This is a genomic window from Pseudomonas sp. S3(2024) (assembly GCF_036861315.1).
Classification (GTDB): Bacteria; Pseudomonadota; Gammaproteobacteria; order Pseudomonadales; family Pseudomonadaceae; genus Aquipseudomonas; species Aquipseudomonas putida_A.
In genome coordinates this window covers 57,498-113,568 of record NZ_JAZAQQ010000002.1, presented here as the reverse complement: position 1 = coordinate 113,568, position 56,071 = coordinate 57,498, and the positions used below count along the sequence as shown (strand labels likewise).

Here is a 56,071-nt window from a genome sequence, read left to right as displayed (position 1 = left end):
GTCCTTGACCAGCAGTTGCGGCAAGGTGCTGTCGACGACTTCGCGCTCGACCAGTGCCGCCACCGCGCCTTTGCCGGAGACGTCATTCAGATAGTCGTGACCATCGAAGCGCGGCCCGGTCAGGGCAATAAACAGTTGGCCAGCGGTGATCGCACGGCTGTCGATGCTGACGCCATCAAAACTGGCGTCGCTGCTGATCAGACGGGCATCGAGCACGTTGGTCAGTTCGCTCAATGTCAGGGCCTTAAGCATGGGCCACCTCCCACGCGGTGAGGGCATGATCGGCCTCGACCAGATCGGAGAAAGCGTGCCGCTCGTCGTTGATTTCCTGATAGTCCTCGTGACCTTTACCGGCCAGCACGATCACGTCATCCGCCGAAGCACCGGCGATCATCTGGGCGATCGCCTGACCACGGCCGGCGACGAAAGTAACTTTATCCACAGCGCTGAAACCGGCGCGGATGTCGTCGAAAATCTGCGCCGGGTCTTCCGTGCGCGGGTTGTCATCGGTGACCAGTACACGATCAGCCAGACGCTCGACCACTTCGGCCATCAGCGGACGCTTGCCGCGATCACGATCACCGCCACAGCCGAACAGGCACAGCAACTGGCCTTTGACGTGTGGGCGCAATGCAGTCAGAACTTTTTCCAGGGCATCCGGGGTGTGGGCGTAATCGACCACCACCAGCGGCTGAGTGCCGCCACCCAGACGCTGCATGCGTCCGGCCGGGCCTTCGAGTTTCGGCAGCACCTTGAGAATTTCGTCGAGAGCATAATCCAGACCGAGCAAGGCGCCGACCGCCGCCAGTACGTTGCTCAGGTTGAATCGACCGAGCAGCGTGCTGCGCAGATGATGTTCGCCCTGCGGCGTGACCAGCGTGGCGCGTACGCCGTGGTCATCGAACTGCGCTTCACGGCAGAACAGGTAGGCGCTGCTGTCGAGCAGGCTGTAGGTGATCAGGCGCGAATCGCGTTTTTCGGCGGCCAGTTGCCGACCAAAATCGTCGTCGAGGTTGACCACGCGGCACTTCAGGTCATTCCAGGCGAACAGCTTGGCCTTGGCCTCGGCATACGCCTCCATGGTGCCGTGATAATCCAGGTGATCGCGGGACAGGTTGGTCATCACCGCGACGTCGAACGCCAATGCGGTAACGCGGCCCTGGTCCAGACCGTGTGACGAGACTTCCATGGCCACGGCTTTGGCCCCGGCCTTTTTCAGGTCGCCCAAGGTTGCTTGCACGGCAATCGGATTCGGCGTGGTGTGCAGGCCGCTTTCCAGCGCGCCATAGAAGCCGGAGCCCAGCGTACCGACGATGCCGCAGTGCTGACCGAGCAGATCCAGTGCCTGCGCGACCAGTTGGGTCACGCTGGTCTTGCCGTTGGTGCCAGTGACCCCGACCAGGTTCAGGTGATGGCTCGGTTCGCCATAAAAGCGCCCGGCGATGTCGGACAGCTGCGCCGCCAGGCCTTTGACCGGAATCAACGGCACTTCGGTGATCGGCAGCACGGTGGCACCTTCCACTTCATAGGCAACCGCCGCCGCGCCACGCTGCAAGGCATCGGCGATGTGCGCACGGCCATCGAACTTGCCGCCCGGCACGGCGAGAAACAGGTCACCGGCGCGTACGTTGCGGCTGTCCAGCGCCAATTCACGGATCAACAGATCGTGGCCGGCGTGGGGGAATATCTTGTTCAGACTCAGAGACATCAGCCGCGCCCTCCATTGGCTTTCAGCGGAACGGCCGGCGTAGCGTTGGCCTGTTGGGTGGTCGGCAGGTTGTCCGGGGTCACGTTCATCAGACGCAGGGTGCCGGACATCACACGGCTGAACACCGGCGCCGAAACCAGACCACCAAAGTAACCGGCCTTGGACGGTTCATCGATCACCACCACGATGGCGTAACGCGGATCGCTCATCGGGCCGAAACCGGCGAACAGCGAACGGTACGAGTTTTCGGCGTAGCCCTTGGTGCCCACCGACGTTTTACGTGCAGTACCCGACTTGCCGGCCACGTGATACGCCGGCACCTGCGCACGGAACACGCCGCGCGGTGCTTCAATCACTTGCTGCAGCATGCCTTGCATGGTTTTCGCGACCGCTTCCGGCAGTACCTGGGTGGTCTGCGGCGGCTTGTCGGTTTTGATCAGGGTCAGCGGTGCGAGACGGCCATTGTTGGCCAGTGCCGAGAACGCGTGCACCAGCTGGATCGCGGTCACGGAAATACCGTAGCCGTAAGACAGCGTCGCGGTTTCAGCCTTGCGCCATTCACGGTAGTTCGGCAGGTTGCCGACGCGTTCGCCCGGGAAGCCGAGGCCGGTGTCCTGGCCGAGGCCGACCTTCTGTGCGAGGCGGAAAATGGTTTCGCCACCAATATCGAACGCGACCTTACTCATGCCGACGTTACTGGAATTGATCAGGATGCCGGTCAGGTCGAGTACCGGACCTTCGGTCTTCGACACGTCCTTGATGGTGTACTTGCCGATCTGCAGGGAGCCCGGGTACACCTCGACGGTGTCGCTCGGTTTCCAGCGGCCGGTTTCGATCGCGGCACTCATCGAGATCGCTTTCATGGTCGAACCCGGTTCGAACACGTCGATCATCGCGCGGTTACGCATCATCGCCGGCTGCAGGTTGCGCCGGTTGTTCGGATTGTAGGTCGGCTGGTTGACCATGGCGAGAATCTCGCCGGTCTTCACGTCCATGATCACCAGGCTGCCGGCCTTGGCGCCGTTCTCGATGATCGCGTTGCGCAGCTCGCGGTTGGCCAGGTATTGCAGACGCAGGTCAATCGACAACGCCAAGGGCTTGCCGGCCTTGGCGTTCTTGGTGACCTGGACATCCTTGATCAGCCGACCGCGCCGATCCTTGATGACCTGCCGCTTGCCCGGGACACCGGCCAGCCACTCGTCGTAGGCCAGCTCGACGCCTTCACGCCCGTGATCGTCAATGTCGGTAAAGCCGACCATGTGCGCGGTAACTTCACCGGCCGGATAGAAGCGGCGGAATTCTTCGATGCCGTAAACGCCCGGCACTTTCAGATCGAGCACAGCCTGGCCCTGCTCGGGGGTCAGCCCGCGCACCAGATAAATGAACTCTTTGTTGGCCTGGGCTTCGAGACGTTCGGCCAGGGCTTTCGGATCCTGCCCCAGCGCAGCGGCCAGCGCCGGCCACTTCTCTTTGGCGGTCTGCATTTCCTTGGCGTTGGCCCACAGGGTCGTCACCGGGGTGCTCACGGCCAACGGCTCGCCGTTACGGTCGGTGATCAGACCACGGTGAGCAGGAATCGGAATATGACGCAGGCTGCGCGCATCGCCCTGACCTTTGAGGAAGTCACGGTCAACCACTTGCAGGTCGATGATGCGCCAGCAGATCGCCGCAACCATCACGCCCAGCAGTGCCACCATCAGGCGGAAGCGCCACGGAAAGAGTGCCCCTTCGAGTTTCATCATGGCGCCACCATCTTCACGTCAGCCGCGCCAGGGATGTGCATTTTCAGTTGTTCGGTGGCCAGCACTTCGATGCGGCTGTGCGCAGTCCAGGTGCTTTGCTCGAGAATCAGGCGCCCCCACTCGGCCTGCGCCTTGTCGCGCACGCTGAGTTCGTTATAAAGATTGTTGAGCAACTGCCGGTTCCAGTGCGCGCTGTAAGACACGCCGATGGCCGACACGAGCACGCCGATAAACAGCAGCAGCATGATAAAGCTGCCGCCCGGCAGGGGCTTGGCGAAAAGCTTGCTCACCGCAACTTCTCCGCGACACGCATGACAGCGCTACGGGAACGTGGGTTGGCTTTGAGTTCGGCGTCGGAGGCCGTCTGCGCTTTGCCGTGGATTTTGATTTTCGGTTCGAACGCCACGTGGCGCACCGGCAGGTTGCGCGGCAGGTTGTCAGCTTCGCCTTTCACCAGCTTGCGCATGAACAGTTTGACGATGCGGTCTTCCAGCGAGTGGAAGCTGATGACCACCAGACGGCCACCGATCTCCAGAGCATCCAGTGCGGCTTCGAGGCCGGCTTCCAGATCGCCCAGTTCGTTGTTGACGTGAATGCGCAAACCCTGGAATGCACGGGTCGCCGGGTTCTTGCCCTTCTCCCACGCCGGGTTGGCGACCTTCAAGACTTCAGCCAGATCAGCGGTGCGCTCGAACGGCTTGATGTCGCGGCGCTCGGCCACGGCACGGGCCATGCGCCCGGAGAAACGTTCTTCGCCGTATTCCTTGAACACCCGGGCGATTTCTTCCACCGGCGCGGTGTTGACGAACTCGGCGGCGCTGATGCCACGGGACGGATCCATCCGCATGTCCAGCGGGCCGTCGTTAAGGAAACTGAAGCCGCGCTCGGCGTCGTCGAGCTGCGGCGAAGACACGCCGAGATCGAGCAGGATACCGCTGACCTTGCCGCTCAGACCTCGCTCGGCAACCACCGAACCCAGCTCGGCAAAGCTGCGCTGCACAACGACAAAGCGGCCGTCTTCGGCCGCTAGCGTTTGCCCGGTGGCAATCGCTTGTGGATCTTTGTCGAACCCGATGAGTCGACCGTCCGTCCCGAGCTGGCTGAGGATCAGCCGACTGTGCCCGCCGCGCCCGAACGTACCGTCCAGATAGCAGCCATCAGGACGTACGGCGAGAGCCTCGACGGCTTCGTCAAGCAGTACGGTGATGTGGTTAAAGCCGCTATCAATAGTCACAGGATCAAATCACGCAGTTCGTCAGGCATGGCGCCCGGTTGTTGAATAGCAGCAAGGTCAGCGGCAGACACCGCGTTCCATGCATCCTCGTCCCACAATTGGAACTTGTTCAGTTGGCCCACCAGCATCGCTTTCTTATCAAGCTTGGCGTATTCGCGCAGACGCGGTGGAACCAGAAAACGACCACTGCCGTCGAGTTCGAGGTCGACGGCATTACCAATCAATAAACGCTGCAGGCGACGGTTCTCTTCGCGAAGCGAAGGGAGTGCGCGCAACTTGGTTTCAATGATTTCCCACTCGTCGAGCGGGTAGACACACAGGCACGGATCAACGGCATCAATGGTCACGATCAATTGGCCGGAACTACGCGAAACGAGCTCGTCACGGTACCGGCTCGGCATGGCGAGACGGCCCTTTGCATCGAGACTGATAGCGTTAGCTCCGCGAAACACGTCAGCGTTTCTCCAATTTTTATCGTTTTGAGCTCAAAAAACCCACTTCATGCCACTTTCCGCCACTTGCGCACACTATAGGAATGCGCCCACCACACCGTCAAGGCGCGGATCAAAGGAAAACCCTTACAGAACGGAGATTTAGGAGCTTAAAAGGAGGGGTAACGACAAATTGGCGGACACTTTTGACCAATAACTTGATGCAGCACTGAAAGCTGCGCTCGGAAGTTAAAGTAATTTGTTAAGAGTAAGATTTTTTCGGTATTACAAAAGCGCTTCTGCTGTTGATTGAAGCAAGGTGGGAAATGGCTATTACTGCATTTGCCGCTGCCGGACTTTAGCGCAGGCCTGCCGATAATAACCAGCCCTGATGCCATTGATTCAAGCAGGGAAAGAAAAAGGTGGAGAGTCGATCTGTAAGCCGGGTTCTGTCTTGAACAGTCATTCGTCTACGATGGCCATCACTGGACATCTTTAGCAACCTACCCGGTCCCAGCGCGGGCCACGCCTTGGGACCCTATTTGGTCTTGCTCCAAGTGGGGTTTACCTAGCCACGAACTGTTGCCAGACGTGCGGTGCGCTCTTACCGCACCTTTTCACCCTTACCGGCGCCGAAGCGCTTAGGCGGTTATTTTCTGTGGCACTTTCCGTAGGCTCACGCCTCCCAGGCATTACCTGGCACTTCGCCCTATGGAGCCCGGACTTTCCTCCCCCCCCTAATTTTCATAGAGGGCAGCGACTGTCCGATCGACTCTCCGCCGCGCAGGTTAACGGCAGAGCGCCCGAAGAACAAGCGCTAATAGCCGTGAAACCCGTCTGCGCGACGGGTTACTCGCCCTTCTGCTGTTCCAGTGCGACCTGATACAGCACGTTTTTGCGCTCGCCGGTGATTTGCGCGGCCAGAGCGGCGGCACGCTTGAGCGGCATCTCTTCGAGCAACAGATTGAGCACGCGCATCGCTTCGCTGCTGACCGCATCTTCAGACTCCGGTGCAGACCAGCCTGCGACCAGCACTACACACTCGCCGCGCTGCTGGTTGCTGTCGGACTCGACAAATGCACGCAGCTCAGCCAGCGGCAAGCCTTTGAGCGTCTCGAAGGTTTTGGTGATTTCCCGGGCCAGCAACGCCTGACGCTCGCCACCGAACACCGCTTCCATGTCCTGCAGGCATTCGAGAATGCGATGCGGGGCCTCATAGAAAATCAGCGTGCGCGGCTCTTCCTTGACCGCTTCCAGGCGCGCCTTGCGCCCTGCCGACTTGGCCGGCAGGAAGCCTTCGAAGATGAATCGGTCGGAGGGCAGGCCCGCCGCCGACAGCGCCGCGATCAACGCACAGGCGCCCGGCACCGGCACCACATTGATCCCCGCCGCCCGTGCCTGACGCACCAGGTGATAACCCGGATCGGAAATCAGCGGCGTCCCGGCATCGGAAATCAGCGCGACGTTATCGCCCGCCAGCAAACGGGTAATAAAGCGGCTACCTTCATCACGTTCATTGTGTTCATGGCAGGCGGCCAACGGCGTGGCAATGCCGAAGTGCTGCATCAGCCGCGCCGAGTGCCGCGTGTCTTCAGCGGCGATCAGCGCCACTTCGCGGAGGATTTTCAGGGCCCGGGCGCTGATGTCGTCCAGGTTGCCGATGGGCGTCGCCACCACATAAAGCGAGCCAGCAGCGGAATTCAAAGGACCTGGAGCAGTCAAAGCGCACACCTCGTGTTCGGTTAAAGCCGGCATTGTAACGCGTCACGAGGCTTGCGAACCGTATGCGCCGAGCGCGGTTTTGCACGCAGTTGTGCGCCGCCGCAACATTTACTCCAGCTAAATTGATTGATTCACGCCAGTAACATCGCGCCCCGGCCAGTGCTTGGGTACAATTCCACGCTAATTTGATCGAGTATCAGGAACACTTACATGATCGCTTGCCTGCGGCTGTTCACTGCCCTCTGCCTCGCTGCCTTGCTGGCGGCCTGCGCCAGCTCCCCTTCCTCCAGCCTTGGCGAACTTCCACGGACTCCGGATGCCAGCATCGAGCAACTGCTCGAACAGGCTACCCAGGCCAAGACGCCGGAAAAAGCCGCCCTGTTGCGCTTGAGTGCGGCAGACCTGGCTTATCGCCAGGGCAACGCCGGCCAGTCCGCGCAGATCCTGCAACAAGTGCCGATGGAGCAGTTGAAGCCAGGCCAGCAGATCTTCGCCAGCACCCTGTCCGCTGAACTGGCGATGACCCGCAATCAGCCGAAAGCTGCGCTGACGGCCCTGAGCCATCCAAGCCTGCAGCACCTGAGCGAAATGCCGGAAGATCAGCAAGTGCGCACCGGCACCGTGCATGCCCGGGCACTGGAAGCCGACGGCCAGACCCTGGCTGCGGCTCGCGAGCGCATCTTCATCGCACCGATGCTCAAAGGCGAAGTCGCAAGCAAGAACCACGAAGCGATCTGGACCTTGATCGCCTCGCTGCCAACCGATCAACTGCAACCCAATACCTCCGACGATCTCGGTGGCTGGATGGGCCTGGCCCTGGCAGTGAAAACTGCCGGCACTCTGGAACAGCAGCAAGCGGCGATCGATGCCTGGCGCGCGCAGAATCCAAAACACCCCGCTGCGATCAACCTGCCGCTGCCCCTGACCAAACTCAAGGAACTGGCCAGCCAGCCCCTGAGCAAGATCGCCCTGCTGCTGCCGCAAGACGGCCCGCTGGCCTCGGTCGGCAAGGCCCTGCGTGAAGGTTTCATGGCGGCGCACTATCAAGCGCAACAGGCCGGCCAGAAGCCGCCCGCCATCGAGTTCTACGACAGCTCCAAGCTGACCTCGATGGACGAGTTCTACCGCAAGGCTCAGGCTGACGGCGTGCAACTGGTGGTCGGCCCGCTGGAAAAACCGCTGGTCAAACAACTGAGCACCCGTCCGCAACTGCCGATCACCACCCTCGCATTGAACTACAGCGAAGGTGATCAAGGTCCGGCGCAACTGTTCCAGTTCGGCCTGGCGGCTGAAGACGAAGCCCGCGAAGTTTCGCGTCGTGCCCGCGCCGACGGCCTGCATCGCGCGGCGATCATGGTGCCGAAAGGCGAATGGGGCGACCGCGTACTGCGTGCGTTCAGCCAGGACTGGCAGGCCAATGGCGGCAGCATCGTCGCCACCGAACGTGTCGATCAGCCGGTGCAACTGGCCCAGCAGATCGCCGACATGTTCCAGCTGCGTCAGAGCGAAGCCCGCGCCAAGAGCCTGCAGAACGCCGCTGGCACCAACGTAGCCGCGCAGCCGTCGCGTCGTCAGGACATCGAGTTCATCTTCCTCGCAGCCACCCCGCAACAGGCGCAGCAGATCAAGCCGACCCTGAACTTCCAGTACGCGGGCGATGTTCCGGTGTACGCGACCTCCCACGTCTACAGCGCCAGCGGCGATGTGAACCAGTACAACGACATGAACGGTGTGCGCTTCTGCGAAACCCCGTGGTTGCTGGAAGCCAACGACCCGCTGCGCCAGCAAGTCACCGCGCAATGGCCACAAGCGGCCGGTAGCCTTGGCCGCCTGTACGCCATGGGCGTCGATGCCTACCGCTTGGCACCGCGCCTGGGTCAGTTGAAGGCGCTGCCGGACAGCCGCATCGAAGGTCAGTCGGGCAGCCTGGGCATGACCCAGACCCAACGCGTGGTGCGTCAGTTGCCATGGGCGCAGTTCGTCAACGGTCAGGTTCAACGCCTGCCGGACACCCCGCGCTGATGCCCGACGGCTCGCACCTGCAGAGCGGCAAGGATGCCGAGCGCCAGGCGCTCGAGCATCTGCAACACCAGGGTCTGCGCCTGCTGGCGCAGAACTGGTCATGCAAACGGGGCGAGCTTGATCTGGTCATGCTTGATGGCGATACAGTAGTATTCGTCGAAGTCCGCTACAGAAAAAACACTCAATGGGGTGGCGCGCTCGCTAGCATCGATGAGCGCAAACGGCAGAAACTGATTTTCGCCGCGCAGTATTTTCTTCAGCGTGAGTCACGCTGGGCTGATTCCCCTTGCCGCTTCGACGTGGTGGCCATCGACAGGCACCCGGATCAATTGAACTGGTTGCAGAATGCGTTCGATGGTTGATTCTCTGCACACCACCCCGGACACTTTCACCGACAATTTTTGCTCTTTGCTTTGCGGGCTGCACATTCACGTGCCGAACAGCCGCGCTACTTAAGGTCACACAGATGGACATGCAATCCCGAATTCGCCAGCTTTTCCAGGCCAGTATCGACACCAAGCAACAGGCGATGGACGTACTTGCACCGCACATCGAGCAAGCCAGCCAGATCATGGTCAACGCCCTGCTCAACGAAGGCAAAATGCTTTCGTGCGGCAACGGCGGCTCTGCCGGCGACGCCCAGCACTTCTCCTCGGAGCTGCTCAACCGCTTCGAGCGCGAACGCCCGAGCCTGCCGGCCATCGCCCTGACCACCGACAGCTCGACGATCACCTCGATCGCCAACGACTACAGCTACAACGAAGTGTTCTCCAAGCAGATCCGCGCACTGGGTCAACCAGGCGACGTATTGCTGGCGATTTCGACCAGCGGTAACTCGGCAAACATTATTCAGGCGATCCAGGCCGCACATGATCGCGAAATGATTGTCGTAGCATTGACTGGCCGCGATGGCGGCGGCATGGCTTCGCTGCTGCTGCCTGAAGATGTCGAGATTCGCGTACCGGCCCATGTCACTGCACGTATTCAGGAAGTCCATCTGCTGGCGATCCATTGCCTCTGCGATCTGATCGACAGCCAACTGTTCGGGAGTGAAGAATGACCCCTAATCGCCTTGGCCTTCTGGCCTTGACCCTGTGCCTCGGCATCAGCGGCTGCACCTCGGTGGTGAATGCCAGCCGTGAAGCGCCGATTGAAGACGACCGCGGCACCCGAACCTTCGGCAGCAAAATCGACGACTCGCTGATCGAGACCAAAGTCGGCGTCAACGTGGCCAAGGCCGACCCCGGCCTGGACAAGGACTCGCATATTGTCGTCACCAGCTTTAACGGCGTGGTGCTGCTCGCCGGCCAGACGCCGCGCGAAGACCTCAAGGCCAAGGCCGAACAGGCCGCCGCCAACGTCCAGCGCGTGAAGAAGGTGCACAACGAGCTGCAAGTGATTGCGCCGTCCAGCTTCCTCGCCCGCCAGAACGACGCCTGGCTGACCACCAAGATCAAGACCCAGATGCTGACCGATGCCAGCATTCCCGGCTCGCGCATCAAGGTCGTGACCGAGAACGGCATCGTCTATCTGCTGGGCCTGCTGACCAAGCAGGAAGCCCAACAGGCGACCAACCTGGTGCAGAGCGTTTCCGGTGTGCAGAAAATCGTGAAGCTGTTCGAATACATCGACTGATACGCGACGAGCAGATACAAAAAAGGCGATCCATCCGGATCGCCTTTTTTATTACTTCACCACTTTCAAGCTTGGCCGGCCGCTTGGTCGCGGCGGCTCGCTGCCCGGTGGCGGCAAGTCGTCATCCGGCTCGATATCGTCTTCGTCATCCATCGGCGACTCGAGATCGAACACCATGCCCTGCCCGTTCTCCCGGGCGTAGATGCCCAGAATCGCGCTGATTGGCACATACAGACTGTGCGGAACGCCACCGAAGCGACCCTCGAAGGTCACCACGTCGTTGTCCATGTGCAAGTGCCGCACGGCGCTGGGCGAAATGTTCAGGACAATTTGCCCGTCACTGGCAAAGCCCTGCGGCACCTGCACTGCCGGGTATTCGGAATTGACCAGCATGTGCGGGGTGCAATCGTTATCCACAATCCACTCGTAGAGCGCGCGGACCAGATAAGGTCGACTGGAGTTCATAGCGGCTCCTTAAGCCTTAGCGCATATCGCGTTCGACGCCAGACAGACTCGCCTGGAAAGCCTCACGCGCAAACTGGCGCTCCATATAATCAAGCAGCGGCTTGGCCGGCCGCGGCAGTTCAATACCCAGAATCGGCAAACGCCAGAGTATTGGCAATAGGCAGCAATCCACCAGACTTTGTTCCTCACTGAGGAAAAACGGCTTGTCGGCAAACAGCGGCGACACGCCCGTCAGGCTTTCACGCAATTCCTTACGCGCCACGACACGCGCGGCCTCCTTGGACTTGGGATCAAGAATCAGATCCACCAGACCACACCAGTCGCGCTGAATACGGTGAATCAGCAGACGACTGTTGGCACGCGCCACCGGATAAACCGGCATCAGTGGCGGATGCGGGTAACGCTCATCCAGATATTCCATCACCACGGTCGACTCCCACAACGCCAGGTCGCGATCGACCAGCGTCGGGAGACTGCCGTAAGGGTTCACCTCAATCAGTTTAGGCGGCTGGCGACCAGCTTCCACGTAAATGATTTCGGCGCTGACACCCTTCTCTGCAAGCACGATGCGCACTCGGTGGGAATAGTGGTCGGCGGGGTCGGAGTAACAGGCCAACCGATTGGTCACGCCCATGGCGATCCTCCTCGCTTGTTGAAATTATCGGAACCGGAAAAACGCGCGCGCCCAGAGGGCGCCTCCCGCAACGCCTGGCGAACCAGGTGTCGCGTTATCGGAGGCGCCCTTGGGCGCGCGCGATTAACAGCAATGCTTGAAGCGTATCAGTGCACGTCTTTCCAGTATTCACGCTTGAGCAGGTAGGCGAACACAAAGAAGAACGCCAGGTACAGCAAGACGTAAGTACCGATGCGCTGATGTTGCAGCTTAACCGGGTTAGCCGAGTAAGCCAGGAAGGTTACCAGATTCTTGACCTTCTCATCGAACTGCTCTTCGTTCAGAGCACCGGATTTCGGCACGATGGTCAACTGATCGCACGCTTCATGGGTCAGCGGCGTACCGGTCAGCGGATCGTATTGCTTCTTGCCGTCCTCGACGATCTGCACTTGCTTGCAGCCAACCACCTGGCGACCTTGCAGGCCGACCAGCACGTTAGGCATGCCGACGTTCGGGAAGACCTTGTTGTTCACGCCCCAAGGACGTGCCGGATCTTCGTAGAACGAGCGCAGGTAACCGTAGAGCCAGTCAGTACCACGCACACGAGCCACCAAAGTCAGGTCCGGCGGAGCAGCACCGAACCAGGTCTTGGCGTCCGCCGGCTGCATGCCGATGTTCATGTGGTCGCCGATCTTGGCGCCAGTGAACACCAGCTTCTCGAGCATCATTTCGTGGGGAATGCCGAGGTCATCGGCCACCCGCTCGTAACGCTGAAACTTGGCACTGTGGCAGCCCATGCAATAGTTGGCGAAGGTTCGCGCGCCATCTTGCAGGGCAGCCTTATCGGATACATCGATGTCGACTTTTTCCAGCTCCGGACCACCGTGTTCGGCGGCGAAAGACAGCACGGGCAGAGCAGCAAAAATCAGAGCAAAAAATAACTTTTTCATCAGCCAGTCACCCTTTCCGGTACCGGTTTGGTCTTCTCGAGCCTGGTGTAGAACGGCATCAGAATGAAGTAGGCGAAGTACAGGAAGGTGCAGATCTGCGACACCAGCGTGCGCTCCGGCGTCGGGGCGAGTACACCCAGAATGCCGAGGATCACGAAGGAAATGCAGAACACCACCAGCCAGATTTTGCTCATCCAGCCCTTGTAGCGCATCGATTTGACCGGGCTGCGATCCAGCCACGGCAGCACGAACAACATGGCAATCGAGGCGCCCATGGCGATCACGCCCATGAGTTTGTCCGGGATCGCACGCAAGATCGCGTAGAACGGCGTGAAGTACCAGACCGGTGCAATGTGCTCAGGCGTCTTGAACGGGTTGGCTTGCTCGAAGTTTGGTTTTTCGAGGAAGTAGCCGCCCATTTCCGGGAAGAAGAACACGATAAAGCAGAAGATGAACAGGAACACCACTACGCCGACGATGTCTTTCACGGTGTAGTACGGATGGAAGGCAATGCCATCCAGCGGGACACCGTTTTCGTCTTTGTGCTTCTTGATGTCGACGCCATCCGGGTTGTTCGAGCCGACTTCGTGCAGTGCCAGGATGTGCAGCACCACCAGACCGAGGATCACGATCGGAAGGGCCACGACGTGCAGGGCGAAGAAGCGGTTCAGGGTAATCCCGGAGATCAGATAGTCACCCCGAATCCACTGGGTCAGGTCGTTGCCGATCACCGGAATCGCACCGAACAGCGAGATGATCACCTGGGCACCCCAGTAGGACATCTGACCCCAAGGCAGCAGATAACCCATGAAGGCCTCGGCCATCAGCGCCAGGTAGATCAGCATGCCGAATACCCAGACCAGTTCACGTGGTTTCTGGTACGAACCGTAGAGCAGGCCACGGAACATGTGCAGGTAGACCACGATGAAGAACGCCGAAGCGCCGGTGGAGTGCAGCAGACGCAGGATCGAGCCGTACTCGACATCGCGCATGATGTATTCGACGGAAGCGAAGGCCTCTTCTGCCGACGGCGTGTAGCTCATCGTCAGCCAGACACCGGTGACAATCTGATTGACCAGCACCAGCAGCGCCAGCGAGCCGAAGAAATAGAAGAAGTTGAAGTTTTTTGGTGCGTAATACTTGCTGAGATGGTCTTCCCACATTTTTGTCGCAGGGAAGCGCGCATCAACCCAATCCATGAACTTGCTCATCACGCTTTCTCCGTATCGACGCCAATGACAATCAGGTCATCGGTCTCATAGGAATGCGGGGGAACTGGCAGGTTCAAAGGCGCGGGTTGCGACTTGTAGACGCGGCCAGCCAGATCGTAGTGGGAACCGTGGCAAGGGCAGAAATAGCCACCGACCCAGTCTTTACCCAGATCTGCAGGCGCCACTTCGGGACGGAAGGTTGGTGAGCAACCCAGGTGCGTGCAGATCCCGATCAGCAGGAGAATTTCCGGCTTGATCGAACGCACTTCAGGATCGACATAGGTAGGTTGCGTGGAGTTTTTGGAAGTCGGATCGGAGAGCTGGCCCTCGATCTTCTTGAGATTCCCCAGGATTTCCGCAGTACGGCGGACAATGAACACCGGCTGGCCGCGCCACTCGGCAATCATCTGCTGTCCTGGCTCGATCTTGCTGACATTCACTTTCACCGGTGCACCGGCGGCTTTCGCCTTGGCACTGGGAAACCATGACCCCACGAACGGGACCGCAGCCCCCACCGCTCCTGCAGCACCCACCACGGATGTGGCTGCTACCAAGAAGCGACGCCGGCCTGCATTCACGCCGTCATTGCTCATTCAGTCCTCTCCCATCAGCTTTGTGGCCTGTTAAATCAGGCATCTACTAAATAAATCAATGTTACTTATAAAAATTTTGCCGAGATGGTAATGAAAAGCCCCAATTCTGACAAGGGAATTACCCGGAGCTCATACCCTCAAGCCTTGCAGTATAGGGGGTCTACGAATGTGGCAAGTTGTCACAGCGCAATTCTTTTGATAAATCGCAGGCATAAAAAAACGCCCGGTTCCGTGAGGAATCGGGCGTTCTTTTTTGAACGTGGAAACGAATTAACGCTTCGAGTACTGCGGACGCTTACGCGCTTTACGCAGACCAACTTTCTTACGTTCAACTTCACGGGCGTCGCGAGTAACGAAGCCAGCTTTGCGCAGAGCGCTACGCAGGGTTTCGTCGTAGTCCATCAGAGCGCGAGTGATGCCGTGGCGGATTGCGCCAGCCTGACCACTTACACCACCACCGATGACAGTGACGTAGATGTCGAACTTCTCGACAGTCTCGGTCAGTTCCAGCGGCTGACGAACTACCATGCGGGCAGTTTCGCGGCCGAAGAACGAGTCCAGGGAGCGGTTGTTGATGGAGATGTTACCAGTACCCGGACGCAGGAAAACGCGTGCGGTTGCGGTCTTGCGACGGCCAGTGCCGTAATTTTGAGTCGCCGACATAATGAACTATTCCGTTAAATCTTCAGTTCTTGGGGCTGCTGAGCAGTATGAGGGTGTGCAGCGCCCGCATAGACTTTCAGCTTACGGTACATGTCACGACCCAGCGGGTTCTTAGGCAGCATGCCTTTAACCGCGGTCTCGATCACGCGCTCAGGGGCTTTGGCGATCAGCTTTTCAAAGTTGATCGACTTGATGCCGCCCGGGAAACCGGAGTGGGAGTAGTACATTTTGTCAGTGGTTTTAGCGCCGGTTACACGGATCTGCTCAGCGTTGATTACGACGATGTAGTCGCCGGTGTCAACGTGAGGAGTGTACTCAGGCTTGTGCTTGCCACGCAGACGGCTCGCGATTTCGGTGGCCAGACGACCCAGGGTCTGACCAGCAGCGTCGACGACAAACCAGTCGCGCTTTACTGTTTCCGGTTTAGCAGTAAAAGTTTTCATTCTTTATAGCCTCAGGGGCCGCCTGTAAATAAGACGGCGGATCTTACTGAATAGTGCGTACTTTGACAAGTCAAAGGCAGCCGGATACAGACGCTTTCGGGGGCTCGGGTCGGCGCGTCCGTTCAACGGCAAGATTCTTCGGCGGCGGCGCATCACTTCCACTGCAGAAAGAGGTCGGCAATTATGCAGATTGCGAAAAAATTTTCAACCTGCTTTTATGATTGTTTTGCCCAAGGAGCACCCGATGGACTATCGCCAGCTAGGCCGTACCGACCTGAACGTGAGTGCAATCTGCCTCGGCACCATGACCTGGGGCGAGCAAAACACTGAAGCTGAAGCCTTCGCCCAGATCGAACAGGCCAAGGAAGCCGGGATCAATTTCATCGACACCGCCGAGATGTACCCGGTGCCGCCGAAAGCCGACACCTACGCCACCACCGAGCGCTACATCGGCAATTACTTCAAGCGTCGCGGCGACCGCGCCGACTGGATCCTAGCCAGCAAGATCGCCGGCCCCGGCAACACCATCGACTACATCCGCGACAAGAACCTGCGCCACAATCGCCAGCACATCACCGCCGCGGTGGATGCTAGCCTCGAGCGCCTGCAGACTGATTACATCGACCTTTATCAATTGCACTGGCCAGAGCGCAGCACCAACTTTTTCGGACAGCTGGGCTACAAGCACAAGATCGAGGCCAACCTGACGCCGCTCGAAGACACCCTCGAAGCGCTCGACGAACAGGTCAAGGCCGGCAAGATCCGCCACATCGGGCTGTCCAACGAGACGCCGTGGGGCACCATGCGTTTCCTAGCCCTGGCCGAAGCCCGTGGCTGGCCGCGTGCGGTGTCGATCCAGAACCCGTACAACCTGCTCAACCGCAGCTTCGAAATCGGCCTGGCGGAAATCGCCATCCGTGAACAATGCGGCCTGCTCGCCTACTCGCCGCTGGCGTTCGGTTTCCTGTCCGGCAAGTACGAGGGTGGCGCTCGCCCACCGAAAGGTCGCCTGAGCCTCTACAGCCGCTTCAGCCGCTATTTCAACGCGCAATCGGAAGCTGCCTGCAGCCGCTATGTGGCATTGGCCCGTGAACACGGTCTGGATCCGGCGCAAATGGCGCTGGCGTTCGTCACCCAGCAACCGTTCGTCACCAGCAACATCATTGGCGCGACGACACTTGAGCAACTGGACAGCAACATTGCCAGTTTTGATCTGAAACTTTCCGATGAAGTGCTGGCGGGAATCGAGGCGATTCACAAGGATCACCCGAACCCGGCGCCTTGATCGACCGCTAAAAGCTTCGCGAGCAGGCTCGCTCCCACAGGTACGGTGATCCCTGTGGGAGCGAGCCTGCTCGCAAAGAGGCCCGTCAATGCAGCGAAGATCAAAGCGAGCGCGCAATGATCTCCTTCATGATTTCATTGGTGCCGGCATAGATGCGCTGCACGCGCGCATCTGCCCACGCCCGGGCCACCGGGTATTCCCACATGAAGCCGTAGCCGCCATGCAACTGCACGCACTCGTCGAGCACCTTGCATTGCAGGTCGGTGCCCCAGTATTTGGCCATCGCCGCTGTTGGAACATCGAGCTTGCCTTGCAGGTGCAGTTCCAGGCACTTGTCGACAAATACTCGGCCGATCTGAATCTCGGTAGCCATCTCCGCCAGTTTGAAGCGGGTGTTCTGGAAGTCGGCGATCGCCTTGCCGAACGCCTTGCGATCACGGGTGTAATCCAGCGTCCATTGCAGTGCCGCTTCGGCTGAGGCCAGACCACCAATCGCCACGGTCAGACGCTCCTGCGGCAATTCCTGCATCAAATAGGCAAACCCCGCCCCGGCCTGACCCAACAGGTTTTCCTTGGGAACACGCACGTCCTGGAAGAACAATTCCGACGTGTCCTGAGCCTTCATTCCGACCTTCTCCAGGCGTTTGCCCTTCTCGAAGCCCGGCGTATTCGCTTCCACCACAAACAGGCTGGTGCCCTTGGCGCCGGCCTTCGGATCAGTCTTGGCGACGACGATCACCAAATCAGCGAGGAAGCCGTTGGTGATGAAAGCCTTGGAGCCGTTGATCACGTACTCGTCGCCATCCAGCACCGCCGTGGTCTTGACCCCTTGCAGGTCGGAACCGGCACCCGGTTCGGTCATGGCAATCGCACTGACCATCTCGCCAGAGACCAGTTTCGGCAGGTATTTGTGCTTAAGCGCTTCGCTGCCGTAATGCAGGATGTACGGTGCGACGATGTCCGAATGCAGCGAAAAGCCGATACCGGTCAGACCCAAGCGACCGACTTCTTCGATCACCACCGCGCTGTACAGAAAGTCCGCGCCCAGGCCGCCGTATTCTTCCGGCAGGTGTGAGCAGAGCATCCCCGCCTCCCCGGCCTTGTTCCACAGCTTGCGGTCGATGTGGCCTTGTTTCTCCCATTGCGCATGGAACGGCACAGCCTCTTTTTCGAGGAAGGTTCGTACGCTGTCGCGGAACAATTCGTGCTCGGAGCTGAACAAGGTTCTGGGGATCATGCGGCACCTTTCATTCTTGTTGGAGGAATATGACCTTCAGAGACTAAGCCTCACCTCCGACACAGGACACTGGACACATCCGACAAAAAATAAGACGATCCAGCCGTCTGGTGACCACTTTCCCTTATAAAAACAAAACAAAAGTTGAATTATGTCCAAGCAAGTCTCCACGCCCTTGCGGCGCGTCAGCATCCTGGCAATCGACCGGGTTTTCGCATCCACTCTCATGCAGGCCAAGGATTTCTTCCATCTGGCCAGCCTGCGTTACGGCAAACAACTGGGCCACGGCCTGACACCGGCGTTTGAAACCCGCCTGGTCAGCCCCGACGGCAAACCGGTGAACAGCTTCAGTGACGTGATGATGCCGGTGGACGGCGGCCTGGAAAACGCCGACGTCATCATCCTCCCGGCGTTCTGGGACGACTTTGAAACCCTGTGCGGCCGTTATCCACAAATCCTGCCGTGGCTGCGCGAGCAGCATGCCCGCGGCGCCGTGCTCTGCGGCGAAGCCACCGGGGTATTCTGGCTGGCCGAGGCCGGTCTGCTCAATGGCAAGGAAGCGACCACTTACTGGCGCTTCTTCAATGCCTTTGCCGAGCGCTTTCCCAAGGTGTACCTCAATCAGGACAAGCACCTGACCGACGCTGACAACCTGTATTGCGCCGGCGGCACCACTTCGGCCTGCGATCTCTATATCTACCTGATCGAACGCTTCTGCGGCGCCAACGTGGCGCAAGCCGTGGCCCGCGACATTTTGTATGAAGTGCAACGCAGCTATTCGCCGGGACGTATCGGTTTCGGCGGGCAGAAGCTGCACCAGGACGTGATCATCCTGCAGATCCAGCACTGGCTCGAAGAGCATTTCGCCGACAAGTTCCGCTTTGAAGACGTGGCCCGCGAGCACGGCATGAGCATCCGTAATTTCATGCGCCGCTTTCAGACTGCGACTGGCGACAAGCCGCTGCACTACCTGCAACGGTTGCGTATAGAGACCGCCAAGGGCTTGCTGTCCGGCAGCCGCAAGAGCATCAAGACCATCAGTTATGAGGTCGGCTACGACGATGCGAGCTTCTTTGCGCGGCTGTTCCGCCAGCACACCGAGCTGTCGCCGAACCAGTATCGGCAGCAGTTTCAGCAGGCCGCGTAACTCGCTGCCCACGCACAAAACCACTGTGGGAGCGGGCTTGCTCGCGAAAGCGTACTTTCAGTCGGCATCTATTTAGCTGACACACCGCATTCGCGAGCAAGCCCGCTCCCACAGGGGTACTGCGTCGCATAAAAAAGGGCCTGCAAATGCAGGCCCTTTTTTTGTATGCCGAATCTGCTTAAGGCTTGTGCGCCCGCGACAGGAATTCGTGCGATTGCATCTCCAGCAGACGGCTGAGCGTACGCTGGAATTCAAACGTCAGGCGTCCGCCGGTGTACAGGTCTTTCAACTCGACTTCGGCAGAAATGATCAGCTTGACGTTACGGTCGTAGAACTCGTCGACCATGTTGATGAAACGCCGGGCGATGTCGTCGGTGGTGACGCTCATCTGCTCGACGCCGCTGAGCAGCACGGCGTGGAAAATCTTGCCCAGTTCGATGTAATCGTTCTGGCTGCGCGGACCGTCGCACAGTTCGCGGAAGTCGAACCAGGCCACGTCGTCGCAGGTGCGCAGGGCACGGATTTCGCGGTTCTCGATGATCAGCACATCGTTTTCCACCGCTGCCGTGCATTCCGGCGTCAGGGCCTTGAAGCTCTTGCGCAGGCTTTCGTGCGCGGCTTCATCCAGCGGATAGTGGAACAGCTCCGCTTGTTCGAGGTGGCGCAGACGGTAGTCGACGCCGCTGTCGACGTTGACGATTTCGGTGTTCTGCTTGATCAACGCGATGGCCGGCAGGAAGCGCGCACGTTGCAGGCCATCCTTGTACAGACCGTCCGGAACGATGTTCGAGGTCGCCACCAAGGTCACGCCGTTCTTGAACAGCTCTTCCATCAGCGTGCCGAGGATCATCGCGTCGGTGATGTCAGAGACGAAGAATTCATCGAAGCAGATCACTCGCGACTCGGTCGCGAAGCGCTTGGCGATGATGGTCAGCGGGTTTTTCTCGCCGCCGAGGGTTTTCATCTCTTCGTGCACACGCTTCATGAAGCGGTGGAAGTGGGTGCGGGTCTTTTCCTTGAACGGCAGCGCTTCGAAGAAGGTGTCGACCAGGTAAGTCTTGCCGCGACCCACGCCGCCCCAGAAGTACAGGCCCTTGACCGGCGTCTGATCCTTCTTGCCAAACAGCTTGCCCAGCAAACCCGGCTTGTTCTGCTCGGCCGCGATCAGATCGTCGTACAGGCGCTGCAGATGACGCACGGCAGTTTCCTGCGCGGCGTCATGGAAGAAGTCCGGGCGTTTCAGATCAGCTTGATATCGTTCTAGGGGCGTCATAATTCGTTAGCAAGGCAACAAAAACGGGCCGTCACTGTAGCGACGGCCCGTAGGAATGGCAATCAGCCCTTGGTCGGGCCGCGCCGCGGATTAGTCCTGAACCGGGGTCAGCGCAACGCGCAGAGCCTCGATGGCCGCGTCCCGCGCGGCAGCATCAGCGAACGCCGGGCTGTCACCAACGCACTCACCTTCCAGCCACACGCTGAAGCTCAGGTCTTCGTTGCGGACGTCCAGCGCCTGACCGGCTTGCAGTTGCTTGGTCACCTGGCCGGCGGTTTTGCCGTCGGCGAAGTTGCGCGACAGCAGCAGTTGCTCGCCATCGGCCGCCAGCAGACGGAAACGGAAGCTGCCGTCGTCTTCACGGAAGCTGACGAAACGTGCAGCTTTCACGGCTTTCTTCTTGGTGGTCGCCGCGACTTGCACCTGATTGACGAACGAACGCAGGCCGACCGCTTCACGCAGTTCGTTGAGGAACGGCGTCGCCACCGCACGAGCCTTTTTCGCGCCGTGTTGCAGGATGTCTTCCAGATCCGCCGGGCGCTCGATCAACTGGTGATAGCGCTCGCGGGACTCGCCCAGTTCATTGTCGAGCAACTGGAACAGACGATTCTTCGCCTCGCCCCAACCCAGACCGCCGAGCAGTTCGCTGCGGAATTCGTCCGCCTGCGCCGGTGTGGCGAACGCCTGAAACAGAGTGAACAGGTGCGAGTTGTCCGGATCTTTGGCTTCGCCCGGCGCTTTGGAGTCGGTGACGATCCGCGAGATCGCGTCCTTCATCTCTTTGGCGCTGGAGAACAGCGGGATGGTGTTGTCGTAGCTCTTCGACATCTTGCGCCCGTCGAGGCCGGGCAAGGTCGCCACGCTCTCCTCAATCAGCGCTTCAGGCATGGTGAAGAACTCTTTGCCTTGGCCGAACAGGTGGTTGAAGCGCTGGCCGATGTCACGGGCCATTTCCACGTGCTGGATCTGGTCGCGACCGACCGGCACCTTGTGCGCGTTGAACATCAGAATGTCCGCCGCCATCAGCACCGGGTAGCTGTAGAGGCCCATGGTGATCCCAGAATCCGGGTCCTCGCCGGTCTCGACGTTCTTGTCCACCGAGGCCTTGTAGGCGTGCGCCCGGTTGAGCAAGCCTTTGGCGGCGACGCAGGTCAGCAGCCAGGTCAGCTCGGGGATTTCCGGGATGTCGGACTGGCGATAGAAGGTCACACGGTCGACATCCAGGCCACCGGCCAGCCAGGTCGCGGCGATTTCCAGACGCGAGCGCTGGATGCGCAGCGGGTCATCGCATTTGATCAGGGCGTGGTAGTCGGCCAGGAAGTAGAACGAATCGGCATTGCTGTCGCGGCTGGCGAGGATCGCCGGGCGGATGGCGCCGGCGTAGTTGCCCAGGTGCGGCGTGCCGGTGGTGGTGATGCCGGTGAGGATACGGGTACGGTTCGTCATGGGTAATCGCTTGTCAGACTGCAATCAATTCGAGAGACGCGGCAGGATCAGATCCTTGAGATCGGTCAGCTTGCCATGAAAAAAGTGTCCGCATTCTGCCACTTTCAGCAGCTCATGGGGGCGCTGGAGTTTTTCCGACCAGTCGTAGACCAACTGCGGATCGATCACTTCGTCGGTTTCCGGCTGGATCACGGTCAGCTCGCCGTGCTGTGGCAGTTGATCCTGATCACCCAGGCGCATTACCGCCGGCGCGACCATGAACAGGTGCTTGAGCTGCACGCCTTGGGCTTCGAGACGACCGCCGAGACTTGCTGCAACAAATCCACCGAAGGAGAAACCGAACAGGGTCAGCGGCAGCTCCGGATGCTTTTCCAGTAGCCATGCTGCGGCAGCCTGAGCGTCGTCGACTTCACCGCTGCCCATGTCGTGGGAGCCTTCGCTGGCACCGACGCCGCGATAGTTGAAGCGCAAGGTGATCAGCCCGGCGTCGCGCGCGGTGCGCTGCAGGGTCGAGACGACCTTGTTGAGCATGGTGCCGCCCTGCACCGGGTTTGGATGGCAGATCAGCGCGATGCCGACTGGCTGCTCGTTATCGAGGTACAGCGCTTCGATTTGGCCGACTGGGCCGGCAATCACTACAGGGGTTTCACGCATCAGCAAGGAAGGAACTCCGTGACCTCGAATCGGGTCGACTCGTCTAGCAAATTGTCTGTGCCAATCTATTGCGAGTGAATCGCGGTATACAGCGCAGGTTCGAGCCGTTAACGTAAAGCAAAGCCGTTTATAGAGGAAGGACTCGTGGAACACTCGCTCTTAGTTTGGTTGTTACCGACTCTTGCCCTGGTTGTGGGTGTCGCCATTGGATTCCTGATCGCTCGCGTCGCACCGAATGCCGCGCCGAGCCGCACGCAGCGTCAACTGGATGATATCCAGGAGCGTTTCGACAGCTATCAAAACGAGGTGGTCACTCACTTCAACAGTACCGCGACGCTGGTCAAGAAGCTGACCCAGAGCTATCAGGAAGTGCAGGATCATCTCGCCGAGGGCGCCAACCGCCTGGCCCTGGACGAGCAGACCCGTCAACGCCTGATCGCCGCTTTGCACGCCGATGCCGCGCAGGCACCGCGCGAACGCCTGACGCCGCCGCGCGATCAGGAGCCGCCACGCGACTACGCACCGAAAGCCCCGAACTCGCCTGGCATGCTCGATGAGCATTATGGCCTGAAGAAGTAATCAGTCTTCGCTGCAAGCAAAAAGCCCCCGGACAATTCGGTTGTCCGGGGGCTTTTTTGTATCTGATGATTTGAGGGTATTGACCCGGCCCCTTCGCGAGCAAGCCCGCTCCCACAGGGTCATGTGGTGAACGCAGATTCTGTGAACAACACCCATCCCTGTGGGAGCGGGCTTGCTCGCGAAAGGGCCAGCACGGGCAACCCCAAAAAAAATGCCCGGTCACAAGACCGGGCATTTCTTCACTCAAGCATTCACTTACGGATACTGCTGAACCGTCCCCGGCTGTTGCTGCTGACCACCATACTGCTGACCCGGAATCGCCTTCAGGTTGACTTCAACGCGGCGGTTCTGCGCGCGGCCATTGACGTCACCGTTGCTGGCAATCGGGTTATCCGGGCCGGCGCCACGGGCCGACAGGTTGGCACCGCTGACACCTTGAGAAGTCAGGTAGGTGGCCACGCTCTGCGCACGACGCTGGGACAGGTCCATGTTGTGCTGGCGGCTGCCGGTGCTGTCGGTGTAGCCGACGATTTCGATCTGGTTCTGGTTGAACTCTTTCAACGAGTTCGCCAGGTTGTTCAGCGGCTGATAGAAGCTTGGCGCGATGTTCGCCGAATCGGTGGCGAAGGTGATGTTGCCTGGCATGATCAGCTTGATCTGATCGCCCTGGCGCTGCACTTCAACCCCGGTGTTGGCCATGCTGGCGCGCAGCTTTTTCTCTTGCTGGTCGGCGTAGTAACCGTAACCGGCCGCCGAGGCACCAACGACCGCCGCGCCGATCAAGGCACCCTTGCCACGGTTGTTGTGGTCGATGGCGGCACCTGCCAAGGCGCCGGCCAGCGCACCGAGACCGCCGTACTTGGCGGTTTTGCTCATGCCTTGCGAGCCACCGTCGGCCTGCCCCTGATTGTCATACGGGTTGGGCGAGGCGCAGCCGGCCAACATGGCCACAGCGGTAGCAACAATAATCAAACGAGGCGTGGTGAACATGAAGAGCTCCTGGTTTTTTTCGCATTCTGTGTGGCAGCGGCCCTAGGCAATAGACCTGTGCGGGCGTTGGATCATGACAATGCCAAAAAATTCCGCCGCACACTCATGACAAAATGTTTAGGCGCGCACGAACGGATTTTCCCGCATTTCATCCCCGAGACGCGTGTCCGGACCATGCCCGGCAACCACGATTGCGTCTTCGTCGAGGGTGTACAGCCGCTGCTTGATCGATCGCACGATGGTCGCCTGATCGCCGCCCCACAAATCCGTGCGCCCTACTCCGCGACGAAACAGCGTGTCGCCGGCAATCAACAGCTTAGCCTCCGAAAACCAAAAGCTCATGGAACCGGGCGTATGTCCCGGCGTATGCAGCGCCACGCCGCAGCCGCAGGCCAGTTCTTCATCGTCGCTCAACCAGCGATCCGGCGACGGCACCGGCGTGTAGGGCACACCGAACATCTGGCATTGCATTTCGAGGTTGTCCCACAGGAACTGGTCTTCCTTGTGCAGGTGCAGGGTCGCGCCAGTCTTTTCTTTCATCTGCCCGGAGGCGAGGAAATGATCGAGATGCGCGTGGGTGTGGATGATACTGACCACTTTCAGACCATGGGCATCGAGGCGCGCCATGATCAGGTCAGGATTGCCACCCGGATCGACGACGATGGCTTTTTTCGTGATGGGGTCGCCGATGATCGTGCAATTGCACTGCAACGGGCCGACCGGGAAGGTTTCGCGAATAAGCGCGGGACTTGGAACAGACATGAAATGGATCCTGGACTGACAAGGTTGACGTTCGCCTCAGGATTCTACTGCACTCGCCGATACAGATTGCCGGGTCAGTTAATTGGCGCCACTAATCAGAAAGTAGTGGCCAGATGATGTCAAGCAACCTTGTTCTCGTGCAAAATCCAACCTTGTAGCGGCCGCATTTCGGGAAGGGCCGCAGCCCACCTCAGGAATCACGCATGCCACGCCCTACTGGTTACACATACACCACATTCGCCAATCTGACTGGGGTCGCCCCTGTCGACAGCCTCATTTCCGGCTATAAATGGGAAAGCACCCAATGGTACAACCCGGGTGCGGTGACCAGTCTGACGTACAGCTTCATTGTCCCTGGCGTATCGGTGTTTGCCGCGAATTACAGCGCAGATAACGAACCGAAGGCAGCCTATGCACTGACCGACGCCCAGCAACGGGCGGTGATGAGCGCGTTGGATAGCTGGTCAGCCGTAGCCAATATCACGTTCCAGTTGACGGGCGAGTCTTCGACCAGCGTAGGTGATCTGCGTTTCGGCGGTTATGCGCTCCTCGACAACGATGCGGCTGCATGGGCCTACACTCCTTCCCTGAAACCCAATGGCGGCGATGTCTGGATCGGGCCGAACACCAGTCAGCCTTCTCCGAACAAAGGCACTTACGATTTCATGACATTCGTTCATGAAATCGGTCATGCACTAGGCCTCAAGCACTCGTTCGCGCCATCGGCCTACAACAGCATCACGCTCGACCCATCGCTCGATGACGCCGCCTTCACTGTCATGAGCTACAACAACAGCTACTCGTATCTGCCTACCACACCCATGGTGCTGGACATCCTGGCCATCCAGAGCCTGTATGGCGCAAACACGAAGTGGATGACTGGCGACAACGTTTATTCCTGGGCCCCGACACAGTCAGTGTTCGAAACCATCTGGGATGCCGGAGGTATCGATACGATAGATGCCAGCAACCAACTGGCGGCCGTCAGCATCAACCTCAACGAAGGCCAATACAGCAAGATCGGCCAAGCCTTTACCGATCAGGCAGGCAACTCGTTCAATCAGGGACTGGCGATTGCCTACGGCGCGAAGATCGAAAACGCCTATGGCTCGGCGTTCAATGACACGCTGATCGGCAATGCACTGGACAACACCCTCAATGGTGGTGCGGGCGCGGATACCCTGATCGGCGGTGCCGGCAACGACAGCTATGTTATCGACAACGTCGGGGATGTGATCATTGAGGAGGGTCCGGCCGCCGGCGATGTCGACTCGGTCTACTCGTATATCGATTACACGCTGGGCGCCAATCTCGAGAACCTCAATCTGGTCGGCAATGCAGTCAACGCTACCGGCAACTCGCTGAACAACACCCTCAGAGGTACCGACGGCAATAACGTTCTGGACGGTGGCGCGGGAGCCGACGTCATGATCGGTGGCCTGGGCAACGATACCTACATTGTCGACAACAGCGCCGATGTCATTATTGAGACCAGCACCTTGGTCAACGAGATCGACACTGTCCGGGCGTCGGCGAACTACACCCTCAGTGCCAACCTGGAGAATCTCTACCTGACCGGCACCGGAAATATCTACGGTATCGGTAACGCCCAGAACAACCTGCTGGTCGGCAACGACGGCAATAACCAGCTGGTCGGCGGCACGGGCCTGGACACCATGATCGGCGGCAAGGGCAATGACGCCTACGGCATAGATCAGGTCGGCGAACTGGCCCTCATCCAGGAGTTCGCCAACGAAGGCACTGATCTGCTGGTGATCGAGTACAGCGCCAGCGCACAAAACAACACCATCGACCTGAACCAGGTCAGCCTGCTCAACATCGAGGACGTTGCCATCACCGGCGCCGGTGGTTTCACCGTCTACGGCAACGCATTGAACAACACCCTGACCGGCAACAGCGGCGACAACACCCTCAACGGCGGTGCGGGCGCGGACATCATGATCGGCGGCGCCGGCAACGACAGCTACGTCGTCGACAACATCGGTGACGTGGTCATCGAACAAGGCCCTTTGACCAGCGAAATCGACTCGGTCTACTCGTACATCGATTACACCCTGGGTGCCAATCTCGAAAACCTTAACCTGGTCGGCGGCGCCCTCAACGCCACCGGCAACTCGCTCAACAACATCCTCAGGGGCACCGACAACGACAACCGTCTGATTGGTGGAGCCGGCCTGGACACCATGATCGGCGGCAAGGGCAACGACACCTATGGCCTGGATCAGGCAGGCGAGCTGGCCCTCGTCCAAGAGCTGGCCAACGAAGGTAACGACACTCTGTTGATCGGCTACAACGCCGCCGCACAAACCAATATCGTCGACCTGAATCTCGGCAACTTGCAAAACTTCGAGAACGTCCAGTTGACCGGCTCCGGCGGTTTCACTGTCTATGGCAATGCGCTGAGCAATACCCTGATCGGCAACAGCGATGACAACACCCTCAACGGTGGTGCAGGCGCGGACACCCTGATCGGGGGGGCCGGCAACGACAGCTACGTGGTCGACAACATCGGGGATGTGGTCATTGAAGAAGGCCCGTCGGCCAGCGATGTCGACTCCGTCTATTCGTACATCGATTACACGCTGGGCGCCAATCTCGAGAATCTCAACCTGGTCGGCAGCGCGCTCAACGCCACTGGCAACTCGCTGAACAATATCCTCAGAGGAACCGACGGCAATAACGTGCTGGACGGCGGCGCAGGGGCCGACCTGATGATCGGCGGTTTGGGCAACGATACCTACATCGTCGACAATGTGGGCGACGTCATCAGTGAAGCCAACCGCCTACAAGGTGGAATCGACACAGTCCGCGCCTCGGTCAACTACAGCCTTAGTGCCAATCTGGAAAATCTCACCCTGACCGGAACAGGCAACATCTACGGCATTGGCAACGATCAGGACAACATCATCATCGGCAATGACGGAAACAACCAACTGGTTGGCGGCGCCGGGGTTGATACTCTGATTGGCGGTAAAGGCGATGACGCCTATGGTATCGATGACGAGCGTGAGCTGGATCTCGTCCAGGAACTGGCCAATGAAGGCACAGATATGCTGGTGATCGAATACAAGGCATTCAGCGTACTGGGCAGCACCATCGACCTGAACCGTACCAGCCTGCAAAACATTGAAAACGTCGCCTTGACCGGATCCGGCTTTTTCACCGTTTATGGCAATGCGCTGAACAATACGCTGGTCGGCAACAGTAATGACAACACCCTCAACGGTGGCGCTGGTGCGGACATCATGCAGGGTGGAGCAGGCAACGACAGCTATGTTGTCGATAACGTCGGCGACGTAGTGATCGAAGACAGTGCATCGGCCACCGAAATCGATTCGGTTTACTCCTACATCGACTACACGTTGGGCGCCAACCTCGAGAACCTCAATCTGGTCGGCGGTGCCATCAGGGCCACCGGCAACTCGCTGAACAACATTCTCAGAGGTACAGACGGCAACAACTTACTGGACGGCGGTGCGGGGGCCGACACCATGATCGGCGGTGCAGGCGACGATACCTACATTGTCGATAACATCGGCGACGTGGTCACTGAAAACTACCGTTGGGACGGCACCGATACGGTACGCGCGTCGGTAAATTACACCCTGGGCCAGTGGGTGGAAAATCTAACCCTGACCGGTAACGGCAATATTTACGCCATTGGCAACGAACAGAACAATGTGCTCATCGGCAACGACGGCGACAACCAACTGGTCGGCGGCGCGGGCCTGGACACCATGATCGGCGGCAAGGGCAATGACGCCTACGGCATAGATCAGGTCGGCGAACTGGCCCTCATCCAGGAGTTCGCCAACGAAGGCACTGATCTGCTGGTGATCGAGTACGACTCCAGTGCACGAAGCAATGTCATCAACCTGAACCAGGCCAGTCTGCTCAACATTGAGGACGTTGCCATCACCGGCTCCGGTGGTTTCACCGTCTACGGCAACGCATTGAACAACACCCTGACCGGCAACAGCGGCGACAATACCCTCGACGGTGGTGCAGGCGCGGACATCATGATCGGCGGCGCCGGCAACGACAGCTACGTCGTCGACAACATCGGTGATGTGGTTATCGAACAAGGCCCTTTGGCCAGCGAAATCGACTCGGTCTACTCGTACATCGATTACACCCTGGGTGCCAATCTCGAAAACCTTAACCTGGTCGGCGGCGCCCTCAACGCCACCGGCAACTCGCTCAACAACATCCTCAGGGGCACCGACAACGACAACCGTCTGATTGGTGGAGCCGGCCTGGACACCATGATCGGCGGCAAGGGCAACGACACCTATGGCCTGGATCAGGCAGGCGAGCTGGCCCTCGTCCAAGAGCTGGCCAACGAAGGTAACGACACCCTGTTGATCGGCTACAACGCCACCGCACAAACCAATATCGTCGACCTGAATCTCGGCAACCTGCAATACGTCGAGAACGTCCAGTTGACCGGCTCCGGCGGTTTCACCGTCTATGGCAATGCGCTGAGCAATACCCTGATCGGCAACAGCGATGACAACACCCTCAACGGTGGTGCAGGCGCGGACACCCTGATCGGGGGGGCCGGCAACGACAGCTACGTGGTCGACAACATCGGGGATGTGGTCATTGAAGAAGGCCCGTCGGCCAGCGATGTCGACTCCGTCTATTCGTACATCGATTACACGCTGGGCGCCAATCTCGAGAATCTCAACCTGGTCGGCAGCGCGCTCAACGCCACTGGCAACTCGCTGAACAACATTCTCAGAGGCAATGCCGGCAACAACATCCTGGACGGCGGTGCTGGTGCGGATGTGCTCTTCGGCGATGCCGGAGCGGACACCTTCGTTTTCCGCGCGGTCAACGAAATGGGTATTGGCGCCAACCGCGACGTCATCACCGACTTCAACAGCCTGCAAGGTGACAAGATCGATCTGACGAAATTCGACGCCAACCTGCTGACCGCCGGGGTCAATGCTTTCACCTTCATCGGTGGCGCCGACTTCACAGGTGCAGGCCAGTTGCGCTTTGTCGACCATATATTGTCGGGTAACGTCAGTGGCAACGCCGGTGCGGACTTCGAAATTCAGCTGGTCGGTGTCAACAGTTTCAGCGCCAACGATCTGGTGGCCTGACGCGCGCCCCCAATGACCCGGCCGGTAACACAGGCCTGGAACATAAACCCAAAACGCCCCGACTGGTTCGGGGCGTTTTTCATTGGCCGGCGGATATCGCGATCAGCTCAACACACCCAGTTCCTTGGCGCGTGCCACCGCCTGCGTGCGCCGTTCGACCCCCAGCTTGCTGTTGATATGGCTGGCATGGGTTTTCACCGTATGCAGCGAAATGAACAGTTGCTCGCTGATTTCCTGATTGGAACAGCCCTGGGCAATCAAACGCAGCACCGCCAGCTCGCGACTGCTGAGTTGTTCGGCAGATCCACATTCAATGACAGGACGGGCAACCACCAGCGGAAAATGCGTCAGCAACTGCTGTCCTGCCAGTGCTGGCGAGTTTTGCAGCTGGCTGCGCAGCCAGTCCGGATGCGCTTTGATCAAGGCGTCAAATGGCTGTATCACGCCGCCCGCCGCCGCTTCCAGCGCCTGGTTCAATGCTTTGCGTGCCTCGGATTCGCGACCACTGCTCAGCAGCAAATTCACTTTCTGCGCCAGCGCCATCACACACAGCAACTGGCGCCCGGTTTGCTGACCGTTTTCCAGCAACACATTCAACCGCCCTTCGGCGAGCATCGGCTGGCCTTTGATCACATCAAGTAACGCCTGCTGCAATTCGACATGCAGCGGCAACTGAGGATGAAACTCCGGTGGCGCCGCTGCGCGCTCGCCGGTGTAGGTCTGCCCCAGACGTGCCAGCCAGGCTTCGGCCAGATCAGTGCGGCCCTGCGCCAGCCACAGTTCGCATTTGACCAGGGTGATCATTGCCAGATAGTAGATCGGTGGCACATCCCAGATGTGCATCAGGCGCTCGGCTTCGGCGAGTTCGGCAAAGGCCTTGGCAAACTCGCCTGAGCTGCCGTCCAGACGAGCGATCACGCAGTGGCCGATCAACACGCTGATATCACGACAGGCCCGCGCTTCGGCCAGACCGCTCAGCAATCGGGCCCGGGCCTGCTGCGGTTGCAAGCGCATCGACAGCAGAAAACCTTCATACAGCGTCAGCCGTGCACGCACCGCGTACAGACGTTGCGCCGACAACCCGCGCAGACGATCAAGACCCTGATGCACCTCATCCAGGGCGCGCAGAATTTCCCCGCGCGATTGCAGGACCCGCGCCCGGTCGTAATGCGCCAAGGCTTCGAACAAAGGATTGCCGACCCGCTGCGCCAGCTCGAGGGATTCTCGATTCAAGCCCCGCGCACGCCACAGGTCACCGTCGGCAATCGCCAGATTGGACAAGGTCGACAGGCACATCAGGCGTTGCCCGTAACGTTTCACCGGCAGGCTTTCCAGCGCTTCGCTGCAATAGCGCTGGGTCAGCTCACGATGCCCTCGCCCGCGGGCGATGATGCCGCTGAGCGCCAGCCATTGCGCGAGCATCGACTTCTGCGCAGAGGCCGAAGGCGCCGGCAGGAAACGACTTAAATGACTGGCCAGCTCTTCAGCGGCATCCAGCTGACAGGCCAGCCCGAGCGCCCAGCTATAGAGCACGATCAAGCGTGGCGTGCTGATCAGCAGGCTGTCGGGCAAGTCCATTTTCCAGCGCAGCAGCATGCCCACGTTCTGCTCGGCGAGCAGTTGTTCCTCGGACAGGTTCTGCACCAGATTCGCTGCGACATCCAGATGGCCGGCGCGCAAGGCCTGCTCCACCGCTTCGTCGAGCAGCCCTTGAGCACTGAACCAGCGACAGGCGCGCAGGTGCAGGGTCGCCGCCGGCACCAGCGTCTGGGTCACGGGACGGCTGCGCAGCAGATCGGAAAACAAATGGTGATAGCGATACCAGTGACCGTGTTCGTCCAGCGGCACCAGAAATACCTGATGCGCCAACAGAAACCGCAGGATTTCGGCGCTGTCGTGGGCTTCGCGCACCGCGTCGCACAGCTCGCTGCAAAAGCGCTCTTGAGGGGCGGTGTCGTAGAGAAACGCCTGCACCTCGGCCGGCAGGCAATCGATCACTTCTTCCAACAGGTAATCGCGGATCAGCCCTTCCCCGCCGTTCAGCGCGGGTGGCAACGGAGCCCCGCTGCCAGCCTCGGAGACCGCAAGCAACCAGAAACGCAGTCCGGCCACCCAGCCTTCGCTGCGCTGGATCAGGTTTTCCAGCGCTTCGCCGCGCAATGAACTGCTGTGTCGATCGAGCAGCGTCAGGGCTTCATCGTGGGTCAGGCGTAAGTCCTGCTCATGCAGTTCGAGCAACTGGCGCGACAGGCGCAGACGCGCCAGATGCCAGTCCGGGCGCTGCCGACTGGTGACCATGACCAGCAAGCCATCGGGAAGATGATTGAGGAAAAACTGCAGGCAACGGTCGAGTACCGGCCCTTGGGCGAGATGGTAGTCGTCGAGCACCAGCAACAGCGGCGCCGTCGGTTGCAGTTGCAGGGCCAGTTCATCGAGCAAGCCGTCGAGCCATTCTTCGAAGGCGAACGGCTGATGGCGCTGGCGCATCTTCAACAGGCCGAGTGCACGACTGCCCAGATCCGGAAAGTAGTCCTGCAGTCCCTCCAGCAATCGCTCGAGAAACCGCCCCGGATCGTTATCCCGTGGGCTCAATCCCAGCCAAAGGCTTTGCCAGTGCGCCGGCAGGCTCTGACAGAACTCCACCGCCAGCGAACTCTTGCCGAACCCGGCCGGAGCGCACACCAGTAACAGACGTCCACCGAGCCCGGTTTGCAGGCGCTCGCAGAGACGTGGCCGCAAGACGTATCCGTCCGGCAGCGGAGGACGGAAAAAACGTCCGTCCAGTGCCGCGACGGCAGCGCTTGCGGGACCCGGAAGTGGGGACAGATCAGTCATGGCCGGCTCTTGTTCGAATGGCTGTTGGCGGCGTAGCAGATGTCCGCAGCCTAGCCTTAAACGTAGCGGTTATGAAGGTTGCTGCTACAAATGGCTACAAAAAGACTGTCGCGAGCCGGCAGCTCCTACAAAATCAACGCCAAAAAAAACGCCCCGAACCAGTCGGGGCGTTTTTTCGAGGATGCGGCCTCGGATCAAAGCTTAGCGGATACCGTCCTGGCCCAGGTTGCCCGGCTGGAATTCGCTCTTGGTGGCAGAGAAACCGAAGTCATACGCTGATTTTTCTTCGTTCTTCATGCCCAGCGCCAGGTAGCGACCCGATTGCAGGTCGTACAGGGCTTCCAGCGCGTACCACGGCACTTGCTTGTCGTAGTAGTCCTCGGCATGCGCTTCGGCGACACGCCACAGCTGACCGCGACCGTCGTAGTGGTCGATGACCGCTGCCTGCCAGGTGTCTTCGTCGATGTAGAAGTCACGTTTGGCATAGATATGGCGCTGACCCGGTTTCAGGGTGGCGACCACGTGCCAGACACGACGCAACTCGTAACGGGTCAGGTCCTGGTTGATATGGCCGGCCTTGATGATGTCTGCGTACTTGAGAGTCGGCGAGTCGATCTTGTAGCTGTTGGAGGCAATGTACATCTCTTTCTTGCCTTCGAGCTTCCAGTCGTAGCGATCCGGCGCACCGTTGTACATGTCGAGGTTGTCGGAGGTACGCAGACCGTCCGCCGCAGTGCCCGGGCCGTCATAGGACACTTGCGGTGCCTGACGCACACGACGCTGACCAGTGGCGTAGACCCACGCCTTGCGCGGCTCCTTCACCTGGTCGAGGGTTTCGTGCACCAGCAGTACGGTACCGGCCAGACGTGCCGGCGCGGTCACTTTCTGCTTGAAGTAGAACAGGATGTTGCCCGGGTTGGCCGGATCGTAATCCTTCATTTTGTCGCGGAACACGAACTGGTCCTGAAAGTACACCAGGCTGAACGAGCCGTTGGTTTGCGGAGTCGCCTGGGTCACCAGACGGGTCACGCTGCCACCGCGGTAGCGGGTGATGTGGTTCCAGATCACTTCCAGACCGCTTTTCGGAATCGGGAACGGCACGGCGGTATCGAAGTTTTCCAGACCGTTACCGCCTGCGACCAGATTGGTGGTGGTGGCGTTTTTCTTGATCGCGGCGAACACGTCATCCGGCACGGTCGAGCCGCGATGGGACGGATAAACCGGAATCTTGAAGGTGTCCGGGTAGCGCTTGAACATCGCGTACTGGCCCGGAGCAAGCTTGTCCTTGTACTGCTCGACGTTCTGCGCGGTGATGGTGAACAGCGGTTTTTCACTGCCGAACGGATCGGACAGGAAGCCCTTGCTGTCGACCGTGCCGGCATTTTTCGCCAACGGTTTCCAGGCAGGGATCGAACCGTCGGCGTTGCCGGCCATTTCGGCGCCCATCGGGGTCAGGCTCTTGCCCAGCTTGTCGGCTTCGGCGGCGGGAACGGCCGCCATGACGCTGGTCGCCAGCAGCGACAAACCCAGAACACCCGCGTGGAACAGACTCTTTGTTATTTTCATATGTGTGTTCGTCCTGAAAAAACTGTGCTTAGAAGTTCACGCCGACGCTCAAGGCCACGAAGTCACGATCGTCCACGGTCGTGTAGTCGCCGCCAAAGAAGTTGGTGTAGGCCAGACTCGCCGTGTAGGTGTTCTGGTATTCGGCATCGAGACCGAGGCTGATGGCCTTGCGACCTTCCTCGAAGTTGCCGCCAGGGCCTGGCGAGTAACCTTTCACGTCGTGCGACCAGGCCACGTTCGGCTTGAGGTTCACACCGGCAAACACGTCGCTGTAATCCCAGATGGCACGAGCGCGATAGCCCCACGAAGTGGCCGTGGTGAAACCATCGTTGTTGCAGTTGCTGGAAACGTTATCGCGCGAAGCCCCCGGCCCGGCACCGTTGATGGTGGAGGTGTTGAGGATCTGCGAGCAGGTGTTGAGACCTCCCGTGGCAGGCAGTTCGCCCGGGCCGAACACCGGATCGCGGCCGTAACGGGCTTCGGATTTGCTTTCCAGACCACCGACGTGGGTCACGCCGACTTCACCCACCAGGGTCAGCCGGTTGGCGCCCATCACCTGATCGAAGAAGTGCGTCAGGGTGGTTTGCAGCTGGGTGATTTCTTTACGGTTGTAACCGTGCAGATCCTGGCCCGGCACGCCGTTGAGGACCGACGCATTGGTCAACGCGCCACCCAGCGGACGTACGCCGGCGAACAGAATGTCGGTGGAGTTCAACTGCACCGGCGCATTCGGCCGGTAGCTGACTTCACCGCTCCACGCCGTACCGGTAGGCAGGGTAGTGGAGAAGCTCAGACCGTAGAGGCGAATGTCCTCAGGGTATTCGATGAAGTAGTTCGAGTTGCCTGCGACTACCAGTGGCCCCAGCGCCTGGAACGGCCCCGGCAATGCCGCCACGCCGTTATAGATCGACTGTGGCGCGCCGGTGGCGCTGAAGATCGGCGCACGGCTGTGGTAGTTCATGAAGTAGGCGCCGAACTCGGTGGCCAGCGGGTCGAACATGTACTTGGCGGAAACGCCCCACTGCCCGCTGTCACGCGCGTTGCGGTTGGGCGAACGGCGCACCAGCACGCCCTCTTCGTTGACGTCGACACCAGCGTTGGCCAACGGCCCGAGCGCAATACCCGGAATGGTCGAACGCTTGTTCAGTACCCGCAGGTTGTCGTCGCAACCGGTGGTGACGATGTCCGGCTGCGAGAAAAAGGTGCCGCAGTTGTCGGTCACGGTCTTCTGCCAGTCGATCTGGTAGAAACCTTCAGCCGAGAGGTTTTCGGTGAGGCTCTGGGATACGTAGAACATGTTGACCGGGATCAGACCTTCCTTGATCTCGGCACCCGGACGGCGGAACGCGGACACGTCGATCGGGTTGATCGAGTTGATGCCGCCACCGATGAAGGTACTTTCGCCCCAGTTCACCACCTGCTTGCCCAGACGCACCGAACCTGGCTCATCGGCAATCGAGTAGTTGTGGTAAACGAAGGCGTCTAGGATCTGCCCGCCGGAAGAACGCGCCGCGACGTCGCGGTTGTGGTTGCTGACGTCCTTGTATTCCAGGTCCTGATTCTGCAGCGCGAAGTCGTACCAGTATTTGCCCCGGACGAAGACCCCGGTGTCGCCGTATTTCAGTTCCAGATCATGGATGCCCTTGAAGATCTTCGAGAAGGCTTGCCCGCTCTTGAAGTTCAGGTGGCCGTTGTCGGAGGTCTGGGACAGGCCCTTGCCGCCGTTGTTGACACCAATAAGGTCCTTGTTCGGCTGCTGGGTCGAGATACTCATGCCCAGGGAGAGCGAGGAGTCGAACTGACCTTCGATTTCACCGACGTTGAAACTGACGCCGAATGCGGGCCCGGCGAGCGTAGAGGCAAGACTGACGGCCAGAGGCAGTTTAGCCCGGCGCCAGAACTGGTTTACTGATGTCATCGACGCTACTCCATGTGCATTATTGTTATGGCAGTGAGTACTTTTAAAAACGCCTGGAAGACCGGGAGCCAGTAGCCACCCGACGTCACTCCAAAGTTGCATCGCCCCTGTTCGTGCGTGTGCCCCGTTCTTAAAAATCCTTGAGCGGACTATAGCCAGCAGGGGGTACTGCTTGATCCCTCTAAAGTGTGATTTGCAGCTGCCGGCCACTCTGGAACAGTCCTTTCGCCAGTCCGACACATGTCGGCACGGCAAGGATGGCTGAATTTTTCGATTTAACAAGCCAAGCGCTTGCTTGGTGGGTCTGGCGCGCCGGTTTCGGCGCGCCAGCAGACACTCAAAGTGTCGAAAGGAAGGTGCTGTTGTTGGCCTGCCATTCGGTGATGTCGAGGCGGATGCGCTTCTTGTCGAGCTTGCCGACACTGGTCTTGGGAATTTCCGTAACAAGGGCGATCTGGCTTGGAATCGCCCACTTGCTCAAGTGACCCAGTTCCACGAACGGCTTGAGGTGTTCCTTGAGCTCGCGCGCCCCGATCTCGTGCCCTTCGCGGATCACCAGCAGTGCAAACGGCCGCTCGCCCCATTGCGGATCGGCGATGCCCACCACTGCTACTTCGCGTACCGCCACATGACGGCTGATCAGGTCTTCGAGGTCCAGCGAGGAAATCCATTCGCCGCCAGTCTTGATCACATCCTTGATGCGGTCGCGGATGTCGATCACGCCCATGCTGTCGAGCGTTGCCACATCGCCGGTGTGCAGCCACCCACCGGCCCAGAGCTCGGCGCCCTTCTGCGGTTCGTTGAAATAGCCTTCGGTGAGCCACGGCGCGCGCAGCACCAGTTCGCCCTGGGTTTCGCCGTCGGCGGGGAGGAAGTTGCCCTCGGCGTCGACGATCGCCGCTTCCACCAACGGCCCCGGCACACCGGCCTTGATCCGGTAAGTGGTGCGTTCGTCTTCGGTGCCGGCCATCAACTCGTCGTTCAAATGTGCACAGGAAACCAGTGGCCCGGTCTCCGACATGCCGTAGGCCGCCGTCAACTGAATGCCCCGGGCCTTGGCGGTTTCATACAGCGTACGGTTCAGCGCACTGCCACCGATGACGATCTTCCAGCCGCCGAAATCGGTGCCCTGTGCGCCTTTGGCGTTGAGCAGCATCTGCAGGATGGTCGGCACGCAGTGGGAGAACGTGACCTTCTCCTTGCGCCACAGCTCGACGAGAAATTCCGGGTCGTAACGCCCCGGATAAACCTGCTTGAGCCCGAGCATGGTTGCCACGTACGGCAAACCCCAGGCATGCACATGGAACATCGGGGTGATCGGCATGTACACGTCGTTGGTGCCGAGCAGGCGCACGCTGTCGATCGCGCCCATGATCGTCGACACGCCCATGGTGTGCAGCACCAGTTGCCGATGGGTGAAGTACACGCCTTTCGGGTTGCCGGTGGTGCCGGTGGTGTAGAAGGTGGTAGCGACCGAGTTCTCGTCGAAATCCTCAAAGTCGTATTGCGCACTCGCGGCGGCCAGCAGTTGCTCGTACTCGCCGACCAGGTTCGGCAGCTCGGCGGTCTTTTCCGGCAGATCGGTCAGCAGCAGGGTTTTCTCGACGGTGGTCAGGTGCGGCGCGATGGCCTGGTACAGCCCGACGAACTCGCTGTTGACCAGCACGAAGCGGTCCTCGGCGTGGTTCATGGTGTAGAGGATCTGCTCCGGCGACAGACGCACGTTGATGGTGTGGATCACCGCGCCGATCATCGGAATGGCAAACATGCATTCGAGGTAGCGATGGCTGTCCCAGTCCATCACCGCCACGGTGTCACCCGCCTTCACTCCGGCCGCCGTCAACACGTTGGCCAGCCGCGCCACCCGCTCGATCAGGGTCGGATAGCTGTAGCGCAACTGGTCTCGGTAGATGATCTCGCGGGTTTTCTCGTAACGGGCGCCGGACATCAGCAGCCGTTTGATCAGCAATGGATACTGGTAGGCCCCATCGGCCGGGGGAATGACGCGAGTCTGCAACATATGAATCCCTTTTCTGGCTGCACGGTGTTGGCGTAGAGAGCGTTACTCTAGAGCCGTTATACCCCAGTCAAATCAGCCGAAGGAATGATTTGCACAGCCGTACAAATGCTAGCTTTGCGCCAGCATTTGTCGGTATTTCAGCGCCGTTCAGGCCGTTTGCCCTACAGCCGCTTCTGAAGGCGTCCGTGGGAAAACCAGCGCAGCAAGGAAGGTCAATGCGCCGAAACCCGCCAGAATCACGTAAAGCCCGACAAAACCATGGCGCGGTTCGATGTAGGCAATCAGCGGAATCGCCGTCGCACTGGCGCCGAACGACAGGCAGTAACGCAAGGCGAAGACCCGCGATTGCCACTGCGGCGCGACGAAATTGGCGACCATCGAGTCGTTCACCGTCACCTGACCAAACACCACGAACATGAACGCCGCACCGAGCACGATCACTGCCCAGCCATCGACATACGCCATGGCGTACAACAGCGGCGCCTGAAATAGCGTCAACACAATAAACGGCCATTTCAAGCTGACTCGGTGCAGCACCTGGCCAATGCTCAACTGCGCCACTGCACCAAAGGCATACGCCAGGCTGACCACCACGCCGAGGGTTTGCGGCGAGGCGAACAAGTCATGCAGACGTTCCTGAAACAGCTTCGGGTAGGTCATGGTCGTGGCGTTGAACACCACGCCACCGGTGGCCGTCGCCAGTGCCAGCACACCGAATACCATGAGCATCGAAATCCGCTGCCCGGCAGCGCCCTTCAGTGCGGTGTGTGGACGCTGCGGGATCGGCTCTTCACGCACCTGCACGGCAAAGCCGATTCCCAGCATGATCGCCACTACCCCCGGTAACACAAAGGCCGACCGCCAGCCGAACTGCGCCACCAGCAACCCGGTGATCAGCGCCGAGAACGCCACGCCGAGGTTGCCCCACATGCCATTGATGCCGATCTCCCGGCCGCGATTCTGCGCGTAGGCCACCAGCATCGCGGTGCCCACCGGGTGGTAGATCGCGGCGAAAATGCCGATCAGGGTCAACCCGATCACCAGCATCGTCGGGCTGGTGCTCAGCCCGGTGAAGATCGCCGAGGCGCCGATGCCGAAGAAAAACACCAGCATCATCTGCCGCCGATTCCAGTGATCGCCCAGCCAGCCGGCCGGTAACGAACAGGCGCCAAAGGCAATGAACCCACCCAGCGAAAGGCCGATCAGCGCGGCGTAGTCGAGGCCGAAGGCCTGGGTCATGCCGAGCACGGCGGCGGGAAAAATCAGCATGAACATGTGGTCGATCACATGGGCGGCGTTGACGTAGCGAATGACGTTTCGAGATTGATTCATGGCGGCACGCTTGTGTTTGTTATGGGCGGATTGTTGTCAGCGGCTTTATGCTAAGTTGGCGAAAAAGCGCATACCTGCCAACCAGGTCATCGAATCCGACATGTTGATCAGCCACTTCGAACACGGCCCGGTGAGTGCCTATCCCCGGGATTATCTGGACGGCGCGCACCAGTCGCTGCACCTGCATCGCGAGGCGCAGTTGCTGTATGCCGTCCGAGGGATCATGCGGGTGGTCACCGACCTCGGTGCCTGGGTGATTCCGCCAAGCCGCGCAGTGTGGATTCCGCCGCAAGTCGCGCACGAGATATTCATGTCCGGCGATGTGCAGATGCGCTCGCTGTTCATTGCCCCCGAGCTGTCACCGGCCAGCCTGCAACAGTGCTGCGTGCTGGCGGTGACGCCGCTACTGCGCGAGCTGATCCTGCGCGCTGTTCAAGGCCCGCCGCACGCGGATAATCCGCTGATCCAGCAGTTGATGCTGGAAGAGCTCGCCAGCCTGGAAAACCTGCCGCTGCACATTCCAATGCCTACTGACCGACGCCTGCAGAACATCTGTCTGGCGTTGCTGCACACACCGGATCACCCCAACACCCTGGAAGACTGGGCGCAGCAGGTCGGCGCCAGCTCACGCACTCTGGCGCGGCTGTTCCAGCGACAACTGAAGATGAGTTTCAACGCCTGGCGCCAGCAACTGCGCCTGATGGAAGCGTTACCGCGCCTGCTCGCCGGGGACAGCGTGCAGCGCGTGGCGCGGGATCTGGGTTACGGCAGCGCGCGGGCGTTCAGCGCGATGTTTCGCCGTTTGCTTGGGGACAATCCCCGGGAGTACCTGAATAATCTGAGCAAACTCAGCGAGCTTGTGTAAGGCCCTGTGGGAGCGAGCCTGCTCGCGAAAGCGGTCTTTCAGCCACCAGTAATGTCGACTGATCCAACGCATTCGCGAGCAGGCTCGCTCCCACAGTTTTAAGTCGCGGTTCTGAGATCAATGCATCTCGGTAAACGCGATTTTCACGCCGAGAGCGATCAGCACCGCGCCCATGGTGCGGTCGAACCAATGGCCCATGCGGGCAAAACCGGCACGTACACGTTGCTGACTGAACAGCATCGCCACCAGGCAGAACCAGAAAGCGGTCGCAACGGCCAGGTAAACCCCATAACCGGCCTGCACCGACAGTGGCGTGTGCGGGTTGATCACCACGGTGAACAGCGACAGGAAGAACAGCGTGGCTTTCGGGTTCAGACCATTGGTCACGAAACCCGAGGTGAACGCGCCGCGCGCGGTGCGCACGCCGGCCTCTTTGTGCAAATCATCGGCCACGACTTTCGCCGGCTGCGCGCGCAGCGCCTTGAAGCCGATGTACAGCAAGTAAGCGGCGGCGGCCCATTTCAAGGCGTTGAACAGCACGATCGACTGCGACACGATCAGGCCGATGCCCAGCAGCGAATAACCCACATGCAGGAAAATCGCCGTGCCCACACCCAGCGCGGTCCAGATGCCGGCGCGACGACCATGGGTCACGCTCTCGCGCACCACCACGGCAAAGTCCGGGCCGGGGCTGGCCACGGCCAGCAGGTGGATCAGTGCAACGGTCAAGAACTCGGTCCAGTACATGGGGGCTCCTCTGGGGGTGATCATCAGCTTGAACACATCGCCTGAATGCTTTTCCCCTGTGGGAGCGGGCTTGCTCGCGAATGGCGTTGTGTCAGGCAACCTTTATGGGTCTGACACGCCCTCTTCGCGAGCAAGCCCGCTCCCACAGGTTTTGTGAGCACCTCGGGCACTGCGTAACGTTTTGTTTCATCTGGTAGGCTCGGCAGATTACGCCTTCCGTTCCAAGCACAAAAGGTACAGTTGATGACGAACCCGCGCCGCGCCGTATTCCTCGATCACCCGTCACTGGATCTCGGCGATCTCGACCTCAGCCCGTTGCGCGCCTGCTTCAGCGACCTGCAACTGTTCGCCCAGACTGCGCCTGATCAAGTCGCCGAACGCCTGCACGGGGCCAGCGTGGCGATCACCAACAAGATCCGCATCGACGCCGCCGCGATGGCCGCCAACCCGGATCTTAAATTGATCCTGATCACCGCCACCGGCACCAACAACGTCGATCTGGACGCGGCTCGCGCCCACGGCATCACCGTGTGCAACTGTCAGGGTTACGGCACGCCGTCGGTGGCGCAGCACACGATCATGCTGCTGCTCAACCTCGCCACCCGCCTCGCGGATTATCAAAAAGCCGTCGGCGAAGGTCGCTGGCAGCAGGCCAGACAGTTCTGCCTGCTCGACTATCCGATTGTCGAACTGGAGGGCAAAACCCTCGGCCTGCTCGGTCATGGCGAACTCGGCGGTGCGGTCGCGCGACTGGCCGAAGCGTTTGGCATGCGTGTGTTGCTCGGGCAGATTCCCGGCCGCCCGGCGCGCCCGGATCGTCTGCCACTGAACGAACTGCTGCCGCAGATCGACGCCCTGACCCTGCACTGTCCGCTCAACGAACACACCCGGCACTTCATCGGCGCCCGCGAGCTGGCGGCGATGAAACCCGGCGCCTTTGTGGTCAACACCGCTCGCGGTGGTTTGATCGACGAGCAAGCCCTAGCCGACGCCCTGCGCAATGGTCACCTCGGCGGCGCCGCCACCGATGTGCTCAGCGTCGAACCGCCAGTCAACGGCAATCCGCTGCTGGCCGCCGACATTCCACGGCTGATCGTCACTCCGCACAACGCCTGGGGCAGTCGCGAAGCGCGGCAACGCATCGTCGGCCAATTGACCGAAAACGCCCAGGCATTCTTCAGCGGTAAAGCGCTGCGGGTCGTCAGTTGATAAACTGCGGCACTTTTTTTCCAGGGAGCAGTTATGGATCCGCGCAGTGAAGTACTGCTTCGTCAGGCCGAGTTATTCCAGGGTTCGCTGTTGTTGGCCGGTTTGCCTGCCGACGATCTGCTCGGGCGCCTGCCCAATGCGTTCGGCTGGTGCTGGCACGCCGGCGATCAGGCCGCACTGGATGCGCGCTTCGAAGGTCGCAGCCATTTCGGCGTAAACGTGCCGGAGCGCGAGTTCGACAGTGCCGTGGTGTTTTTGCCCAAGTCCAAGGACCTGACCGATTACATCCTCAACGCGGTGGCCGCACGTCTGCCCGGGCGCGAGGTGTTTCTGGTCGGGGAAAAACGCAGCGGCATCGAGGGTGCGTCCAAGCAACTCAACCCGTTCGGCAAGCCGCGCAAACTCGACAGCGCCCGTCACTGCCAACTGTGGCAGGTCACCGTGGCCAACGCGCCTGAAGCAAAATCGCTGGAAAGCCTGGCGCAGACTTATGAGCTGCCGCTGGCCGAAGGCCCGCTTAAAGTCATCAGCCTGCCGGGCGTGTTCAGCCATGGTCGACTGGACCGCGGCAGCGCCCTGCTGCTTGAGCATCTGGACAAACTGCCGAGCGGTCATCTGCTGGATTTCGGTTGTGGCGCCGGGGTGTTGGGCGCGGCGGTCAAACGGCGTTATCCGCACAATCAGGTGACTTTGCTCGACGTCGATGCCTTCGCCGCCGCCAGCAGTCGCCTGACGTTAGCGGCCAACGGTCTGGACGCCGAAGTGCTGACCGGCGACGGTATCGACGCTGCACCGATGGGTTTGAACGCGATTCTGAGCAACCCGCCGTTCCATGTCGGCGTGCACACCGATTATTTCGCCACCGAGAACTTGCTGCGAAAAGCGGCCAAACATCTGAAAAACGGCGGCGAACTGCGCCTGGTTGCGAACAGCTTCCTGAAGTATCAGCCGCTGATCGAAGAGCATCTGGGCGTGTGTGCAATCAAGGCTGAAGGCAATGGTTTCCGGATTTACCGGGCCAAGCGTGGCTGAAAATTTGTTCTTGCTCTATCGGTTTTGCGAAGGCAGAATCCGCTCCGTCCTAGGGGAGTAGTCTCCCACGAGCGCCAAGCTCGTCCGGCATACGTCAACATACTTGATCCTCAGATCATGGCGTATGCGACCCAAGCGTCCGCACCAGACGGATCGCAGGGTTTGACAAGACCTATGACACGCACACCTTACCCGGGGCGGGAAGGCTGTACGTGTCATAGCCGTGTCGACCCGCCCCTTAGGAAAATCCTGATGCTGGACTCGTTACTCGTTCCCACCGCAATCGTTGCCTTGGCCGAAATCGGCGACAAGACGCAACTGCTCGCGCTGATTCTCGCCGCTCGCTTTCGCAAACCCTGGCCGATCATTGCCGGTATCGTCGCTGCGACCCTGGCCAACCACGCAGCAGCCGGTGCGGTAGGCGCCTGGTTCGGCAGCTTTTTCTCCGATTCGGTGTTGCACTGGATTCTTGCCGCAAGCTTCGCTGCCACGGCGCTCTGGACGCTGGTCCCGGACAAGATGGACGACGATGAAGCGAGCACCGCACGCAAGTTCGGCCCCTTCCTGACCACGCTGATCGCGTTTTTCCTCGCGGAAATCGGCGACAAGACGCAGATCGCCACCGTGATGCTGGCGGCGCAATATCCGGAGCTGTGGCTGGTGATCATCGGCACCACGGCCGGCATGCTGATTGCCAACGTGCCGGTGGTATTGGCGGGTAACTTTGCCGCGGAGAAATTGCCACTGACCTTGATCCGTCGCCTGGCGGCTTCGGCGTTCCTGATTCTTGCGATCGTTGCGGTGTACAAGGCAATGCAGAGCAGTGGCTGGATTTAACCCCGTAAGTCGGTAGACCGAGTTATCGTTCTTCGCGAGCAGGCTCGCTCCCACAGTGGAATGCATTCCAAAGGTGGGAGCGAGCCTGCTCGCGAAGGGGCCATCAGCCTTGCGGCAAAACCATCAGGATTTAGGGGCTTTCTCGTACAACGGCATCACCTTCGGAATCGCTGCCTGCAGCGAGGCGATCCGGCTGGACGAAGCCGGGTGAGTGCTCATGAACTCCGGTGGTGCGCCCTCCGAAGCCTTGCTCATCTTGTTCCACAAGGTGATCGCCGCATTCGGGTTGTACCCGGCGCGGGCGGCCAGTTCGAGGCCGATCAGGTCGGCTTCGTTTTCGTTGGCGCGGCTGTTGGGCAAGGTCATGCCGTAGTTGGCCACGGTGTCGGCCAGCGCCAGACTGTCCTGACCCAGACCGAACAACGCACCGGCACCCTGCTTGGCCATTTCAATGCCATAGGCTTTGGACATCGCCTCACGACCGTGCTCGCGCAGGGCGTGGGCGATTTCATGGCCCATGACCGCCGCGATTTCATCGTCGGTCAGCTTCAGGCTGTCGATCAGCCCGGTGTAGAAAATGATCTTGCCGCCAGGCCCGCAGTTGGCGTTGAGCTCGTCGCTCTTGATCAGATTGACTTCCCACTGCCACTGCGCCGCATCCGGGCGGAAGTTCGGTGCCTGGGCGATCAGCCGGTTGGCAATCGCCTGAACCCGCTTGGCCTCCGGGCTGGTCTTGTCCAGCACGCCTTTGCTCGACGCCTCGCCGACGGTCTTCTGATAGGACTGGGCATACATCTGGTCGACCTCTTGCGAGGACAGCATGCTGAACATGTACTGCTTGCGCTCCACACCGACGGCTCCGCCGCTGGTGGTGTTGACCGACTGACAACCGGCCAGCAACAGCGCTGCGCTCAGTGCACTTACAACCAATGTCTTGTTCATTCAAAAGCTCCCTGAAAACCTGCCGCGTATCGTAGGGGGTGAATTGTATCGGCGCCAGATACAACAGACGTGTTGCAGCGTCTTTCGGAAATTTCCCACCGCTGTTGTCGTAAAAAATTCACAGCAACCGGCAAGCCTGCTGCCGCTGCGTCGCGCACCGATCCATTTGCGACATCGCCCGCCCAATGTTCCGCTCAACGCTCATGGCGCAGTGCCTGCTGCCGATACAACAGCGCAGACGTCCTCTTGCGTGCGGAGCTCCCATGAAGTTCAAGTCGATCCAGTTTTCCGTCGCCGCCCTGGCCGGCGCCATCGTCCTCAGCGTGGTTGCCGCGCTGGTGCTGTACGCGCTGTTTTCCGGTGCCCGCACTCAAGACATGGTGCAGCAGCGCACTCAGGCGCAGTTCGAACAAGTCATCGAACAACGCCTGACCTCGTTGGCGCAGACCCAGGTCAGCCAGATCCAGCGCGAACTCGAAGCGCCGCTGCTGATTGCCGGCGGACTGGTGCGGGTCAATGCGCTGCTCGGCACACCGGGCGCCGACGGCCAGCCGCGCCTGAGCGTCAGCCGCGAGCAACTGATCAGCCTGATCAAGGAGAACGTCGAGCAGAACCCGAAGATTCTCGGCACCTACATCGGCTGGGAAAAAAACGCCCTGGACCACAATGACGCGGCCTACGTCGGCAGCGCCGTGACCGGTATCGATCCCGCCAACGGACGCTTCCTGCCGTGGTGGTTCCGCAATACCGACGGCAGTCTGGGCGTGGACAAACTGGCCGATGTCGACGATCAGAAAACCCTGTCCACCGGGGTACGCGCCAGTGAGTACTACCTCTGCTCCAAGGAAACGAAAAAGCCCTGCGTGATCGATCCGGCGCCGTACAAGGTCGGCGACAAGGTCGTGATGCTCGCCTCGTTCATTGAACCGATCATGCTCAACGGCGCATTCCAGGGCATCGTCGGCGCCGACCTGTCGGTGAACTTCATCCAGGAAATGCTCCTCGGCGCCAACCAGAAGTTGTACAGCGGTGCCGGGCAAATGGCCCTGATCGGCGGCAACGGCCGGATCGTGGCCTACACCAAGGATCCGAGCAAATTCGGTGAAAAGGTCAGCGACATTCTCGACGCCGAGCAGATCGCCAACATGGCCAATCTCAAACGCGGCGAAGTCACCTACTCGGTCAACAAGGACAAGGGCCGCATCGAGCTGTACCTGCCGTTCGGCATCGGCCAGACCGACGCGCGCTGGACCCTGATGCTGCAACTGCCGTTGAACGCGGTGATGGCGGATCTGCAAAAACTTCAGGCCGATCTCGATGCACAGCGCAAGTCCGACACCTTTGGCATGGCCATGGTCGGCCTGATCATTGCCGCCATCGGTCTGCTGGTGATCTGGCTGGTGGGGCACGGCATCGCCCGACCACTGAAGCAGATGGTCGCCATGCTCGATGACATTGCCAAAGGTGAAGGCGACCTGACCCGTCGCTTGAGCAGTGATCGCAGCGATGAGCTCGGCTCGATTGCCAAAGGTTTCAACACCTTCCTCGCCAAGTTGCAGGCGATGATCACGCAGGTGGTGACGTCAGTGCAGAGCGTCAGCGATTCCTCGGAACACACTGCCGACATCGCGATTCGCACCAACATCGGCATTCAGAAACAGATGGCCGAGATCGATCAGGTCGCCACGGCGGTGCAGGAGATGACCGCGACTGCGCAAGACGTGGCGCGCAACGCCACTCAGGCTGCGCAAGCCGCCAGCCACGCGGATCAGGCTGCCGGCCAAGGCATGCAGATCGTCCGTGATACGTCGAACTCGATTGGCGTACTGGCGGTGGAAATCGGCAAAGCGGTGGAGGTGGTGCAGACGCTGGCCAAAGACAGCGAAAACATCAACGCGATCCTCATCGCGATTCGCGGGATCGCCGAGCAGACCAACCTGCTGGCGCTGAACGCAGCAATCGAAGCGGCGCGGGCCGGCGAACAAGGGCGCGGCTTTGCGGTGGTGGCGGACGAGGTGCGCAATCTGGCGCAGAAGACCCAGAAGGCCACCGAAGAAATCCAGAGCATGATCCAGCAGCTGCAACAGGGCACCCGCGATGTGGTGCGGGTCATGGAGGACAGCCAGAACCGCACCGACGAAAGCGTGCAGCACGCGGCGAAAGCGGCCGAGGCGCTGGAGACGATTACTCAGGCGGTGTCGGTGATCAATGACATGAATACGCAGATTGCCAGTGCGGCGGAAGAACAGAGCGCAGTGGCCGATGACATCAACCGTAACGTGATCAATATCGGTCAGGTGGCGAATGAAGTGGCGGGCGGTGCGGATGAGTCGAGTTCGGCCAGTGCCGGCCTGACTAAATTGGCGGAGCAGCAGCGGCGGCTGATCAATCAGTTCAAGGTCTGATCCAAAGGCCCCTTCGCGAGCAAGCCCGCTCCCACAGTAATTTTGCGGCGTTCACAAAACCTGTGGGAGCGGGCTTGCTCGCGAAGAGGGCGGCACAGCATCAACTCAACCCGGGGTCAGGCATTCCGGCCCATTGAGCTTCGGATCATTCACCAGATTCGCCAACACCCGCTCGCGCAATGCCGCCGGCTCACTGGCGAGCAAGCCCTGCAGCACATGCAACGGCGTCGCGGGATCGAGCCAGGCCGCCTGCCCCGCCTCATCGAGAATCAACGGTCGGCGCTGACTGGCCGCCGGCTGCGTGATGACGGCGGTGCTCAGCCACACCTGCTCCTGCACCGGATAGGCCTCCCAGATCGCCGCGAAAAACAGCGACGAACCCTCCCCCGGCGTCAGCCAGTACGGGCGCTTGCGCAGATTGCCGCGCCATTCGTAGAAACCGTTGGCCGGCAGCAGACAGCGGCGCAGGCGCAGCGCCTCGCGGAACATCGGTTGCTCGGCGACGGTTTCGGCCCGGGCATGCGCCGGGGTACGCGACAGATCGGTCAGCCACGGTGGCGTCAGCCCCCAACGGGCGCGGGCCAGGGTGCGTTGGCCGTCGGCCTCGGCACGCAGCATCAACACCGAATCATTGGGGGAAATGTTCCACTGCGCCTGCTGATCGGCGGGAAATCCGGGCAGGGCCGCGAAGTCGCGGTTCCAGCGAAACAGGGCATAACGTCCACACATGGGGCAACACGACTCAAAAGTAAAACGAACGTCAGCCTAACAGACCAGCGTCCCGGGAAAGCTCTCCGGTTCATCGCCGGGCAGCGGCAGCGCGGCATTGTACGCGGTGATCAATTCGCGGGCGTATTCGGCCTGATCGTTTTCGACCGACAGGCCCAGCAGGCCGAAAATCGGCAATTCACCGGTACCGCCGAGCAGATCGCGGCCCACCAGGTGCGCCTCGATGCCTTCACTGGCGAGCATGCCCTTGAGCATCTCGCCTTCCATCAGGTTTTCCGGCTCGTAGATTCGCTGCATGCGCGCCCCTCACTCGTTTTCGCTGAAGACTTCCAGAAACCAATCCTCGCCATGCACCTGCAAGACAAACGTGATCGGTCGACAACACACCTGACAGTCCTCGATGTAGGTCTGATCGCCTGCGGACAGGTCCACCGTCGTCTCGACCTCTTCACCACAATACGGACATTCATACAGTGCACTTTCCAGCATCGCGGTCTCCCAGGTGACTTGTGCGTATAATCGCCGGTCTATTTGCAGGGCTATTTTTGTCTGGCTACCTTTTCAGACCGTGCCCCGTTGGTTTTCGATCAAAACCTTTACTTACCCTAGCCGTTTCCAACAAGAGAGCATGATGGGCGAATTCGATGCCATCCGACCTTACGACGACAGCGAAGTACCTGCGGTACTGGCAAGACTGCTCGGCGACAAGGCGTTTCTAGATATCCTCACCCACTTCCGCTTCCCGCGTTTTGCCGGTGCCTTCGGCTGGATGCTCAAACCACTTATAGCCCATCGGCTGCGTCGTGAGTTTGCCGACGTGACCTCCGTGGCCACTTTGCAGGACAAAGTCGAGTTCTACGTCGACCACACCATCGAGCGCGCCACTGATGGCGTGACCTACACCGGTGTCGAGCAATTCAAGTCCGGCAGCGCCTACCTGTTCATCGCCAACCACCGCGACATCGTGATGGACCCGGCCTTCGTCAACTACGCGGTGTACCACGCCGGCCTGCCGACCCCGCGCATCGCGATCGGCGACAACCTGCTGCAGAAACCCTTCGTCAGCGACCTGATGCGCCTGAACAAGAGTTTTATCGTGCATCGCTCGATCACCGGGCGCCGCGAGAAGATGGCGGCGTATCAATTGCTGTCGGCGTATATCAACCACTCGATCCGCAACGATTGCGCCTCGATCTGGATCGCGCAGGCTGAAGGCCGGGCAAAGGACGGCGACGACCGTACCGAGTCGGCGATCCTCAAGATGTTCCACATGAGCCGCAAGGACGAGCCGTTCGGCGAGGTCATCCAGTCGCTGAACCTGACCCCGGTGTCGATCAGCTACGAATACGACCCGTGCGATCAGGCCAAGGCCCGCGAGTTGTACATCCGCGCCACCACCGGCACCTACGCCAAGGCGCCGGGCGAGGATGACGTGAGCATTGCCAAGGGCATCACCGGCTACAAGGGCCGGGTGCACGTGAACTTCGCTGCACCGATCACCGAACTGTTCGAAGACACCAAGCAATTGGCGATCGAGATGGACAAGCAGATTCTCGGCGGTTATCGCCTGTTCCCGGTGCATTACCTGGCGTACGCGCAGTGGGCCGATGCCGATCCGCAACTGAACGTGCCGAAGGCTGCCGAAGTGTTTCCGGCCGATGAGCTGGCCAAGGCGCAGGAAGAATGGCAGCGCCGACTGGACGCCTGCCCTGAAGAGCACCGTCCGTATCTGGTGCTGCAATATGCGACGCCGGTGCGCAATCAGTACCGGGTGAAGGCTGGGTTACCGTTGTAAACAGGCATAGCGGAGCCTCTGTGGCGAGGGGATTTATCCCCGATGGGTCGCGAAGCGGCCCCAGGATTCTGCCTGAATAATCATGGGCCTGCTGCGCAGGCCATCGGGGATAAATCCCCTCGCCACAAGGTTTTGCATTCGCTTCAGAAGCGGGTGCTGATCCAGGAGACGATCAGGGCCAGGCCAAGGCAGGCAAAACCGAAGCGGTAGAAAAAGCGGTTCATGCGCAACGTCGCCCAATCCAGAATCGGTTCGGCGTTGGGTTGGGCCTGGCGTTGCGCGGCGATGCTGGCCATGGCGCGTTGTTCACGACGGCGGGTCGCGTGCAGCAGCCAACTGCCGGGGAAGGCCAGGGCCAGCGCCAGCAGGTTGATCAATTTGGCGGGATGGGCGGTAAACAGCGTCATCAAGTGCAGCGACATCACAGACCTCGGAACTGAATCGGTGTGGCAGGCGCCAGATCGACGACCGCGGCGCGGATTCTACCGAAACACGCCTCCACTACCCTACCCTTTGCGACAAATAACCTGACAATCGACCGATGGCTGTCCTGTGTCACGGCATCGTCATTTACATCGGCCACCATGCGCGCCTCGAAACACACATGGAACGCGACATGCTGCACGCCGAAAACCAGGATCGCCTGTACCTCATCACCCCGACCGACGAACAACAAAGCCTCGTCGGCAGCCTCTCCTTCAATGTTCAGGATCGCCACTGGCTGGTGTATTGCGCCCTCGGCGGGCATCAGCATGCGGATTTGCCGGAGACGGATTTGCTGACCGGTGTGAGTGTCCTCGACTTCTACTCCCAGGCTGCCTGACACACGCCTGTCCCTGTGGGAGGGGGCTTGCTCCCGAAGACTGAGTGTCAGTCGACTTCTGAGTTGACTGATCCACCGCTTTCGGGAGCAAGCCCCCTCCCACAGTTGTATGAGTATTCAGATAAATTGTGTGGCCACAAAAAAGCCCGGAGCCATCACTGGCGCCGGGCTTTTTCACATCAACCGCACAGCTTACTCGGCGAGGATCTGACCCACGGTCGGGTCCTTGAACAGGCGAGTCAACGCATCGCTCAACACGTCGCTGACCAGCTTGGTGTTGGTTTCCTGGTTCGGCGCCATGCCGAAGCGCTGGTCCAGCGAAGCGCCGTAGCGGCCGCTGTAGCGACGGTTGCCGCTCTGCACGTCGGAGCGGAAGGTCGCGCCGATCGTGGCTTCGGTCACGTACATGCCTTCTTTCGGCGACTGGTACTTCAGCTCGGTCAGGGTCACGGTCAGTTGCGGCGCGTTCATCCCGTTGCTGGTCGGGGTGAAGCCGAGCAGACGTACGGCGGCTTCAGCCTGCGCCTGCAACTTGGGCAGGATCTGCTCGCGCTGCACGGTGATCGCGCTGGTTTCCGGGTACAGGCCGCCGCGGGTGCCGAGGGTTGGCGACGGACGACCGTCAACCACACGCACCACCACTTGCTGGCCATGGCCGACCGGGGCCAACTGCGTGGTCAGCTTCGGTTCCGGGCTCAGTTGTTGCGGGCTGTGGGCGCAGCCAACCAGGGTCAAACTGGTCACAGTGATCAAACCGAACAACAGGCGTTGCAACATGCTCTTTTCTCCAGAATCAGGCACAAACAGGCCGGCAGTATAGCGGTGGGCCACTGCGGGTCACCAGCACCCGACAGTGAATACTCAAATGTCTGACCCAGCCGTGGGAATGCGGTTCCTGTCACAGATTGTTCACCGCCCATACACCTCGGCGTCACGGCCGCCAGGCAAGCTTCAAACCAGTCCTCCAACAAGGTACTCGGCCATGCGTTATCTGATCTCGTTGTTCGCCCCACGCCCACTGCACCGCAGTTTTGCCCTGCTCGATCGCAACGGTCATTGCCAGGCATTCAAGCAGTGCAGCCTGCAACCGATGGGCGATGGCTGGGTGGAAATCGAAGAAATCCGCCTCAACTGGTTGCACAAGCCACTGCCCGCCAGCGCCCGCGTCATAGCGTCGCAGCCCCGCGCACGCGTGCAAGCGATGTTGAGCATCTGACCGGATGCCTAATAAAAGTCATTAAACACGAGCAACTGCCCGCATTTCTTCGATACAATCTCCCCCCGATTATAAGGACGTCTCCTGATCGGGCCCCGCAACACCGTCAATGCGCATGCATCGACACCCAAATCGCCCACAGAGAGCCGCCCACACAGATCGAGTGAAGTTGGCGCGCTTGCCTGTTCTTCCGGCAAAAACCCCGCTTTTCGCGAATCTGCAGAGCTGTCATGACGCTCGGCCACCGCGTTGTTTTGCCCTTGCGGGCAGGGTGCCAGGCCTGGACAGCCCTTTTTTGAGGTTCACGTCTTCAAAAGAGCGTGAAAAAAACGGGTTTTCACAACTTCACAAGAGTGTGGCGAGCAAATGAAAAGTTTTGCGTCTGAACATGCACCATTAGCGTCTGAAACAGCCCAACGACACAGGACCGGGTATACCTCGAACATCGGAGCCTGAAGCCTGTCCGCTACGGATTTGGTTGCACAAAAACGGATGTCTCGACCATAAGTCGAATTGCCAGCCGCGTGCTGAAATGAGTTCATGGAGCTCTTGAAGCCAGGCCGCATGCATCCGTCGAAGTTGCGAAAAATTGCGAAGATTCGGACATGACGAACCTGACCATGGGTATCCGGGGCGCAACTGACCTGCCCCGTCACTCCCTGGCAGCCATGCCGACAATTTGGTGCTGCAGATTTTGGAGACGCGTTAAATGGCGCATAACGAAGCAGTCGACGTAGTTCTGGTTGGGGCCGGCATCATGAGTGCCACCCTGGCAGTACTGCTCAAAGAGCTCGACCCGGCGATCAAGCTGGAAGTCGTCGAGTTGATGGATTCCGGTGCTGCGGAGAGTTCCAACCCGTGGAACAACGCCGGTACCGGCCACGCCGGCCTGTGCGAGCTGAACTACACGCCGCAGGCAGCCGACGGCAGCGTCGACATCAAGAAAGCCGTGCACATCAACACCCAGTTCGAAGTGTCCAAACAGTTCTGGTCGTACCTGACCAAGAAAGGCACCTTCGGCTCGTGCAAATCCTTCATCAGCCCGGTGCCGCACCTGAGCTTCGTTCAGGGTGACAAAGGCGTGTCGTTCCTCAAGGAACGCTTCAACGTGCTGCACAAGCACCACGCCTTCTCCGACATGGAATACACCGAAGACAAGGCCAGGATGGCCGAGTGGATGCCGCTGATGATGCCGGGCCGCTCGCCGGACGAAGTCCTGGCCGCTACCCGCGTGATGAATGGCACCGACGTCAACTTCGGCGCCCTGACCAATCAGTTGCTCAAGCACCTGACCAGCGCACCGGACACCCAGGTCAAATACTGCAAGCGCGTCACCGGCCTCAAGCGTAACGGCGCCGGCTGGACCGTCAGCATCAAGGACGTCAACAGCGGCGCCAGCCGTGAAGTCGACGCCAAGTTCGTCTTCCTCGGCGCTGGCGGCGCGGCTCTGCCATTGCTGCAGGCTTCGGGCATCGAAGAAAGCAAAGGCTTCGGCGGATTCCCGATCAGCGGGCAATGGCTGCGTTGCGACAACCCGGAAGTGGTCAAGCACCACCAGGCCAAGGTCTACAGCCAGGCTGCAGTCGGTTCGCCACCAATGTCGGTGCCGCACCTGGACACCCGTGTGGTCGATGGCAAGAAATCCCTGCTGTTCGGGCCATACGCCGGTTTCACCACCAAGTTCCTCAAGCACGGTTCCTTCATGGACCTGCCGCTGTCGGTTCGCGCCAGCAACATCGGCCCGATGCTGGCAGTGGCGAAGAACAACATGGACCTGACCAAATATCTGGTCAGCGAAGTGATGCAATCGATGGAGCAGCGTCTGGAATCCCTGCGCCGCTTCTACCCGGAGGCGAAAGCCGAGGACTGGCGCCTGGAAGTGGCCGGCCAACGGGTACAGATCATCAAGAAAGACCCGAAAAAAGGCGGCATCCTGCAATTCGGTACCGAACTGGTTGCGGCGAAAGACGGCTCCCTCGCCGCCCTGCTCGGCGCTTCGCCAGGTGCTTCGGTGACCGTTTCGATCATGCTCGAGCTGATCGAGAAATGCTTCCCGGCCAAGGCCAAGGGTGAGTGGGCGGCCAAACTGGCGGAGATCTTCCCGGCCCGCGAGAAGGTTCTGGAAACCGATGCTGCGCTGTATCGCAAGATCAACACGCAGAACAACATCGCCCTGGAACTGGTTGAAGAAAGCAGCGAGCCCCCAAGCTTCGCTTGATCTTGCGGCATAAAAAACGCCCCGTACTCGGTGAGTGCGGGGCGTTTTTTTTATGGCCAGTATTTGAAACACTGACCTCTGTGGCGAGGGAGCTTGCTCCCGCTTGAGTGCGCAGCGCTCACAAGAGTTTGGGGCCGCTGCGCAGCCCGGCGGGAGCAAGCTCCCTCGCCACAGGGATGGTGTTAGGCGCGGGATTTTTCGATCAGTTCGATATAGTCCGGGGCATTGCGCTGATCGGCGATCAGGTCAACGAAGGTCTTGCCGTGCTCATCCTCGCCATCCACGTCGTAACCGGCAGCCACGAAGAACGTCAGGAAGCGCTCGAAATCGTCGATGCGCAGGCCACGGTAGGCCTTGATCAGTTTGTGCAGCGACGGCGAAGTGGCGTCGACCGGTTCAAAATCGAGGAACAGCTTGATCTGCTCATCGCCGATCTCGTCACCAATCACCTGTTTCTTATCTTTACGCATTGCCGACTCCAGCTCGCAGACATTACACGGGGCGGGCAGTTTACCCCTGCCCTGCCACCCGGCTCAACGCGAACGAACGGCCCCGGTGTGCAGATCAGCCCAGATGTGGCCGTTGGCATAACTGAGGAACTGTACATACACGGTGTCGTTGCGCAGCAAATCGATCACCACCCGGTACTGGGCCAGCGGGTAATACAGGGTCAGGGTCTTGCTCTTGTCGTCGTAAACCGGTTTTTTCAGGCTTTTGCTTTCGCCATCGAAATTGACCAGCACCTGGGCGATGGTTGCGCCCTTGTTCAACGACTTGCCCTTGAGGCGGATCATCAGCGGCGATGTGACCGGAATCGGCTGCTGATTGGACTGGCGTTGCGCTCCGACCACCACCGAATAATCGGTGACTTGCAGCAATTGTTGCTGCTCGGGTTCGGCATCGCGCAGCGTCAGGTCATCCGGCGGCAGGAATTGACTGTGCATCGGCGCCGCAGACAGCGGCAGACTGAGGGCCAGCAACAAGGCGGCTAGGCTGCGGATCAAGAGGCTCATGAAAGGCTCCGGGGGCGGGGCCGAGCACTCTAGCATGGGGAACGCGGATGGATCAGCACACACAAAACAACTGTGGGAGCGAGCCTGCTCGCGATAGCGTCGTATCAGTCAACATCAACATTGCTGACAGACCGCTATCGCGAGCAGGCTCGCTCCCACAAGGGATAGCGCGGGGTCTTACATGCCTTTAACGGCAAAGATCCCGTTGGCGTTGCGCCAGTAACCTTTGTAGTCCATGCCGTAACCGAAGATGTAGCGGTCAATGCACGGCAGGCCGACGAAGTCTGCCTTCAGATCAGGACGCGCCTTGCGGTCGTGATCCTTGTCGATCAGCACGGCGGTGTGCACTTTGCGCGCGCCGGCGTGTTTGCAGAAGTCGATGATCGCGCCCAGGGTGTGACCTTCGTCGAGGATGTCGTCGATGATCAGCACGTCGCGGTCGATGAACGAGACTTCCGGCTTGGCTTTCCAGAACAGGTCGCCGCCGCTGGTTTCGTTGCGATAACGGGTCGCGTGCAGGTAGGAAGCTTCCAGCGGGAATTGCAGGTGAGTCAGCAGTTTTCCGGAGAAAATCAGGCCGCCGTTCATCACGCAGAACACCACCGGGTTGCTGTCGGCCAGTTGTTCGTTGA

The 56,071-nt window shown here is 60.0% G+C and carries 52 protein-coding genes, 1 other RNA gene, 1 pseudogene and 1 riboswitch (2 of these 55 only partly in view); of the genes and pseudogenes, 18 read left to right on the top strand and 36 right to left on the bottom strand.

Annotated elements, in window-relative coordinates; genetic code table 11:
* The 8 genes from VLA07_RS05260 to rsmI all read right to left on the bottom strand — a co-directional run.
* On the bottom strand, positions 1-252 hold the beginning of the coding sequence (locus VLA07_RS05260) for a UDP-N-acetylmuramoyl-tripeptide--D-alanyl-D-alanine ligase (protein ID WP_333988550.1). 1,116 nt of this gene lie to the left of the window's left edge; 252 of the gene's 1,368 nt are visible here — the first part of the coding sequence; its start codon is at positions 250-252; the stop codon falls past the left edge of the window.
* Positions 245-1,708 carry a UDP-N-acetylmuramoyl-L-alanyl-D-glutamate--2,6-diaminopimelate ligase gene (locus tag VLA07_RS05255; RefSeq protein ID WP_333988549.1) on the bottom strand — a complete coding sequence of 488 codons (1,464 nt, stop codon included), beginning with the start codon at positions 1,706-1,708 and terminating at the stop codon, positions 245-247. The genes VLA07_RS05260 and VLA07_RS05255 overlap by 8 nt, the downstream gene beginning before the upstream one ends.
* On the bottom strand, positions 1,708-3,447 hold the full coding sequence (locus VLA07_RS05250) for a peptidoglycan D,D-transpeptidase FtsI family protein (protein ID WP_179353344.1): 1,740 nt from the start codon (positions 3,445-3,447) through the stop codon (positions 1,708-1,710). Before VLA07_RS05250 ends, VLA07_RS05255 begins: the two co-directional genes overlap by 1 nt.
* Positions 3,447-3,740 carry a cell division protein FtsL gene (ftsL, locus tag VLA07_RS05245; protein WP_007961627.1) on the bottom strand — a complete coding sequence of 98 codons (294 nt, stop codon included), beginning with the start codon at positions 3,738-3,740 and terminating at the stop codon, positions 3,447-3,449. Before ftsL ends, VLA07_RS05250 begins: the two co-directional genes overlap by 1 nt.
* On the bottom strand, positions 3,737-4,684 hold the full coding sequence (gene rsmH / locus VLA07_RS05240; protein ID WP_027612185.1) for a 16S rRNA (cytosine(1402)-N(4))-methyltransferase RsmH: 948 nt from the start codon (positions 4,682-4,684) through the stop codon (positions 3,737-3,739). The genes ftsL and rsmH overlap by 4 nt, the downstream gene beginning before the upstream one ends.
* Positions 4,681-5,136 (bottom strand): division/cell wall cluster transcriptional repressor MraZ, encoded by a 456-nt coding sequence (mraZ, locus tag VLA07_RS05235; RefSeq protein ID WP_003228026.1) that lies wholly within the window; start codon positions 5,134-5,136, stop codon positions 4,681-4,683. Before mraZ ends, rsmH begins: the two co-directional genes overlap by 4 nt.
* A 401-nt stretch (positions 5,137-5,537) precedes the next feature.
* Positions 5,538-5,891: RNase P RNA component class A (gene rnpB / locus VLA07_RS05230), an RNA gene on the bottom strand.
* Positions 5,892-5,964: 73 nt separating this feature from the next.
* Complete coding sequence (gene rsmI, locus VLA07_RS05225) at positions 5,965-6,870, bottom strand: 16S rRNA (cytidine(1402)-2'-O)-methyltransferase (RefSeq protein WP_333988548.1); 906 nt, start codon at positions 6,868-6,870, stop codon at positions 5,965-5,967.
* Positions 6,871-7,047: 177 nt separating this feature from the next.
* Here rsmI and VLA07_RS05220 point away from each other — a divergent pair, with 177 nt between their 5' ends.
* The 4 genes from VLA07_RS05220 (at position 7,048) to VLA07_RS05205 (ending at position 10,494) form a co-directional block, all read left to right on the top strand.
* Positions 7,048-8,859, top strand: coding sequence for a penicillin-binding protein activator (locus tag VLA07_RS05220; RefSeq protein WP_333988547.1), 1,812 nt, complete (start codon positions 7,048-7,050; stop codon positions 8,857-8,859).
* Positions 8,859-9,221: a YraN family protein gene (locus VLA07_RS05215; protein WP_007961623.1), complete on the top strand. Its 363-nt coding sequence runs from the start codon at positions 8,859-8,861 to the stop codon at positions 9,219-9,221. The genes VLA07_RS05220 and VLA07_RS05215 overlap by 1 nt, the downstream gene beginning before the upstream one ends.
* A 104-nt stretch (positions 9,222-9,325) precedes the next feature.
* Positions 9,326-9,919 carry a phosphoheptose isomerase gene (locus tag VLA07_RS05210; protein ID WP_007961622.1) on the top strand — a complete coding sequence of 198 codons (594 nt, stop codon included), beginning with the start codon at positions 9,326-9,328 and terminating at the stop codon, positions 9,917-9,919.
* Positions 9,916-10,494 (top strand): BON domain-containing protein, encoded by a 579-nt coding sequence (locus VLA07_RS05205; protein ID WP_007961621.1) that lies wholly within the window; start codon positions 9,916-9,918, stop codon positions 10,492-10,494. The genes VLA07_RS05210 and VLA07_RS05205 overlap by 4 nt, the downstream gene beginning before the upstream one ends.
* 51 nt (positions 10,495-10,545) lie before the next feature.
* Here VLA07_RS05205 and VLA07_RS05200 read toward each other — a convergent pair whose 3' ends face one another.
* The 7 genes from VLA07_RS05200 to rplM form a co-directional block, all read right to left on the bottom strand.
* Positions 10,546-10,959 carry a ClpXP protease specificity-enhancing factor gene (locus VLA07_RS05200; protein WP_027612189.1) on the bottom strand — a complete coding sequence of 138 codons (414 nt, stop codon included), beginning with the start codon at positions 10,957-10,959 and terminating at the stop codon, positions 10,546-10,548.
* Between the two features lie 16 nt (positions 10,960-10,975).
* A complete protein-coding gene (locus tag VLA07_RS05195) occupies positions 10,976-11,593 on the bottom strand; it encodes a glutathione S-transferase N-terminal domain-containing protein (RefSeq protein ID WP_007961620.1) in 618 nt (205 codons plus the stop codon).
* Positions 11,594-11,739: 146 nt separating this feature from the next.
* Positions 11,740-12,522 (bottom strand): cytochrome c1, encoded by a 783-nt coding sequence (locus VLA07_RS05190; protein WP_007917027.1) that lies wholly within the window; start codon positions 12,520-12,522, stop codon positions 11,740-11,742.
* The gene (locus VLA07_RS05185) at positions 12,522-13,733 is read right to left on the bottom strand and encodes a cytochrome b (RefSeq protein WP_096797145.1); all 1,212 of its coding nucleotides are present in this window, start codon (positions 13,731-13,733) and stop codon (positions 12,522-12,524) included. Before VLA07_RS05185 ends, VLA07_RS05190 begins: the two co-directional genes overlap by 1 nt.
* Entirely contained in the window at positions 13,733-14,326 is a 594-nt protein-coding gene (petA, locus tag VLA07_RS05180) for a ubiquinol-cytochrome c reductase iron-sulfur subunit (protein WP_003228055.1), read from the bottom strand. The genes VLA07_RS05185 and petA overlap by 1 nt, the downstream gene beginning before the upstream one ends.
* A 270-nt stretch (positions 14,327-14,596) precedes the next feature.
* On the bottom strand, positions 14,597-14,989 hold the full coding sequence (gene rpsI / locus VLA07_RS05175; protein WP_007961615.1) for a 30S ribosomal protein S9: 393 nt from the start codon (positions 14,987-14,989) through the stop codon (positions 14,597-14,599).
* A 14-nt stretch (positions 14,990-15,003) separates the two neighbouring features.
* Positions 15,004-15,432, bottom strand: a complete 429-nt coding sequence (rplM, locus tag VLA07_RS05170; RefSeq protein ID WP_003228062.1) for a 50S ribosomal protein L13 — start codon at positions 15,430-15,432, stop codon at positions 15,004-15,006.
* A 244-nt stretch (positions 15,433-15,676) separates the two neighbouring features.
* Here rplM and VLA07_RS05165 point away from each other — a divergent pair, with 244 nt between their 5' ends.
* On the top strand, positions 15,677-16,717 hold the full coding sequence (locus VLA07_RS05165) for an NADP(H)-dependent aldo-keto reductase (protein WP_333988546.1): 1,041 nt from the start codon (positions 15,677-15,679) through the stop codon (positions 16,715-16,717).
* A 100-nt stretch (positions 16,718-16,817) separates the two neighbouring features.
* On the opposite strand, the gene VLA07_RS05160 is transcribed toward VLA07_RS05165, so the two are convergent.
* Positions 16,818-17,954 (bottom strand): acyl-CoA dehydrogenase family protein, encoded by a 1,137-nt coding sequence (locus VLA07_RS05160; RefSeq protein WP_333988545.1) that lies wholly within the window; start codon positions 17,952-17,954, stop codon positions 16,818-16,820.
* A gap of 250 nt (positions 17,955-18,204) precedes the next feature.
* On the opposite strand from VLA07_RS05160, the gene VLA07_RS05155 reads away from it, so the two are divergent.
* A complete protein-coding gene (locus tag VLA07_RS05155) occupies positions 18,205-19,101 on the top strand; it encodes a GlxA family transcriptional regulator (protein WP_171061848.1) in 897 nt (298 codons plus the stop codon).
* 178 nt (positions 19,102-19,279) lie between these two features.
* Here VLA07_RS05155 and zapE read toward each other — a convergent pair whose 3' ends face one another.
* The 3 genes from zapE to VLA07_RS05140 all read right to left on the bottom strand — a co-directional run bounded on the left by zapE (position 19,280) and on the right by VLA07_RS05140 (position 22,474).
* A complete protein-coding gene (gene zapE / locus VLA07_RS05150) occupies positions 19,280-20,374 on the bottom strand; it encodes a cell division protein ZapE (protein ID WP_041074841.1) in 1,095 nt (364 codons plus the stop codon).
* A gap of 90 nt (positions 20,375-20,464) precedes the next feature.
* Positions 20,465-21,820: a tryptophan--tRNA ligase gene (locus VLA07_RS05145; protein ID WP_247268090.1), complete on the bottom strand. Its 1,356-nt coding sequence runs from the start codon at positions 21,818-21,820 to the stop codon at positions 20,465-20,467.
* Positions 21,821-21,844: 24 nt separating this feature from the next.
* Positions 21,845-22,474 carry an alpha/beta hydrolase gene (locus tag VLA07_RS05140; RefSeq protein ID WP_333988544.1) on the bottom strand — a complete coding sequence of 210 codons (630 nt, stop codon included), beginning with the start codon at positions 22,472-22,474 and terminating at the stop codon, positions 21,845-21,847.
* 144 nt (positions 22,475-22,618) lie between these two features.
* Here VLA07_RS05140 and VLA07_RS05135 point away from each other — a divergent pair, with 144 nt between their 5' ends.
* Positions 22,619-23,053: a YhcB family protein gene (locus tag VLA07_RS05135; protein ID WP_027612195.1), complete on the top strand. Its 435-nt coding sequence runs from the start codon at positions 22,619-22,621 to the stop codon at positions 23,051-23,053.
* A gap of 255 nt (positions 23,054-23,308) precedes the next feature.
* Here the strand turns inward: VLA07_RS05135 and VLA07_RS05130 are convergent, their stop codons facing one another.
* Both VLA07_RS05130 and VLA07_RS05125 read right to left on the bottom strand, forming a co-directional pair.
* Positions 23,309-24,043, bottom strand: coding sequence for an OmpA family protein (locus VLA07_RS05130; RefSeq protein WP_007961595.1), 735 nt, complete (start codon positions 24,041-24,043; stop codon positions 23,309-23,311).
* A 117-nt stretch (positions 24,044-24,160) separates the two neighbouring features.
* The gene (locus tag VLA07_RS05125) at positions 24,161-24,805 is read right to left on the bottom strand and encodes an MBL fold metallo-hydrolase (RefSeq protein ID WP_330207581.1); all 645 of its coding nucleotides are present in this window, start codon (positions 24,803-24,805) and stop codon (positions 24,161-24,163) included.
* A 203-nt stretch (positions 24,806-25,008) separates the two neighbouring features.
* Between VLA07_RS05125 and VLA07_RS05120 the strand changes: the two genes are divergently transcribed.
* Complete coding sequence (locus VLA07_RS05120) at positions 25,009-29,937, top strand: M10 family metallopeptidase C-terminal domain-containing protein (RefSeq protein WP_333988543.1); 4,929 nt, start codon at positions 25,009-25,011, stop codon at positions 29,935-29,937.
* 102 nt (positions 29,938-30,039) lie between these two features.
* Here VLA07_RS05120 and VLA07_RS05115 read toward each other — a convergent pair whose 3' ends face one another.
* The 5 genes from VLA07_RS05115 to VLA07_RS05095 all read right to left on the bottom strand — a co-directional run bounded on the left by VLA07_RS05115 (position 30,040) and on the right by VLA07_RS05095 (position 39,608).
* The gene (locus VLA07_RS05115) at positions 30,040-32,772 is read right to left on the bottom strand and encodes a LuxR C-terminal-related transcriptional regulator (protein ID WP_333988542.1); all 2,733 of its coding nucleotides are present in this window, start codon (positions 32,770-32,772) and stop codon (positions 30,040-30,042) included.
* 201 nt (positions 32,773-32,973) lie between these two features.
* Positions 32,974-34,338, bottom strand: coding sequence for a DUF1329 domain-containing protein (locus VLA07_RS05110; protein ID WP_096797152.1), 1,365 nt, complete (start codon positions 34,336-34,338; stop codon positions 32,974-32,976).
* Between the two features lie 28 nt (positions 34,339-34,366).
* Positions 34,367-36,256 carry a DUF1302 domain-containing protein gene (locus tag VLA07_RS05105; RefSeq protein ID WP_247268095.1) on the bottom strand — a complete coding sequence of 630 codons (1,890 nt, stop codon included), beginning with the start codon at positions 36,254-36,256 and terminating at the stop codon, positions 34,367-34,369.
* A 337-nt stretch (positions 36,257-36,593) separates the two neighbouring features.
* A complete protein-coding gene (locus tag VLA07_RS05100; protein WP_097086226.1) occupies positions 36,594-38,276 on the bottom strand; it encodes a fatty acid--CoA ligase in 1,683 nt (560 codons plus the stop codon).
* Positions 38,277-38,423: 147 nt separating this feature from the next.
* A complete protein-coding gene (locus VLA07_RS05095) occupies positions 38,424-39,608 on the bottom strand; it encodes an MFS transporter (RefSeq protein ID WP_247268096.1) in 1,185 nt (394 codons plus the stop codon).
* 100 nt (positions 39,609-39,708) lie between these two features.
* On the opposite strand from VLA07_RS05095, the gene VLA07_RS05090 reads away from it, so the two are divergent.
* Positions 39,709-40,473: an AraC family transcriptional regulator gene (locus VLA07_RS05090; protein WP_097086291.1), complete on the top strand. Its 765-nt coding sequence runs from the start codon at positions 39,709-39,711 to the stop codon at positions 40,471-40,473.
* Between the two features lie 117 nt (positions 40,474-40,590).
* Here the strand turns inward: VLA07_RS05090 and VLA07_RS05085 are convergent, their stop codons facing one another.
* Positions 40,591-41,220 carry a LysE family translocator gene (locus tag VLA07_RS05085; RefSeq protein ID WP_333988541.1) on the bottom strand — a complete coding sequence of 210 codons (630 nt, stop codon included), beginning with the start codon at positions 41,218-41,220 and terminating at the stop codon, positions 40,591-40,593.
* 243 nt (positions 41,221-41,463) lie between these two features.
* On the opposite strand from VLA07_RS05085, the gene VLA07_RS05080 reads away from it, so the two are divergent.
* The 3 genes from VLA07_RS05080 (at position 41,464) to VLA07_RS05070 (ending at position 44,298) form a co-directional block, all read left to right on the top strand.
* Positions 41,464-42,429, top strand: a complete 966-nt coding sequence (locus VLA07_RS05080; RefSeq protein WP_333988540.1) for a 2-hydroxyacid dehydrogenase — start codon at positions 41,464-41,466, stop codon at positions 42,427-42,429.
* A 33-nt stretch (positions 42,430-42,462) separates the two neighbouring features.
* The gene (locus tag VLA07_RS05075) at positions 42,463-43,461 is read left to right on the top strand and encodes a class I SAM-dependent methyltransferase (RefSeq protein WP_027612205.1); all 999 of its coding nucleotides are present in this window, start codon (positions 42,463-42,465) and stop codon (positions 43,459-43,461) included.
* 39 nt (positions 43,462-43,500) lie between these two features.
* Positions 43,501-43,625: riboswitch (yybP-ykoY riboswitch) on the top strand.
* An 88-nt stretch (positions 43,626-43,713) separates the two neighbouring features.
* Positions 43,714-44,298 (top strand): TMEM165/GDT1 family protein, encoded by a 585-nt coding sequence (locus VLA07_RS05070; RefSeq protein ID WP_085745368.1) that lies wholly within the window; start codon positions 43,714-43,716, stop codon positions 44,296-44,298.
* Positions 44,299-44,421: 123 nt separating this feature from the next.
* Here the strand turns inward: VLA07_RS05070 and VLA07_RS05065 are convergent, their stop codons facing one another.
* A complete protein-coding gene (locus VLA07_RS05065; protein ID WP_025109318.1) occupies positions 44,422-45,240 on the bottom strand; it encodes a M48 family metallopeptidase in 819 nt (272 codons plus the stop codon).
* Positions 45,241-45,425: 185 nt separating this feature from the next.
* Here VLA07_RS05065 and VLA07_RS27135 point away from each other — a divergent pair.
* Positions 45,426-46,790: pseudogene (locus tag VLA07_RS27135) on the top strand (HAMP domain-containing protein); the annotation flags it as partial.
* Between the two features lie 12 nt (positions 46,791-46,802).
* Entirely contained in the window at positions 46,803-47,645 is an 843-nt protein-coding gene (locus tag VLA07_RS27130) for a methyl-accepting chemotaxis protein (protein ID WP_414889327.1), read from the top strand.
* Positions 47,646-47,750: 105 nt separating this feature from the next.
* Here the strand turns inward: VLA07_RS27130 and VLA07_RS05055 are convergent, their stop codons facing one another.
* From VLA07_RS05055 to VLA07_RS05045, 3 genes are read right to left on the bottom strand one after another with little or no spacing between them, the layout of a single operon-like run.
* Positions 47,751-48,374, bottom strand: coding sequence for an SOS response-associated peptidase (locus tag VLA07_RS05055; protein WP_007967716.1), 624 nt, complete (start codon positions 48,372-48,374; stop codon positions 47,751-47,753).
* A 36-nt stretch (positions 48,375-48,410) separates the two neighbouring features.
* Positions 48,411-48,671, bottom strand: a complete 261-nt coding sequence (locus VLA07_RS05050) for a putative signal transducing protein (RefSeq protein ID WP_003228093.1) — start codon at positions 48,669-48,671, stop codon at positions 48,411-48,413.
* A 9-nt stretch (positions 48,672-48,680) separates the two neighbouring features.
* A complete protein-coding gene (locus tag VLA07_RS05045) occupies positions 48,681-48,863 on the bottom strand; it encodes a CPXCG motif-containing cysteine-rich protein (protein ID WP_096797159.1) in 183 nt (60 codons plus the stop codon).
* 142 nt (positions 48,864-49,005) lie between these two features.
* Here VLA07_RS05045 and VLA07_RS05040 point away from each other — a divergent pair, with 142 nt between their 5' ends.
* On the top strand, positions 49,006-50,169 hold the full coding sequence (locus VLA07_RS05040; RefSeq protein ID WP_179353342.1) for a 1-acyl-sn-glycerol-3-phosphate acyltransferase: 1,164 nt from the start codon (positions 49,006-49,008) through the stop codon (positions 50,167-50,169).
* 143 nt (positions 50,170-50,312) lie between these two features.
* On the opposite strand, the gene VLA07_RS05035 is transcribed toward VLA07_RS05040, so the two are convergent.
* Complete coding sequence (locus tag VLA07_RS05035) at positions 50,313-50,591, bottom strand: hypothetical protein (protein WP_007967709.1); 279 nt, start codon at positions 50,589-50,591, stop codon at positions 50,313-50,315.
* A gap of 194 nt (positions 50,592-50,785) precedes the next feature.
* On the opposite strand from VLA07_RS05035, the gene VLA07_RS05030 reads away from it, so the two are divergent.
* Complete coding sequence (locus tag VLA07_RS05030) at positions 50,786-50,992, top strand: hypothetical protein (protein WP_333989072.1); 207 nt, start codon at positions 50,786-50,788, stop codon at positions 50,990-50,992.
* Positions 50,993-51,184: 192 nt separating this feature from the next.
* Here the strand turns inward: VLA07_RS05030 and VLA07_RS05025 are convergent, their stop codons facing one another.
* On the bottom strand, positions 51,185-51,769 hold the full coding sequence (locus VLA07_RS05025) for a YajG family lipoprotein (RefSeq protein ID WP_003228101.1): 585 nt from the start codon (positions 51,767-51,769) through the stop codon (positions 51,185-51,187).
* Between the two features lie 205 nt (positions 51,770-51,974).
* Here VLA07_RS05025 and VLA07_RS05020 point away from each other — a divergent pair, with 205 nt between their 5' ends.
* Positions 51,975-52,208, top strand: a complete 234-nt coding sequence (locus VLA07_RS05020) for a hypothetical protein (RefSeq protein ID WP_333988539.1) — start codon at positions 51,975-51,977, stop codon at positions 52,206-52,208.
* 709 nt (positions 52,209-52,917) lie between these two features.
* Entirely contained in the window at positions 52,918-54,426 is a 1,509-nt protein-coding gene (mqo, locus tag VLA07_RS05015; protein WP_333988538.1) for a malate dehydrogenase (quinone), read from the top strand.
* Between the two features lie 182 nt (positions 54,427-54,608).
* Here the strand turns inward: mqo and VLA07_RS05010 are convergent, their stop codons facing one another.
* From VLA07_RS05010 to VLA07_RS05000, 3 genes are all read right to left on the bottom strand, one after another.
* Positions 54,609-54,896 (bottom strand): PA4642 family protein, encoded by a 288-nt coding sequence (locus VLA07_RS05010; RefSeq protein WP_247268104.1) that lies wholly within the window; start codon positions 54,894-54,896, stop codon positions 54,609-54,611.
* Positions 54,897-54,959: 63 nt separating this feature from the next.
* Entirely contained in the window at positions 54,960-55,439 is a 480-nt protein-coding gene (locus VLA07_RS05005; RefSeq protein WP_096797273.1) for a hypothetical protein, read from the bottom strand.
* A gap of 177 nt (positions 55,440-55,616) precedes the next feature.
* Positions 55,617-56,071, bottom strand: partial view of a hypoxanthine-guanine phosphoribosyltransferase gene (locus tag VLA07_RS05000; RefSeq protein WP_016987197.1) — the 3' portion only. It continues 103 nt past the right edge of the window; only the last 455 of its 558 coding nucleotides appear in the window; the start codon falls outside the window, past its right edge; the stop codon is at positions 55,617-55,619.

What these genes read in the sequence shown, in the direction of transcription:
- VLA07_RS05255 (WP_333988549.1), bottom strand. Translation starts at nt 1,708, where the DNA reads ATGTCTCTGAGTCTGAACAAGATATTCCCCCACGCCGGCCACGATCTG.
- VLA07_RS05250 (WP_179353344.1), bottom strand. Translation starts at nt 3,447, where the DNA reads ATGAAACTCGAAGGGGCACTCTTTCCGTGGCGCTTCCGCCTGATGGTG.
- rsmI (WP_333988548.1), bottom strand. Translation starts at nt 6,870, where the DNA reads ATGCCGGCTTTAACCGAACACGAGGTGTGCGCTTTGACTGCTCCAGGT.
- VLA07_RS05220 (WP_333988547.1), top strand. Translation starts at nt 7,048, where the DNA reads ATGATCGCTTGCCTGCGGCTGTTCACTGCCCTCTGCCTCGCTGCCTTG.
- VLA07_RS05215 (WP_007961623.1), top strand. Translation starts at nt 8,859, where the DNA reads ATGCCCGACGGCTCGCACCTGCAGAGCGGCAAGGATGCCGAGCGCCAG.
- VLA07_RS05210 (WP_007961622.1), top strand. Translation starts at nt 9,326, where the DNA reads ATGGACATGCAATCCCGAATTCGCCAGCTTTTCCAGGCCAGTATCGAC.
- VLA07_RS05205 (WP_007961621.1), top strand. Translation starts at nt 9,916, where the DNA reads ATGACCCCTAATCGCCTTGGCCTTCTGGCCTTGACCCTGTGCCTCGGC.
- VLA07_RS05200 (WP_027612189.1), bottom strand. Translation starts at nt 10,959, where the DNA reads ATGAACTCCAGTCGACCTTATCTGGTCCGCGCGCTCTACGAGTGGATT.
- VLA07_RS05195 (WP_007961620.1), bottom strand. Translation starts at nt 11,593, where the DNA reads ATGGGCGTGACCAATCGGTTGGCCTGTTACTCCGACCCCGCCGACCAC.
- VLA07_RS05190 (WP_007917027.1), bottom strand. Translation starts at nt 12,522, where the DNA reads ATGAAAAAGTTATTTTTTGCTCTGATTTTTGCTGCTCTGCCCGTGCTG.
- VLA07_RS05185 (WP_096797145.1), bottom strand. Translation starts at nt 13,733, where the DNA reads ATGAGCAAGTTCATGGATTGGGTTGATGCGCGCTTCCCTGCGACAAAA.
- petA (WP_003228055.1), bottom strand. Translation starts at nt 14,326, where the DNA reads ATGAGCAATGACGGCGTGAATGCAGGCCGGCGTCGCTTCTTGGTAGCA.
- rpsI (WP_007961615.1), bottom strand. Translation starts at nt 14,989, where the DNA reads ATGTCGGCGACTCAAAATTACGGCACTGGCCGTCGCAAGACCGCAACC.
- rplM (WP_003228062.1), bottom strand. Translation starts at nt 15,432, where the DNA reads ATGAAAACTTTTACTGCTAAACCGGAAACAGTAAAGCGCGACTGGTTT.
- VLA07_RS05165 (WP_333988546.1), top strand. Translation starts at nt 15,677, where the DNA reads ATGGACTATCGCCAGCTAGGCCGTACCGACCTGAACGTGAGTGCAATC.
- VLA07_RS05160 (WP_333988545.1), bottom strand. Translation starts at nt 17,954, where the DNA reads ATGATCCCCAGAACCTTGTTCAGCTCCGAGCACGAATTGTTCCGCGAC.
- zapE (WP_041074841.1), bottom strand. Translation starts at nt 20,374, where the DNA reads ATGACGCCCCTAGAACGATATCAAGCTGATCTGAAACGCCCGGACTTC.
- VLA07_RS05145 (WP_247268090.1), bottom strand. Translation starts at nt 21,820, where the DNA reads ATGACGAACCGTACCCGTATCCTCACCGGCATCACCACCACCGGCACG.
- VLA07_RS05140 (WP_333988544.1), bottom strand. Translation starts at nt 22,474, where the DNA reads ATGCGTGAAACCCCTGTAGTGATTGCCGGCCCAGTCGGCCAAATCGAA.
- VLA07_RS05130 (WP_007961595.1), bottom strand. Translation starts at nt 24,043, where the DNA reads ATGTTCACCACGCCTCGTTTGATTATTGTTGCTACCGCTGTGGCCATG.
- VLA07_RS05125 (WP_330207581.1), bottom strand. Translation starts at nt 24,805, where the DNA reads ATGTCTGTTCCAAGTCCCGCGCTTATTCGCGAAACCTTCCCGGTCGGC.
- VLA07_RS05120 (WP_333988543.1), top strand. Translation starts at nt 25,009, where the DNA reads ATGCCACGCCCTACTGGTTACACATACACCACATTCGCCAATCTGACT.
- VLA07_RS05115 (WP_333988542.1), bottom strand. Translation starts at nt 32,772, where the DNA reads ATGACTGATCTGTCCCCACTTCCGGGTCCCGCAAGCGCTGCCGTCGCG.
- VLA07_RS05110 (WP_096797152.1), bottom strand. Translation starts at nt 34,338, where the DNA reads ATGAAAATAACAAAGAGTCTGTTCCACGCGGGTGTTCTGGGTTTGTCG.
- VLA07_RS05105 (WP_247268095.1), bottom strand. Translation starts at nt 36,256, where the DNA reads ATGACATCAGTAAACCAGTTCTGGCGCCGGGCTAAACTGCCTCTGGCC.
- VLA07_RS05100 (WP_097086226.1), bottom strand. Translation starts at nt 38,276, where the DNA reads ATGTTGCAGACTCGCGTCATTCCCCCGGCCGATGGGGCCTACCAGTAT.
- VLA07_RS05095 (WP_247268096.1), bottom strand. Translation starts at nt 39,608, where the DNA reads ATGAATCAATCTCGAAACGTCATTCGCTACGTCAACGCCGCCCATGTG.
- VLA07_RS05090 (WP_097086291.1), top strand. Translation starts at nt 39,709, where the DNA reads ATGTTGATCAGCCACTTCGAACACGGCCCGGTGAGTGCCTATCCCCGG.
- VLA07_RS05085 (WP_333988541.1), bottom strand. Translation starts at nt 41,220, where the DNA reads ATGTACTGGACCGAGTTCTTGACCGTTGCACTGATCCACCTGCTGGCC.
- VLA07_RS05080 (WP_333988540.1), top strand. Translation starts at nt 41,464, where the DNA reads ATGACGAACCCGCGCCGCGCCGTATTCCTCGATCACCCGTCACTGGAT.
- VLA07_RS05075 (WP_027612205.1), top strand. Translation starts at nt 42,463, where the DNA reads ATGGATCCGCGCAGTGAAGTACTGCTTCGTCAGGCCGAGTTATTCCAG.
- VLA07_RS05070 (WP_085745368.1), top strand. Translation starts at nt 43,714, where the DNA reads ATGCTGGACTCGTTACTCGTTCCCACCGCAATCGTTGCCTTGGCCGAA.
- VLA07_RS05065 (WP_025109318.1), bottom strand. Translation starts at nt 45,240, where the DNA reads ATGAACAAGACATTGGTTGTAAGTGCACTGAGCGCAGCGCTGTTGCTG.
- VLA07_RS27130 (WP_414889327.1), top strand. Translation starts at nt 46,803, where the DNA reads ATGATCACGCAGGTGGTGACGTCAGTGCAGAGCGTCAGCGATTCCTCG.
- VLA07_RS05055 (WP_007967716.1), bottom strand. Translation starts at nt 48,374, where the DNA reads ATGTGTGGACGTTATGCCCTGTTTCGCTGGAACCGCGACTTCGCGGCC.
- VLA07_RS05050 (WP_003228093.1), bottom strand. Translation starts at nt 48,671, where the DNA reads ATGCAGCGAATCTACGAGCCGGAAAACCTGATGGAAGGCGAGATGCTC.
- VLA07_RS05045 (WP_096797159.1), bottom strand. Translation starts at nt 48,863, where the DNA reads ATGCTGGAAAGTGCACTGTATGAATGTCCGTATTGTGGTGAAGAGGTC.
- VLA07_RS05040 (WP_179353342.1), top strand. Translation starts at nt 49,006, where the DNA reads ATGGGCGAATTCGATGCCATCCGACCTTACGACGACAGCGAAGTACCT.
- VLA07_RS05035 (WP_007967709.1), bottom strand. Translation starts at nt 50,591, where the DNA reads ATGTCGCTGCACTTGATGACGCTGTTTACCGCCCATCCCGCCAAATTG.
- VLA07_RS05030 (WP_333989072.1), top strand. Translation starts at nt 50,786, where the DNA reads ATGCTGCACGCCGAAAACCAGGATCGCCTGTACCTCATCACCCCGACC.
- VLA07_RS05025 (WP_003228101.1), bottom strand. Translation starts at nt 51,769, where the DNA reads ATGTTGCAACGCCTGTTGTTCGGTTTGATCACTGTGACCAGTTTGACC.
- VLA07_RS05020 (WP_333988539.1), top strand. Translation starts at nt 51,975, where the DNA reads ATGCGTTATCTGATCTCGTTGTTCGCCCCACGCCCACTGCACCGCAGT.
- mqo (WP_333988538.1), top strand. Translation starts at nt 52,918, where the DNA reads ATGGCGCATAACGAAGCAGTCGACGTAGTTCTGGTTGGGGCCGGCATC.
- VLA07_RS05010 (WP_247268104.1), bottom strand. Translation starts at nt 54,896, where the DNA reads ATGCGTAAAGATAAGAAACAGGTGATTGGTGACGAGATCGGCGATGAG.
- VLA07_RS05005 (WP_096797273.1), bottom strand. Translation starts at nt 55,439, where the DNA reads ATGAGCCTCTTGATCCGCAGCCTAGCCGCCTTGTTGCTGGCCCTCAGT.